The organism is Massilia luteola (assembly GCF_034420155.1).
Taxonomy (GTDB): domain Bacteria; phylum Pseudomonadota; class Gammaproteobacteria; order Burkholderiales; family Burkholderiaceae_D; genus Telluria; species Telluria luteola.
The window spans coordinates 57,672-115,342 of record NZ_JAXOFN010000003.1; the positions used below are offsets into that span (position 1 = coordinate 57,672).

44 protein-coding genes (2 of these 44 cut by a window edge) are annotated in these 57,671 nt (G+C 69.8%); 22 read left to right on the plus strand and 22 right to left on the minus strand.

Going from position 1 to position 57,671, the window contains the following annotated elements; genetic code table 11:
* On the minus strand, window positions 1-1,529 hold the 5' portion of the coding sequence (locus U9J41_RS05720; RefSeq protein WP_322400781.1) for a TonB-dependent receptor. It extends 1,432 nt beyond the left edge of the window; only the first 1,529 of its 2,961 coding nucleotides appear in the window; it begins with the start codon at window positions 1,527-1,529; its stop codon lies off the left edge, out of view.
* Window positions 1,530-2,472: 943 nt separating this feature from the next.
* On the opposite strand from U9J41_RS05720, the gene U9J41_RS05725 reads away from it, so the two are divergent.
* From U9J41_RS05725 to U9J41_RS05740, 4 genes are all read left to right on the plus strand, one after another.
* Window positions 2,473-3,516 (plus strand): LacI family DNA-binding transcriptional regulator, encoded by a 1,044-nt coding sequence (locus tag U9J41_RS05725; RefSeq protein ID WP_322400782.1) that lies wholly within the window; start codon window positions 2,473-2,475, stop codon window positions 3,514-3,516.
* A gap of 104 nt (window positions 3,517-3,620) precedes the next feature.
* Window positions 3,621-5,264: an alpha-amylase family glycosyl hydrolase gene (locus U9J41_RS05730; RefSeq protein WP_322400783.1), complete on the plus strand. Its 1,644-nt coding sequence runs from the start codon at window positions 3,621-3,623 to the stop codon at window positions 5,262-5,264.
* A 400-nt stretch (window positions 5,265-5,664) separates the two neighbouring features.
* Window positions 5,665-7,134, plus strand: coding sequence for a glucose-6-phosphate dehydrogenase (gene zwf, locus U9J41_RS05735; RefSeq protein WP_322400784.1), 1,470 nt, complete (start codon window positions 5,665-5,667; stop codon window positions 7,132-7,134).
* 188 nt (window positions 7,135-7,322) lie between these two features.
* Window positions 7,323-8,426, plus strand: coding sequence for an alpha/beta fold hydrolase (locus tag U9J41_RS05740; protein ID WP_322400785.1), 1,104 nt, complete (start codon window positions 7,323-7,325; stop codon window positions 8,424-8,426).
* 81 nt (window positions 8,427-8,507) lie between these two features.
* Here the strand turns inward: U9J41_RS05740 and pcaF are convergent, their stop codons facing one another.
* From pcaF to U9J41_RS05755, 3 genes are read right to left on the minus strand one after another with little or no spacing between them, the layout of a single operon-like run.
* Window positions 8,508-9,710 carry a 3-oxoadipyl-CoA thiolase gene (pcaF, locus tag U9J41_RS05745; RefSeq protein ID WP_322400786.1) on the minus strand — a complete coding sequence of 401 codons (1,203 nt, stop codon included), beginning with the start codon at window positions 9,708-9,710 and terminating at the stop codon, window positions 8,508-8,510.
* 13 nt (window positions 9,711-9,723) lie between these two features.
* Window positions 9,724-10,377: a CoA transferase subunit B gene (locus U9J41_RS05750; RefSeq protein WP_322400788.1), complete on the minus strand. Its 654-nt coding sequence runs from the start codon at window positions 10,375-10,377 to the stop codon at window positions 9,724-9,726.
* On the minus strand, window positions 10,374-11,039 hold the full coding sequence (locus tag U9J41_RS05755) for a 3-oxoacid CoA-transferase subunit A (RefSeq protein WP_322400789.1): 666 nt from the start codon (window positions 11,037-11,039) through the stop codon (window positions 10,374-10,376). The genes U9J41_RS05750 and U9J41_RS05755 overlap by 4 nt, the downstream gene beginning before the upstream one ends.
* A 132-nt stretch (window positions 11,040-11,171) precedes the next feature.
* Between U9J41_RS05755 and U9J41_RS05760 the strand changes: the two genes are divergently transcribed.
* Window positions 11,172-11,987 (plus strand): IclR family transcriptional regulator domain-containing protein, encoded by an 816-nt coding sequence (locus U9J41_RS05760; RefSeq protein WP_322400791.1) that lies wholly within the window; start codon window positions 11,172-11,174, stop codon window positions 11,985-11,987.
* A 15-nt stretch (window positions 11,988-12,002) separates the two neighbouring features.
* Here U9J41_RS05760 and U9J41_RS05765 read toward each other — a convergent pair whose 3' ends face one another.
* The 10 genes from U9J41_RS05765 to U9J41_RS05810 all read right to left on the minus strand — a co-directional run bounded on the left by U9J41_RS05765 (window position 12,003) and on the right by U9J41_RS05810 (window position 22,812).
* Window positions 12,003-12,992 (minus strand): LysR family transcriptional regulator, encoded by a 990-nt coding sequence (locus U9J41_RS05765; protein WP_322400793.1) that lies wholly within the window; start codon window positions 12,990-12,992, stop codon window positions 12,003-12,005.
* Between the two features lie 142 nt (window positions 12,993-13,134).
* Complete coding sequence (locus tag U9J41_RS05770) at window positions 13,135-14,031, minus strand: alpha/beta hydrolase (RefSeq protein ID WP_322400795.1); 897 nt, start codon at window positions 14,029-14,031, stop codon at window positions 13,135-13,137.
* A gap of 9 nt (window positions 14,032-14,040) precedes the next feature.
* On the minus strand, window positions 14,041-15,282 hold the full coding sequence (locus tag U9J41_RS05775) for an amidohydrolase family protein (protein WP_322400796.1): 1,242 nt from the start codon (window positions 15,280-15,282) through the stop codon (window positions 14,041-14,043).
* 95 nt (window positions 15,283-15,377) lie between these two features.
* Window positions 15,378-16,724 (minus strand): family 1 glycosylhydrolase, encoded by a 1,347-nt coding sequence (locus U9J41_RS05780; protein ID WP_322400798.1) that lies wholly within the window; start codon window positions 16,722-16,724, stop codon window positions 15,378-15,380.
* Between the two features lie 59 nt (window positions 16,725-16,783).
* Window positions 16,784-18,361: a bifunctional 3-(3-hydroxy-phenyl)propionate/3-hydroxycinnamic acid hydroxylase gene (locus tag U9J41_RS05785; protein WP_322400799.1), complete on the minus strand. Its 1,578-nt coding sequence runs from the start codon at window positions 18,359-18,361 to the stop codon at window positions 16,784-16,786.
* Window positions 18,358-19,224, minus strand: coding sequence for a fumarylacetoacetate hydrolase family protein (locus U9J41_RS05790; RefSeq protein WP_322400800.1), 867 nt, complete (start codon window positions 19,222-19,224; stop codon window positions 18,358-18,360). The genes U9J41_RS05785 and U9J41_RS05790 overlap by 4 nt, the downstream gene beginning before the upstream one ends.
* A gap of 60 nt (window positions 19,225-19,284) precedes the next feature.
* Window positions 19,285-20,172 carry a VOC family protein gene (locus U9J41_RS05795; RefSeq protein ID WP_322400803.1) on the minus strand — a complete coding sequence of 296 codons (888 nt, stop codon included), beginning with the start codon at window positions 20,170-20,172 and terminating at the stop codon, window positions 19,285-19,287.
* A 9-nt stretch (window positions 20,173-20,181) separates the two neighbouring features.
* On the minus strand, window positions 20,182-21,210 hold the full coding sequence (locus U9J41_RS05800; RefSeq protein WP_322400804.1) for an amidohydrolase family protein: 1,029 nt from the start codon (window positions 21,208-21,210) through the stop codon (window positions 20,182-20,184).
* Window positions 21,207-21,641 carry a GlcG/HbpS family heme-binding protein gene (locus tag U9J41_RS05805; protein ID WP_322400805.1) on the minus strand — a complete coding sequence of 145 codons (435 nt, stop codon included), beginning with the start codon at window positions 21,639-21,641 and terminating at the stop codon, window positions 21,207-21,209. Before U9J41_RS05805 ends, U9J41_RS05800 begins: the two co-directional genes overlap by 4 nt.
* 10 nt (window positions 21,642-21,651) lie before the next feature.
* Window positions 21,652-22,812 (minus strand): MFS transporter, encoded by a 1,161-nt coding sequence (locus tag U9J41_RS05810; protein WP_322400807.1) that lies wholly within the window; start codon window positions 22,810-22,812, stop codon window positions 21,652-21,654.
* Between the two features lie 255 nt (window positions 22,813-23,067).
* Here U9J41_RS05810 and U9J41_RS05815 point away from each other — a divergent pair, with 255 nt between their 5' ends.
* Genes U9J41_RS05815 through U9J41_RS05825 form a run of 3 tightly spaced genes read left to right on the plus strand, consistent with a single transcriptional unit; the run spans window position 23,068 to window position 29,693 of the window.
* Complete coding sequence (locus tag U9J41_RS05815) at window positions 23,068-25,377, plus strand: TonB-dependent receptor (protein WP_322400808.1); 2,310 nt, start codon at window positions 23,068-23,070, stop codon at window positions 25,375-25,377.
* Between the two features lie 39 nt (window positions 25,378-25,416).
* Complete coding sequence (locus U9J41_RS05820) at window positions 25,417-28,764, plus strand: glycosyl hydrolase (protein ID WP_322400810.1); 3,348 nt, start codon at window positions 25,417-25,419, stop codon at window positions 28,762-28,764.
* Window positions 28,761-29,693, plus strand: coding sequence for a nucleoside hydrolase (locus tag U9J41_RS05825; RefSeq protein WP_322400811.1), 933 nt, complete (start codon window positions 28,761-28,763; stop codon window positions 29,691-29,693). The genes U9J41_RS05820 and U9J41_RS05825 overlap by 4 nt, the downstream gene beginning before the upstream one ends.
* Before the next feature lie 330 nt (window positions 29,694-30,023).
* Here U9J41_RS05825 and U9J41_RS05830 read toward each other — a convergent pair whose 3' ends face one another.
* The 5 genes from U9J41_RS05830 to U9J41_RS05850 all read right to left on the minus strand — a co-directional run bounded on the left by U9J41_RS05830 (window position 30,024) and on the right by U9J41_RS05850 (window position 35,958).
* Entirely contained in the window at window positions 30,024-30,203 is a 180-nt protein-coding gene (locus U9J41_RS05830) for a hypothetical protein (RefSeq protein ID WP_322400814.1), read from the minus strand.
* Window positions 30,204-30,303: 100 nt separating this feature from the next.
* Window positions 30,304-31,044, minus strand: coding sequence for a sulfite exporter TauE/SafE family protein (locus U9J41_RS05835; protein ID WP_322401095.1), 741 nt, complete (start codon window positions 31,042-31,044; stop codon window positions 30,304-30,306).
* Between the two features lie 138 nt (window positions 31,045-31,182).
* Complete coding sequence (locus U9J41_RS05840) at window positions 31,183-33,663, minus strand: DUF6600 domain-containing protein (protein WP_322400816.1); 2,481 nt, start codon at window positions 33,661-33,663, stop codon at window positions 31,183-31,185.
* An 87-nt stretch (window positions 33,664-33,750) separates the two neighbouring features.
* Window positions 33,751-34,641 carry a CPBP family intramembrane glutamic endopeptidase gene (locus U9J41_RS05845; RefSeq protein WP_322400817.1) on the minus strand — a complete coding sequence of 297 codons (891 nt, stop codon included), beginning with the start codon at window positions 34,639-34,641 and terminating at the stop codon, window positions 33,751-33,753.
* Between the two features lie 3 nt (window positions 34,642-34,644).
* The gene (locus tag U9J41_RS05850) at window positions 34,645-35,958 is read right to left on the minus strand and encodes a DUF3422 family protein (RefSeq protein ID WP_322401097.1); all 1,314 of its coding nucleotides are present in this window, start codon (window positions 35,956-35,958) and stop codon (window positions 34,645-34,647) included.
* 261 nt (window positions 35,959-36,219) lie between these two features.
* Here U9J41_RS05850 and U9J41_RS05855 point away from each other — a divergent pair, with 261 nt between their 5' ends.
* Window positions 36,220-36,909: a FadR/GntR family transcriptional regulator gene (locus U9J41_RS05855; protein WP_322400818.1), complete on the plus strand. Its 690-nt coding sequence runs from the start codon at window positions 36,220-36,222 to the stop codon at window positions 36,907-36,909.
* Window positions 36,910-36,920: 11 nt separating this feature from the next.
* Complete coding sequence (locus tag U9J41_RS05860) at window positions 36,921-37,385, plus strand: YaiI/YqxD family protein (RefSeq protein ID WP_322400819.1); 465 nt, start codon at window positions 36,921-36,923, stop codon at window positions 37,383-37,385.
* Here the strand turns inward: U9J41_RS05860 and U9J41_RS05865 are convergent.
* Window positions 37,361-40,360, minus strand: coding sequence for a sensor histidine kinase (locus tag U9J41_RS05865; protein WP_322400821.1), 3,000 nt, complete (start codon window positions 40,358-40,360; stop codon window positions 37,361-37,363). The genes U9J41_RS05860 and U9J41_RS05865 overlap by 25 nt on opposite strands.
* A 202-nt stretch (window positions 40,361-40,562) precedes the next feature.
* Between U9J41_RS05865 and U9J41_RS05870 the strand changes: the two genes are divergently transcribed.
* Entirely contained in the window at window positions 40,563-41,501 is a 939-nt protein-coding gene (locus U9J41_RS05870; protein WP_322400823.1) for a 4-hydroxyproline epimerase, read from the plus strand.
* Window positions 41,502-41,503: 2 nt separating this feature from the next.
* Here the strand turns inward: U9J41_RS05870 and U9J41_RS05875 are convergent, their stop codons facing one another.
* Window positions 41,504-42,226: an AraC family transcriptional regulator gene (locus U9J41_RS05875; RefSeq protein ID WP_322400826.1), complete on the minus strand. Its 723-nt coding sequence runs from the start codon at window positions 42,224-42,226 to the stop codon at window positions 41,504-41,506.
* 167 nt (window positions 42,227-42,393) lie between these two features.
* On the opposite strand from U9J41_RS05875, the gene U9J41_RS05880 reads away from it, so the two are divergent.
* Genes U9J41_RS05880 through U9J41_RS05900 form a run of 5 tightly spaced genes read left to right on the plus strand, consistent with a single transcriptional unit; the run spans window position 42,394 to window position 47,130 of the window.
* A complete protein-coding gene (locus U9J41_RS05880) occupies window positions 42,394-43,290 on the plus strand; it encodes a dihydrodipicolinate synthase family protein (protein ID WP_322400829.1) in 897 nt (298 codons plus the stop codon).
* Entirely contained in the window at window positions 43,287-44,417 is a 1,131-nt protein-coding gene (locus U9J41_RS05885; RefSeq protein ID WP_322400830.1) for an NAD(P)/FAD-dependent oxidoreductase, read from the plus strand. The genes U9J41_RS05880 and U9J41_RS05885 overlap by 4 nt, the downstream gene beginning before the upstream one ends.
* Window positions 44,392-44,655 carry a 2Fe-2S iron-sulfur cluster-binding protein gene (locus U9J41_RS05890; RefSeq protein ID WP_322400832.1) on the plus strand — a complete coding sequence of 88 codons (264 nt, stop codon included), beginning with the start codon at window positions 44,392-44,394 and terminating at the stop codon, window positions 44,653-44,655. The genes U9J41_RS05885 and U9J41_RS05890 overlap by 26 nt, the downstream gene beginning before the upstream one ends.
* A complete protein-coding gene (locus U9J41_RS05895; protein ID WP_322400833.1) occupies window positions 44,652-45,905 on the plus strand; it encodes an FAD/NAD(P)-binding oxidoreductase in 1,254 nt (417 codons plus the stop codon). Before U9J41_RS05890 ends, U9J41_RS05895 begins: the two co-directional genes overlap by 4 nt.
* A 13-nt stretch (window positions 45,906-45,918) precedes the next feature.
* The gene (locus U9J41_RS05900) at window positions 45,919-47,130 is read left to right on the plus strand and encodes a M24 family metallopeptidase (protein ID WP_322400834.1); all 1,212 of its coding nucleotides are present in this window, start codon (window positions 45,919-45,921) and stop codon (window positions 47,128-47,130) included.
* Here the strand turns inward: U9J41_RS05900 and U9J41_RS05905 are convergent.
* The gene (locus U9J41_RS05905; protein ID WP_322400836.1) at window positions 47,084-48,127 is read right to left on the minus strand and encodes an alpha/beta hydrolase; all 1,044 of its coding nucleotides are present in this window, start codon (window positions 48,125-48,127) and stop codon (window positions 47,084-47,086) included. The two genes, U9J41_RS05900 and U9J41_RS05905, sit on opposite strands and share 47 nt — an antisense overlap.
* Window positions 48,128-48,298: 171 nt before the next feature.
* On the opposite strand from U9J41_RS05905, the gene U9J41_RS05910 reads away from it, so the two are divergent.
* The 6 genes from U9J41_RS05910 to U9J41_RS05935 form a co-directional block, all read left to right on the plus strand.
* Window positions 48,299-49,705: a glycoside hydrolase family 88/105 protein gene (locus U9J41_RS05910; RefSeq protein ID WP_322400837.1), complete on the plus strand. Its 1,407-nt coding sequence runs from the start codon at window positions 48,299-48,301 to the stop codon at window positions 49,703-49,705.
* 24 nt (window positions 49,706-49,729) lie between these two features.
* Complete coding sequence (locus U9J41_RS05915) at window positions 49,730-50,947, plus strand: DUF4861 family protein (RefSeq protein WP_322400839.1); 1,218 nt, start codon at window positions 49,730-49,732, stop codon at window positions 50,945-50,947.
* Between the two features lie 237 nt (window positions 50,948-51,184).
* Window positions 51,185-53,911 carry a TonB-dependent receptor gene (locus tag U9J41_RS05920; RefSeq protein WP_322400841.1) on the plus strand — a complete coding sequence of 909 codons (2,727 nt, stop codon included), beginning with the start codon at window positions 51,185-51,187 and terminating at the stop codon, window positions 53,909-53,911.
* A gap of 82 nt (window positions 53,912-53,993) precedes the next feature.
* A complete protein-coding gene (locus U9J41_RS05925) occupies window positions 53,994-54,779 on the plus strand; it encodes a rhamnogalacturonan acetylesterase (protein ID WP_322400842.1) in 786 nt (261 codons plus the stop codon).
* The gene (locus tag U9J41_RS05930) at window positions 54,776-57,391 is read left to right on the plus strand and encodes a pectinesterase family protein (protein WP_322400844.1); all 2,616 of its coding nucleotides are present in this window, start codon (window positions 54,776-54,778) and stop codon (window positions 57,389-57,391) included. The genes U9J41_RS05925 and U9J41_RS05930 overlap by 4 nt, the downstream gene beginning before the upstream one ends.
* 10 nt (window positions 57,392-57,401) lie before the next feature.
* Window positions 57,402-57,671: the start of a glycoside hydrolase family 28 protein gene (locus U9J41_RS05935; RefSeq protein WP_322400846.1), read on the plus strand. It continues 1,596 nt past the right edge of the window; 270 of the gene's 1,866 nt are visible here — the first part of the coding sequence; it begins with the start codon at window positions 57,402-57,404; its stop codon lies beyond the right edge, outside the window.

The following is a 57,671-nucleotide window of genomic DNA, read 5'->3' on the forward strand; positions in this document are numbered from 1 at the left end:
AAGCGCGGGTCGCCCAGGTACGCGAGGCTCGACAGCGTGCTGGTCGGACCGACCTGCCAGGTCTGGGTGACGGCCGCCCAGTTGTAGCTCGGGTTCGAGTTCTCGTTGCGCGAGTCGCGGTCCGTCAGGCGCACGCCGAAACGGATGTCGCGCAGCACCGGATGGTCGAAGTCATACTTCGCGTCCGTCCGCCAGGCCCACTCGCCGGCCTTGCTGCGGTCCTGGTGTTCCATCGTGAACGCCCAGTAGTAATTGTTCGGATTCGCGAGGTAGGCGCGGTCGGCGTCGGTGAACGACAAGGTCGGCACGTCGCCGCGCAGGTCGATGGTCTCGCTCGGCATCTGCACGCCGGTGGCCACGGTCGAGTCGAAGCTGCTGGTCGTGGCGCGGATGCGCTGCAGGTCCGTGCTCAGGGTCCAGCGGTCGTTCGGGCGCCAGCGCACGTTCCACGCGATGTCCGTCGTGTCCGACTTGCGGTCGGCCGAGCGCGTGTCGCCGCCGAAGTTGATGCCGTTGTCCTGCGGATCGGTCAGCGTGCCGGTCAGCAGCGCGCCCTTCGAGTCGAACGTGGCGTCCGGGCTGACCTTGATGTTGTAGGGGCTGGACTGGGCGAAGATCGCCTGCTCGTCCCAATGCATCTTGTAGCGCGACTTGAAGAAGGTGAGCGAGGAGCTGAGCGTGCTGTCCTTCTTCCACTGCAGGGCACCGTAAGCACCTTCGCGCTTGCGTTCGAATTGCAGCGTGCGCCATTGCGAACCTTTCGGCACCCACACGGTCTTGCCCGCCACGACGTCGGCGCGCGGATAGTAGGGCTCGACCTGGAACGCGTCGGTACGGTCGCCGTGCTCCGAATACGCGAGGTCGACGAGGGCGCCGACTTCGCCGAAGCCGGTCTTCCAGCGGTTCGAGAACATGAAGGAGGCCGACGGCTGGCGCTTGCCTTTCTTGAGTTCCGAGTAGGTATCCTCCACCGTCAAGGCGAACTTGCGGCCCTTGTAGTCGAACGGCATCGCCGTGCGCAGGTTCACGAGGCCGCCGACGGCGCCTTCGATCTGTTCGGCGGACGGGTTCTTGTAGATGTCGACGCCAGCCATCAGTTCCGGCGGCACGTCCTCGAAGTTCAGCGCGCGGCCGCCGTTGGCGGAGAAGGAATCGCGGCCGTTCAGTTCCGAACGGACGTACGACAGGCCGCGCACGTTCACGCCCGAGCCTTCGACCGAATAGTGTTCCGGGTCGCCCTTGGACATCGTGCGGTCGATGGTGACGCCGACCACGCGCTGCAGCACTTCCGTCACCGAGCGGTCCGGCAGCTTGCCGATGTCGTCGGCCACGACCGAATCGACGATCTCGTCCGAATTCTGCTTGATCTTCTGTGCGGACTGCAGCGCGGCGCGCTGGCCCGTCACGACCACGACGTTGGCGCCGCTCGCGTCCTGGCTCACCTGGGTCTGCGCCAGCGCGACACCGCTGGCGAGCAATGCGATCTGGCCTGCTGCGACGGCGATCGCGGTTCTCTTGAATCGAGTCATGTAGTCTCCTGTGCTCTGTTTATGGCGCCCCGCTTCAACGGACGGGACTGGTTACGACTGCGGATGAATACGGCCACCCTGCGGCGGCCGCATATAACGAGTCAATGCGAATTCGGAGCGCCCCGCCGGGATACGGCGCGGCCAGATCGGCGTTGCAAGGACGCCGGGGAAATGTCCCCGGCCGGGAATGATGGGCAACGGCTGGATGGTGTTGGCATTATTGTCTCCACGCTTTATTTATTGCGTCGGCGATGTAGTCGTTATGGTCTTGTAATCGGTTTCATGAGTGTAGTGATTCAGCGCGTTTTTTGTCAAACGCCATAACATCACTGTTGTACGCTAACATCGTATGTATATTTTATTTGCAGAAAAGTATGCTGAAATTTGATAGCTCGACAATTCGTCCGAAAAGCGCAACACGCGTATGTGGTGTCGTGGTTTCGGCCCGAAATGCGGCGGCGGGAAATTGAACGGGACATGAGCGATAAATCCAATCCGCAGAGCGACGCGGACACGCAGGCGTGACGCCCTGCGCTTCACGAAGCGCGGTTGCGGGCAAATCGCAGCGGTTATCAGGCGTTCGTTGCCCGATCCGGAATGCACGATTTCAGGCTATTTTAGATAGCGCTACCATCACAATAATATGGCCTATCGAAATCGCGCCGTTTTGCCTATAAACAACAACTCGCTTCGCGCTCCAATTCTGAACTTTGTTTTGGTAGCGCAATCAATTAAATCGCCAAATGGATTATGAAAAGATTCCCGCGTCTGTTTTGCTTTTCCGGAAATGGGGAATGGTATCTTGTCGCTATCCATGAGAGCACGTAGAGTCCTGTCAATTCACTTCGATACGCAATTCATTTAAAAAGAGCGCAATAATAGACATGACCGATTTTCAAAAGTTCCCGAACCGCATTTGCCGCGCAGGCCGCCCGGAGGCTGCATGAACATGCCGGCCGAACCGCCGAAGAAGACACGCCGCACGAAAGGCGGACTCACGCTCGTGGACGTGGCGCGCGTCGCCGGCGTGGCGCCGATCACGGTGTCGCGCGTGCTGAATTCGCCGGAAAAGGTATCGCCGGACCTCGTGCAGAAAGTGCGCTCGGCGATCGAGCGCACGGGCTATGTGCCCAACCTGCTCGCCGGCAGCCTGGCATCCACGAAGAGCCGCATGATCGCGGCGATCCTGCCGACCATCGCGGGCTCCGTGTTCCTCGACATGATCCAGTCGCTGACGGAGACGCTGGCGGGCGCCGGCTACCAGCTGATCCTGGGCCAGGCGGGCTATGTGAATTCGCGCGAGGACGAGCTGCTCGAGGCGATCATCGGGCGCCGGCCGGACGGCATCGTCCTCGCCGGCATCATGCGGTCCGCGCAGGGCCGGCGCCGCCTGCAGGCCAGCGCGATTCCGCTCGTCGAGACGTGGGACCTGACGCCGACGCCGGCCGACATGCTGGTCGGCTTTTCGCACGAGGACGCGGGCCAGGCGGTGGCGGAATTCCTGTACCAGCGCGGGCGGCGGCGCGTGGCCGTGATCAGCGCCTCGGACGAACGCGCCCAGCGCCGCAACAATGCCTTCGCGCAGGCGGCCATGCGCCTCGACATGCACGGCCGCGACGGCCAGGTGCCGCTCTACACGATTTCCGCGCCCGGCACGGCCGCGAACGGCCGCGTGGCCCTGCGCGCGCTGCTGGCCGCGCACCCCGACATCGACGCCGTCTTCTGCAGCTCGGACATGGTCGCCCTCGGCGTGCTGACGGAAGCGCGCGTGCTGGACATCGACGTGCCGGGCCGCCTGGCCGTCGTCGGCCTCGGCGACCACCCGTTCGCGGCCGACCTGTACCCTGCCCTCACCACCGTCCGCATCGACGGCCGCGCGATGGGCGGCATCGCGGCGAACTTCCTCATCGACCGGATCGCGGGCAATCACATTCCCGAAGTCGTGCGCGACATCGGCTTCACCATCGTGGAGCGCGACAGCGCGTAGGAAAGTTACGCAGCCGACGCAGGCCATTAGGCAGAAGGCGACCTTTACTTTGGCGAGTTAACGTAGTTTAATTACATCCATGGCGCACCAACAACAAGGAAACCATGGATCTGCAATTCCGCCCCGACCCGGCCCTGCTGCCGCACGCCGTTCCCGGCGGCGTGCGCTTCACGCACGACGCCGCGCCCGGCACCCGCACCGTCGCGCTGGCGGGCACGTTCAACAGCTGGGTGGGCGACGCCTGCATGCTGGAACGCGTCTCTCCCACGCGCTGGCAGGCGGTGCTGCCCGTGCCGGCCGGACGCCACCTGTATAAATTCGTCGTCGACGGCACCGGCTGGATCGCCGATCCCGCCAATCCGTGGATCTCGGAAGACGGCCAGAACAATTCCTGCCTGACGGTCGACGACGCGGGCGCGGTGCTGATGCGCCAGGCCGGCCTCGGCGCCGCCGCGCCCGGCCCGCTGCATGCGCGCGCCGCGCTGGCGAGCCCCGACTGGCTGCGCGACGGCGTGATCTACCAGCTGTCGGTGCCCGCGTTCGGCGGCGACTTCGACGGCGTGCGCGCCAGACTGTCCTACCTGGCCGAGCTGGGCGTCGACATCCTGTGGATCATGCCGATCCACCCCGTCGGCAGCGCCGGCCGGCGCGGCACGGCGGGCGACCCGTATGCGGTGCGCGATTTCGACGCCATCGCCCCCGACCTGGGCGACGCGGCGTCGCTGCGCGCGCTTGTGGACGCCGCGCACGCGCGCGGCATGCGCGTGCTGCTCGACTGGACGATCAACCGCAGCAGCATCGACCACCCCTTTACGCGCACGCATCCGCACTGGTACACGCGGCGCGCCGACGGCAGCATCTATTACGCCGTCCCCGACCGCACCGAATTCGCCGGGTTCGACCTTGCCGACCGCGCGCTGCGGCACACGCTGATCGACAGCATGCGCGGCTGGATCGAGCGCTTCGGCTTCGACGGCCTGCGCTTCGACGATGCCGACATCACGCCCTGCGATTTCCTCGACGAGATCCGCACCGCGCTGGCGGCGGTGCGCCCGGATATCGCCCTCGTGTCCCAATCCTATGACGAATTCCACCACCTGGCCGCATGCGACCTCACGTACGAGGGCGGCACGCGCGCGATGCTGCGCCGCTGCGCGCACGGCACGGCCGACGGCGCCGCGTTCGCGCGCTACTGGAACGAATCGACGTACAGCTTCCCGCGCGGCGCCCTGCGCATGCGCTGGCTGGAAGACAAGGAACAGGGACGCGCGTCGGCCTTCCTGGGCCGCGCCGCCCACCGTCCGGCGGCCGCCGTGCTGCTGGCCATGGACGGCGTGCCGCACATCCTGATGGGACAGGAATTCAACGAGCCCACGTGGACCGGCTGGCAGGTGCTGTTCGACGGCTGGCGGCTCGACTGGGATGCGTTCGACGCCGCCGCGTACGCGCATTACCAGACCCTGATCGGCCTGCGCCGCCGCCACGCCGCGCTGCGCCGGGGCACGACGACGTTCCTGGACGGCGTGCCGGCCGGCGCCGTCGGCTTCGTCCGCGGCCACGAGGACGAGCGCATCGTCGTGCTCGCGAACCTGGCGGCGGCGCCGCGCGCGTTCGACGCGGCCCTGGCACAAGTGCGGCCACTCTACGCGTCGGGCTGGGAAGGCGAATCCGCGACGCTGGCACCGCACGGCTGGATGATCGGCACGCCAGATGCCATCGAAAAAAAGGGCGCCACGAAGGCGCCCTGAAGTGATATCGAGAGTAAGTAAGTCGAGGCCGTGCTGGTGGCCACCACGCCACCGCACGAGTAGCCATGTTAACGCGCCGGCGCATGCCGGGCCCATCACTTATTCGTCATTTGTTATCAGTTTTTAATATAGACCGAACCGGCTCCGGCGCCACCCGAACCTCAATGGCGGCCCGGTGTACAATCGTCGGTTCCAGGACACAGGCGTATCCATCCCGCCCGACAGCGGCGTCGTCGACCGACCACAAGCCGGCGCACGACGTCCGCCGCCGCACGCATGCCGCACCGACACACGGGCGCGCAGCGGGTTGCATCCGTCCAGCCCTGCCCGGCCACGCGTCCCCTTTGGTGCCGTGACGGCGTACCGGGCAACCACCTCAACTTCGAAGATTCAGAACAACATGCAGACCCAATCGACAGAGACAGACAACGGCCTCCCCCTCGACATGATCATCTTCGGCGGCATGGGCGACCTCGCGATGCGCAAGCTGCTGCCGGCGCTGTATATGGCTTTCCTGCACGGCAACCTGCCGCCGACGACGCGCATCCTGTCCACCGGCCGCCAGGATTTCAACCGCGAAGCCTACCTTGCCCACATCGAAGCGAATTCGCGCTCGTTCATCGCCGCCAGCAATTTCAACGAGAAGACCTGGGACGGCTTCCTCAAACTGCTCGAGTATGTGCGCCTGGACGTGCAGGCCGCGCCCGATTTTTCCGCGCTGGCCAGCGCCTCGCGCGCCGGCGCGCAGCGCGTGTTCTACCTGTCGACGGCGCCGTCCCTGTTCACGATGATCTGCGACAAGCTGGCCGCGAGCAACCTCGTCGACGCGAATGCCCGCGTCGTGCTGGAAAAGCCGCTGGGCACGGACCTGGCGTCCGCGATCGCCATCAACGAAGACGTCGGCCGCCACTTCGCCGAATCGCAGATCTACCGCATCGACCACTACCTGGGCAAGGAAACCGTGCAGAACCTGATGGTGCTGCGCTTCGGCAACTCGATCCTGGAACCGCTGTGGCGCGCGCCGAACATTTCCAGCGTGCAGATCACCGTGGCCGAGGAAGTGGGCGTCGGCAGCCGCGCCGGCTTCTACGACGGCGCCGGCGCCATGCGCGACATGGTCCAGAACCACCTGCTGCAACTGCTGTGCATCGTCGCGATGGAACCGCCGACCTCGCTGTCGCCGGACGCCGTGCGCGACGAGAAACTGAAGGTGCTGCGCTCGCTGCGCCGCCTGACCCTGGCCGACATCGCGCGCGACACGGTCCGCGGCCAGTACATCCGCGGCGTGTCCGGCAACCAGGAAGTGCCTGCTTACCTGGAAGAAAAGAATGTGCCGCAAGAGAGCAAGACGGAAACCTTCGTCGCCCTGCGCGCCTTCATCGACACGTGGCGCTGGTCCAAGGTGCCGTTCTACCTGCGCACCGGCAAGCGCATGGCGCGCCGCTCGTCGAAGATCGTGGTCGAGTTCGCGAATCCGCCATTCCCGCTGTTCCCGCAGACGGCCGGCGCCGTCGCCAACCGCCTCGTCATCGAACTGCAGCCGGAAGAAGCGATCAAGCTGCAGATCATGGCCAAGCAACCCGGCAGCGGCATGGAGATGCAGCAGGTCGCGCTGAACCTCGACCTGCAGTCCGCCTTCCAGCAGCGCCGCGCCGAGGCCTACGAGCGCCTGTTGATCGACGTCGTGCGCGGCCGCCTCACCCACTTCATGCGCCGCGACGAACTGGAAGCGGCGTGGGAATGGGCCGACCCGATCATCGAAGGTTGGCAGACGCTGGACGAGAAGCCGCATCCGTACGCGGCCGGCTCGTGGGGTCCGGCCGAGTCGTTCGCGCTGCTCGCGCGCGACGGCCACAGCTGGGTCGAGTAAGCCCGGCCCGGGTGGCGGACGGTGCGCCGCCACCTGTCTTAATCATGCACAATAGCCTGCAGGCATCGTCGACGCTCCCTGTTTAACGCGGCGCAAACCCGGGCCAGATTCCAGTCGCGCGCGATTGGAGCCGGGTGCCGGGTGGCGTAGAGTGCGGTGTCTTCCACTCTCACCTCGGACGAATCGCCATGCAGGCAAGCCACTGGAACACCACGCTGGGCACGCTCGGTGCGCAGGCCCTCAAGAACATGGACCGCAGCCGCCGGGCGCGCGGCGACATGCTGGACCGCGCGGGCTACGGTCCGCAGCAGACGCCGTCGACGGTCCTGCACACGGAACCCGGCCTGAACGTGCGCCGCTACGGCGCGCCGGCCGACATCGCCGCGAACGGCGGCCCCGCCGTGCTGATCGTGCCCGCGCCCATCAAGCGCCCCTACATCTGGGACCTCGCGCCCGACGTCAGCGTCGTGCGGCGCTGGCTGGAGCGCGGCTGGCGGGTCTACCTGGCCGAATGGGTCGCGCTGCCGGACACCCACGACCACTTCGGCCTGGACGACTACGGCGACGACCTGCTGGCCGCCTGCCGCCGCGCCATCGCGGCCGATGGCGGGCCGGACCAGGTCGTCCTCGCCGGCCATTCGCTGGGCGGCATCCTGGCCGCCATCCACAGCGGCCTGCATCCGGACGCCGTGAGCGCGACGATCCTGCTGGAGTCGCCGCTGCACTTCACACCGGCGTCGAGCTGCTTCGCGCGCCTGATCGACGCGACGCCGCACGCCCGCCCCATCGCCGACACGTTCCGCCAGGTACCCGGCGTCTTCCTCAACATGATGAGCGCGATGGCCGAGCCGCAGGCATTCCAGTGGGAGCGCTGGACCGACCGCTGGCTGTCGATGACGGACCCGAAAGCCATGGTCACGCACATGCGCGTGGAGCGCTGGACGCACGACGAATTCCCGCTGCCGGGCCGGCTGTTCACGGAAATCGTCGAATCGCTGTACCGCCGCGACGCGTTCATGCAGGGCAAGCTAACGGTCGGCAACCGCACGATCGGGCCGCACGATGTGCGCTCGCCGCTGCTGAGCGTGGTCGATCCGCGCAGCAAGCTGATTCCGCCGGCGGCCCTGATCCCGTTCCATGACGCCGCCTCGAGCGCCCGCAAGAAGGTGCTGCACTACGAGGGGGACATTGGCGTCAACCTGCAGCACGTGGGCGTGCTCGTGGGGCGCAGCGCGCACGAGAAAATCTGGCCGCGGATTTTCGACTGGCTGGACGGTCGCGACGCATCGTGAATCGTGGGCACGGGGTGCCCGGCCGACGGCATGCGTCGTAGGGTGGGCGGCCTCCGCCCACCATGCGTAACGTGAACGTATTTAGACGCGCTCGATGGCCACGGCAATCCCCTGCCCCACGCCGATGCACATGGTGCACAACGCAAACCGGCCGCCGGTCCGCTGCAACTGGTAAGTGGCCGCCGTGACGAGCCGCGCACCGCTCATGCCGAGCGGATGCCCGAGCGCGATCGCACCGCCGTTCGGGTTCACGCGCGGATCGTCGTCCGCGATGCCCAGCAGCCGCAGCACGGCCAATCCCTGCGCGGCGAACGCTTCGTTCAACTCGATCACGTCGAACTGGTCCAGCGTCATGCCGGTCTGGCGCAACAGCTTCCGCACGGCGGGCGCCGGGCCGATGCCCATCACGCGCGGCGCCACGCCGGCCGTCGCCATGCCCACGATGCGGGCGCGCGGCGTCAGGCCGTATTGCGCGGCGGCTTCCGCATTCGCCAGCAGCAACGCGCACGCGCCGTCGTTCACGCCGGACGCGTTACCCGCCGTGACCGTGCCGCCGGGCCGCACGACCGGTTTCAGCTTCGCCAGCGTTTCCAGGCTCGTGGCGCGCGGATGCTCGTCCCGCGCGAAACGGACCGGATCACCCTTCTTTTGCGGGACCAGCACCGGCACGATCTCGGCATCGTACGTGCCGTCCTGCTGGGCGCGCGCCGCCCTCGCCTGGCTCGCGAGCGCGAACGCATCCTGGTCGGCGCGCGAGATCCCGTAGTCGTCGGCCACGTTCTCCGCCGTCTCCGGCATCGCATCCGTGCCGTACAACGCGTGCATCAGCGGATTCGGGAAGCGCCAGCCGATCGTCGTGTCGAAGATGGCGGCGCTGCGCGCGAATGCGGATTCCGCCTTGCCCATCACGAACGGCGCGCGCGTCATCGATTCCACGCCGCCCGCGATCATCAGGCGCGCCTCGCCGCTCTTGATGGCGCGCGCGGCGATGCCGACGGCGTCCAGGCCGGACCCGCACAGGCGATTGACGGTGGACCCCGGCACCTCGTGCGGCAAGCCGGCCAGCAGCAGCGCCATGCGCGCCACGTTGCGGTTGTCCTCGCCGGCCTGGTTGGCGCAGCCGTAGATCACGTCGTCGATGGCGGACCAGTCGACGTCCGGATTGCGGCGCACCAGTTCGCGGATGGGGATGGCGCCCAGGTCGTCCGCGCGCACGTCCTTCAGCGCGCCGCCGTAGCGGCCGATGGGGGTGCGGATGGCGTCGACGATGAATGCGTCGGTCATGGTCTTTCTCCTTTTATTCGGTGGGCGCGAGCAGCGGCGCGGCCGTCACGGCCTGCAGGTCGGCCAGGGTGAGTCCCGGCGCCATCTCGCGCACGCGCAGGCCGGCGGGGGTGACGTCCAGCACGGCGAGGTCGGTGTAGATGCGGCTCACGCACTTGACACCCGTCAGCGGATACGTGCAGCGCTCGACGACCTTGCTCTCGCCCGTCTTGGTCTGGTGTTCCATCATCACGAACACGTGCTTGGCGCCGATCGCGAGATCCATCGCGCCGCCGACGGCGGGAATCGCATCCGGCGCACCCGTGTGCCAGTTTGCGAGATCGCCCGTGTGCGACACCTGGAACGCGCCCAGCACGCAGATGTCCAGGTGGCCCCCGCGCATCATCGCGAACGAATCCGCGTGGTGGAAATAGGCGCCGCCCATCAGCAGGGTGACGGGCTGCTTGCCGGCGTTGATCAGGTCCTCGTCTTCCTCGCCGGGCGCCGGCGCGGGGCCCATGCCCAGCAGGCCGTTCTCGCTGTGCAGGAACACTTCGCGCTCGCGCGGCAGGTAGTTGGCGACCTTCGTGGGCAGGCCGATGCCCAGGTTGACGTAGGCGCCTTCGGGAATGTCCTGGGCGACGCGCGCGGCCATCTGGTCGCGGGTAAAACGGCTGGTGATGCTCATGCTGCCTCCTTGACGACGCGCTGGACGAAGATGCCGGGGGTGACGATCGCTTCCGGATCGAGGTCGCCGAGCGGCACGATCTCCGCGACCTGCGCGATGGTGATCTTCGCGGCCATCGCCATGATCGGGCCGAAGTTGCGCGCCGTCTTGCGGTACACGAGATTGCCCCAGCGGTCGCCGCGCAGCGCCTTGATCAGCGCGAAGTCGGCATGGATCGGCGTTTCGAACACGTAGTTCTTGCCGTCGATGACGCGCGTCTCCTTGTTCTCGGCCAGCAGGGTGCCGTAGCCGGTGGGCGTGAAGAAGCCGCCGATGCCGGCGCCGGCCGCGCGGATGCGTTCCGCGAGATTGCCCTGTGGCGTCAGTTCCAGCTCGATCTCGCCGGCGCGGTACAGCGCGTCGAAATGCCACGAATCGGACTGGCGCGGGAACGAGCACACGATCTTGCGCACGCGCTTTTCCTTGATGAGGGCGGCCAGGCCCGTGTCGCCGTTGCCGGCGTTGTTGTTCACGATGGTCAGTTCACGCGCGCCGCGGGCGATCAGCGCGTCGATGAGCGCGGACGGCATGCCGGCGTTGCCGAAGCCGCCGATCATGACGGTGGCGCCGTCGTGGATGTCGGCCACGGCCGCCTCCAGCGATGCACAAGTTTTATCGATCATGGAATGTCACCTTGGGTTGTGATGTGCGATAATCGCACAATGATTCGTTTACCGCACAAAAAGTGTACGCCTGCCCGCCGCCTGCGGTCAAGCGCTTCCTGAAGGCCGATCCCGATCGATTACAATTTCACCATGTCATCCACTCCCGCCACCCCAGCCGCACCGCGCACCATCGCGGAAGACATCGACGCCCTCGCCGATCCCGACTTCATGACCTCGCTCGCACGCGGCCTGGCCGTGCTGCGCGCGTTCGCCGACACGCGCAAGCCGCAGACCATCGCCCAGATCAGCCAGCAGACGGGCATCCCGCGCGCGGCCGTGCGGCGCTGCCTGCACACGCTCAGGCAGCTCGGCTACGTCGACGCGGAGCTGAACAACTTCAGCCTGCGGCCGAAGGTGCTGACGCTGGGGTATTCGTACCTGTCGTCGACGCCGCTGACGGCCGCCGCGCAGCCGTGCCTGAACGGCGTCAGCAAGGCGCTCGGCGAATCGAGCTCGCTGGCGGTGCTGGAGGAAGACCAGGTGCTGTACGTGGCGCGCGCGGCGGCGTCGCGCGTGATGTCGGTGTCGCTGGCCGCCGGAAGCCGCCTGCCCGCGTATTGCAGCTCGCTGGGCCGCGTGCTGCTGGCGCAGCTGCCGCAGGCCGAGCTGGACGCCTATCTGGCGCGTACGACCCTCACGCCGATGACGGCGCGCACGGTGACGGACCCCGCGCGCCTGCGCGACGTGCTGGCGCAGGTACGCCGCGACGGTTACGCCGTCAACGACGAGGAGCTGGAGCTGGGCCTGCGCTCGATCGCCGTGCCGGTGCGCGGCGCGTCGGGCCGCGTGCTGGCCGCGCTGAACGTGGGCGCACACGCGTCGCGCGCGACGCCCGAGCGCATGGTGGAAGAATTCCTGCCGGTGCTGCGCCAGGGCGCGCAGGAACTGGCGATGCTGCTGCCCTGACGGCGGCCAGCGCGCTTAACCGGGCACGAGCCCGGCGATGGCGCGGCCGGTTCGCAGCGAATTGAAGCTGAACGGCGCCATCGGCAGTTCGGCGTTGGTGGGCAGGCTGCGCGCGACCTCCAGCATCACGCCGCGCAGCCACACGTGGCAAGGATCGTTTTCCTGGTAGCGGTGCCACTGCAGGCATTCGGCCATCGGCGGCAATGCGTACGGCAGCGGCAGCACACGGATCGGCAGGCGCCGCGCGCACGCGAGCGCGAGACGCGTGTGCATCGTCGCGACGAGGTCCGTGCCGACCAGCGCCGTCGCCAGGCTGCAGAAGTCGCTCGTCGTGACACGGATGCGGCGCTTGACGTTCTGCGCCTGCAGCAGCAGCTCTTCCACCGTCGGCGAACGCGGGCGGCCCAGCATCGGCGCGATGTGCGCCAGGCGCTCGTACGTCGCGGCGTCGAGCACGTCGCCGACCTGCGTATTGCCCTCCCAGATCACGGCGCAGTAATGGTCCTCGAACAGCGTGCGCTGCGGATGCTCGGCGTCGAGGAAGTTGCGCGGGATGATCAGGAAGTCGTTCTCGCCGCGGCGCAGCTTTTCCGCCGCGTCGTCTGCGAGCGGCACCAGGTCCAGCGTCATGTTGGGCGCGTCGCGCAGCACGCGCGCCACCACCTGGTTCAGGAACACCTCGGTCGCGTAGTCGGACACCATGATCTTCATGCAGCGCGTCTCGCGCGCCGGGTCGAACGTCACGCGGATGCCGACCGTCGCATGCACGTGCAGGATCAGGTCGTGCACCGGACCGACGAGCTGGCGCCCGAGCACCGTCAACTCCATGTTGCGGCCGACCGCGGCCAGCAGCTCGTCCTCGAAGAATTCGCGCAGGCGCGCCAGCATGCCGCTCATCGCCGACTGGCTGACGTTCACGCGCGCCGCCGCACGGGTGATGTTCTGTTCCTCCAGCAGCGCGTCGAGCGCCAGCAGCAGGTTCAGGTCCAGGCGGTTGAATCGCATCGGTTGTCTCCTTGTTATCGTATCCCTCGAATGGGCGCGTTATCCTTCACTGTATGTATTTTTGCAGCGCCTGTCATCCAAAAAAAACGGCCCGCCCCGCGCGCCGCGGGCGGGAACGGGCCAGGCCGCACGGCCAAGGAGATCAGGATCGCGGGTCGCGCACGAACGCCAGCAGCGGGCCGGCCAGCGCATCGTCGCCGCTGTTGATCGCGTACACCTGGCTCAGGTGGTTGTGGTTCGCGATCACCTCGATGGTCGGTGCAAAACCGTGGCGCGTGACGAGCCGCGCGAACAGCTCGCCCGCCTGCGCCTGCATCTGGACCGGGTCCAGTTCCGCATACGTCAGCGCGAGCGGGAACGGCGCCGCATCCACCAAGTCCACCGTCGACATCGACCGGTAGGCCGCGAAATCCGTGCCGAAGTACGCCTCGTTGCGCGGGTCCGGCGTCGCGATGCCCAGCTGCGCCCGCGCCAGCAGTTCCAGCTCGGCGTTGTACACGCCCGACGCGAGGAAGGCGCCGGCGATCTTCAGGCCCTCTGCCGGATGGAAGCGCTTGACCAGCGTCGCCGCCGCCACGTGGGCCGCGCCGGCCGACTCGCCGGCCAGCACGATGTGGTCGGGATCGCCGCCGTACGCGGCCACGTTGGTGCGCGCCCACGCCCGCACGGACGCCGCGTCCTCGGCGCCGGCCGGCCAGCGGTGACGCGGTCCAAGCCGGTAATTCGGCAGCACGGCCAGCACTCCGTGGCGCGAGAACCAGTGCCCGACGGCCTCCCGGTCCGCCTTGTCGCCGCGGATGAAACCCCCACCGTGCAGGAACACGACGACGGGCGCCGGTCCGGTCGCGCCGACCGGCGGGTACACGTCCAGCCGGTGGCGCTCGTCGGCGCCGTAGGCGATGTCGCGCACCGGTTCGTGCCCGCGCGGCATGTCCGCGAGCAGTGGCGCGTACAGGGCCTTGGCGGCCGGCGGATCGATCGCGCGGCCGGCGGCGCGCACGGCGCGCAGGATGGCCGCATGCTGTTCACTGTGCATCATCGCTGCTCCTCACAGCGCGGCCAGCGCCGGGTCCTTGTGGAAGCGCCCGTCCTTCATGATGACCAGGAAGCGCTTGCGGTCCTGCAGGATCGTCACATCCTGCGTCGGGTCGCCGTCGACGAGCACCAGGTCCGCGAGGAAGCCCTCCTTGACCTGACCCAGCTCGTCGCCCATGCCCATCAATTCGCCGCCCAGCAGCGTGGCCGCCGACAGTGCCTCTTCCGGCGTGTAGCCCAGCAGGTTCACGAACAGTTCCAGGTCGCGCGCGTTGCGGCCGTTCGGGTTGAACGGGAAGCCGTAGTCGCCGCCCGGCAGTACGCGCAGGCCACGCCGGCGCAGTTCCGGCACGAGCTTGCGCTGCAGCTCCAGCACCTCGGCCGCGCTTTTCTTCATATGGCTCATGTCGAAGTGCGGCGGCGGCGCCGCGTCCAGCGTGGCCTGGATGATGCCGATCGCCGGCGCGATGAAGATCTCGTCGCGCTGCGCTTCCAGCATGTCCAGCGCCTCCTCGTCCGCGTACGTGCAGTGGTACAGCACGCGGAAGCCCGCGCGCAGGCCCATCTTGACGGCATCCGACGCCTGCGCATGGCAGGCGAGCCACACGCCCGATTCACGCGCCTGCTCGCCGGCGGCGTCGGCTTCTTCCTGGGTGTACATCAGCTGCTGCGACGCGCCCGGCTTCAGCGCATCCTCCCCCGACAGCAGGAACTTGACCGACTTGGCGCCGATCGCCGCGCACTCCTTGACGAAGGCGCGCACGGCGTCCGGGCCGCGGCCATGCTCGGCCACCTTGCCCGGATCGAGTTCCTCGACGGTCGGCGGTTCGCGCTCGATCGACGACGCGACCAGGCGCGGCCCCGGCATGCCGCCGCTCGTGATGAAGGTGTTCAGCACCGTCTCCACGGATTTGCTCAGCGAGCCGGCCGAATACGCGCTCGTGAAGCCATGATCGAGCAGGATGCGCGCATTGCGCGCCGTCGTCAGCACCAGGTCTTCCGGCGGCAGCGCCATGCCGGGCACGAAGCGCTCGACGGAGCTGGGCCAGGACAGGTGCGCATGTGCCTCGACGAGGCCCGGCATCAGCGTGCCGCCCTGGCCGTCGATGATTCGGTCGCCCGCCAGCGCGGCGACGGCGCGCGTGCCGTCCGCCACCTCGACGATGCGCTTGCCTTCCACGCGCACCGCGCCGATCCCCTGGCGCATCTGGCGGCCGTCGAAGATCCTTACGTTTTCAAAAATGATACCGCCCACGTTGTGTCTCCCTGTTGTTCACTTCAGATAGGCCCAGCTTACCGTCGGGATTGGTCCGACCAAAGCCTATTTTGGCGATACCTGCTATCGCCGCTTCACGCCGCAGCGCCGTTCGCCTGCGCGATCTTCCCGAGTACGCGCGCGCTCGGTTTGACGGTGCGCTTCATGGTCGCGCGGTCGACGGCAATGAGGCCATAGTGCGGGTCGAAGCCGAAGATCCACTCGAAGTTGTCGAGCAGCGACCAGTGGATGTAGCTCTTCACCGGAATGCCGTCCTTCAGGCAGTTCGCGACGCCGCCCACGGCCGTATGGATGTAGGCGATGCGCTGGCTGTCGTCGTCGGTCGACATGCCGTTTTCCGTCACGTAGACCGGCAGCTTCACGTGCTGCGCCGTGTAGCGGATCGTCGCCTCCAGTGCCTGCGGGTAGTACTCCATGTGCGCCGACGTGAACCGGGCGTCCTTCGGCGGCGGGCGCACGCCGTCCGGCCCGATCAGCTCGCGCGTATAGGTCTGCACGCCGATGAAGTCGCCGTGTTCGGAAATCGCCCGGAACCACGGCGCGTACGCGATGGCGCGCTTGCGCTCGACCATGGCTTCGCCGCCGTCGACGGCCTGGTCGTCCGCGATCGCGATCGAAAAGCCGACCGGCAGCTGCGGGCGCACGGCCTTGATGGCCTGGTACGCGGCCGCGTGTCCCTTCAGCAGGCCTGCCTCGATCCTGGCGAAGTCGCCGAAGATCCACGACGACCACGTGCCGGTGCCCGCCAGCTGCCCCGCCTTCGCCAGCATCGCTTTCATGCGCGGGTTGCCGGCCATGCCCGACAGCGGACCCGGAATGCCGAACAACAGGCGCGGCAGGTTCGGTTCGTTGAACGTGGTCGCGTAGTCGATCAGGTCGCCCAGGTGGCGCGCCGCCTTGTCGCAGTAGCGCGCGTACAGCTTGTCCGCGCCGTCCGCCTCCCAGCCGCCGCGCGCCGCGAACCACGCGGGCGTGACGAAGTGGTTGAAGCTGACCATGGCCTTGACGCGGCGACGCCGGCAGGACAGCAGCACGTCGCGGTAATGCTCCAGCGCGGCCACCGAGAACATGCCCTCGACCGGCTCCACGCGCGCCCACTCGATCGAGAAGCGGAACGTGTTCAGGCCCAGCGCCGCCAGCGTCGCGATGTCCTGGTCGTACAGGCGATAGTGGTCGACGGCGGCGCCGGACGGCTCCTTGAATTCGGTCGGCTGGATGTTTTCCAGCAGCCAGGCGTCGCTCGCGACGTTGTCGCCTTCGGCCTGGTGGCCGGCGATGGCGGCGCCCCACAGGAAGCCTGGCGGGAAAGGCCCGCCGGTGGCGGCGCGGGCGGCGCCGGCCGGCAGCAGCGCGGCGCCGGCCAATGCCGTCCCCAGGCCCAGCAGCGTGCGGCGGCGGGCGTCGTGTTCTTGGTGATCCATGTCGTCTCCTTGTTTATTGTCTTGACGCCGGGTGGGCACGACGTGCCGACCCGACCTGTTCATTGCAGGGTGCCGGCCAGGCCGGCCACCAGTTCGTGCAGCGCCGGCCCGCTGTCGGCCACGCCGTACACGTAATGGTCGGGGCGGACGACGGCCGCGCGGCAGCCGTGGCGCTCGAACCAGCGTGCCAGCACGCCATCCAACTCGTCGGCCTGCATGCGGTGCGGTCCGCTCGAGAAGCCGTGCGCGTCGGACGGAATACTGATCAGGATGCCCAACCGCTCGGCCAGCACCAGCAGGCCAGGCGGCAGCTGCGCCGTGCGCAGGTCCGTCACGATGCGCCAGCCGGTGCCTGCCAGCTCGTCCAGCAGCGCCGGCCCCACGGGGCCGTTCACGCGCGGCTGCGGGAACAGCGTGCCCGTGCCGCTGCGGCCGACGGATCCCAGCAGGCCTTCCATCAGCGGCGGGATGATGTCCTGGCGCGGCACCGTGCGGATGGTGCCGCCGGCCGCCGCGAGCAGCGCCTCGTCGCGGTCGCACGCCGCCTGCGGATCGCGCTCGCAGATGACGGCGCCGATCTCCTTGATGCGCGCGGTGAGCCTGCGTACGTGCTCGCGCCGTTCCGCCGAATAGGTGTCGAGCAGGCGCTCGGCCGCAGCGCCGCCCACGTCGGCGGCGAGCACCGCGCGCAGCTTCCACGTGAGGTTCGCGACGTCGCGCACGCCCTGGCACATGCCCTGCCCCAGGAACGGCGGTTGCTGGTGCGCGGCGTCGCCGGCGATGAACACGCGGCCCACGCGCCAGTCACGCGCCACCAGCGCGTGGAAGCGGTAGCTGGCCTGGCGCCACAAGGTCGCATCCTCCGGACCGATCCAGCGCCGCAGCACGCTCCACGCACCCTCCTCGGTCGCCATGTACGCCGGGTCCTCACCCGGCAGCAGCGAAATCTCCCAGCGCCGGTGGTTGCCCGGTCCGATGACGTAGGTGCACGGCCGCGCCGGTTCGCAGTACTGCACGCTGGTCTTCGGCAGCTTGGCCATACCTTGCTCATTCACCTGCACGTCGACGACGAGCCACGGTTCGTCGAATGCCAGGTCTTCCAGCTCGATGCCGACGGCGTCGCGCACGGCACTGGACGCGCCGTCGCAGCCGATCACGTAGCGGGCCCGCACGCTCGACGGATTGTCCTCCCCGTCATCGAAGCGCACCGTCGCCCCGTCCGCATCCTGGTCGACGCCCGTGAAGCGCCGGCCCAGCACCACGTCGACGACGGGCAGCGCCTTCACGTGGCGGCGCAGCGCCGCTTCCACCGGCGGCTGCGTGAACACCATCGACGGCGTGTGGCCCAGTGGATAAGGCGGCTCCACGGCAGCGAGGCGCTTGATCAGGCGCCCGTCGGCGCCGTAGTATTCCGACGGCGTGAACGGCTCGCAATGCGGCGCGACGGCGTCGGCCAGGCCCAGGTTCTGGAACACGCGCATGATCTCGTGGTCGAGCGCGATGGCGCGCGGTTTCGGGTAGACGTCATGACTGCGGTCGACGACGAGCGTGCGCACGCCGGCCTGGCCGAGCAGCGCGGCCGCCACGGCGCCGGACGGCCCGAAGCCGACGACCACGACGTCATAGGCCGCGTTCATGGCTGCTCGTCCTCGACGGTGTTGCGCAGCAGGCCCACGCCTTCGATCTCCACCTCGATCGTGTCGCCATGCTTCATCCACACCGGCGGCGTGCGCGACTGGCCGACGCCGGCCGGCGTGCCCATCGCGATCACGTCGCCCGGCTCAAGCGTCAGGCATTCGGTCAGCAGCGCGATGGTCTCGGCCACGTCCCAGATCATGTCCTTCGTGTTCGCGTCCTGCATTACCTGGCCGTTGAGGCGCGACTGGATCGAAAGGCCCGCGCCGCCGGCCGGCAGCTCGTCGGCGCTGACCAGCACGGGGCCCAGCGCGCCGGTGCGGTCGAAGTTCTTCCCGATGGTCCACTGGGGCGTGCGTTTCTGGTAATCGCGCACCGAGATGTCGTTGAAGCAGGCGTAGCCGAACACATAGCCCAGGGCATCCTCGCGCTTGACGTGGCGGGCGCGCTTGCCGATGACGACGGCCAGCTCGGCCTCGTAGTCGAATTTTTCCGACACGCGCGGCCGCGGCGACGCCTCGCCGTGGGCCAGCAGCGACGTCGTCCCGCGCAGGAAGAACCACGGATACACCGGCTTTTCGCGGCCGCTTTCGGCGGCGTGGTCGTAGTAGTTCAGGCCCAGGCAGACGGTCTTGCCGGGTGCCGGGACGACCGGCGCCAGCACGACGCCGGCCAGCGGCTGGCGCACGGCGCCGGGCGCATCGAGGGCGCGGCGGGCGGCGGCCACGAGGTCCACGCCGGCGGCAAGCGCTGCGCGGACATCGGCCGGGACATCGGGCACGGCCCGGTTGATGTCGACGATGGTGTCGTTGTCGAGGACGGCCAGGCGCGATTCATGGCCGTTGCGGTAGGTGACGAATTTCATGTGGTTCTCCTTCAGTGATACGGGTTTTCGGGCCGCTCGCGGCGCGCACGGGTGCGCAACTTACGCGAATCTGATTCTTTTCTGGGCCTGCTTGATGCGGTCGGACGGCGGCTTGGACACGCCCCACTGGTCGAAGCGCCCGGGCGGCCAGGTCCAGTCGGACGGTCCGCCGGTGCGGTAGGCGTCGTCGACCTGCAGCACGTCGGCCGTGTATTCGATGACGAAATCGTCGGGGCCGACGAAATACGAAAAGACGTTGTTGCCCGGTCCATGGCGGCCGACGCCCCATTCGATGGGCCAGCCGGCGTCGCTCATGCGCCCGGCGCCGCGCATGACCGCGTCCAGGTCGGGCATGACGAAGGCGATGTGGTTCAGCGTATCCGCATCGCTGTCGGCCAGCGCGATGCTGTGGTGGTCGCTGTTGCAGCGCATGAAGGCCATGACCTTCGTGCGGTCGGACAGGCGGAACCCGAGCGCGTCCTCGAAGAAGCGCTGCGCGACCGCCACGTCGGCGCTGTTGAACACGACGTGCGTGATCCGGCTCGGCGCGTCGCCGTGCGGCTGCTCGGCAAGGCGCTCGTCGCCGTGCACGAAGCGCAGGATGCGGCCCTGCGGATCGGCGACGGTGACGGCCGTGCCGCCGCCCGGTTCCTCGACCGGGGCCGGCCCGGACACCACGCGGCCGCCGGCGGCCGGCGTGCGTGCGGCGATCGCATCGACGTCGGCGCGCGCCGCCACGCTGAACGTGACGTTGCGCACGTCCGGCGTGTCGGCGCGGTGCAGCGCGAGGATGTGGTGGAATGCGCCGGCGCCGCGCAGGTAGACTGCGTCGCCGGTCCTGGCGACGGTCTGCAAATGCCAGGTATCGTTGTAGAAGCGCTCGGCGGCGGCCAGGTCTGTGACGCCGATGGCGATGCTGCGCAGCTGGCCGGCGGGTGATGCGGACATGGGAACTCCTTAGTCGAGCCCGAGGAATCGGGCGGCGTTATGGGTGACGAGTTGCGCGCGCACGTCCGGGTCGTGCACCGCCTGGGCAATGCCGTCGACCGGGCGCGCGTCGTGGAAGGCGAACGGGTAATCCGTCCCGATCATCAATTGGGTGGGACCGAAGCGGTCGAGCAGGTGGCGCAGCGTCGCCGCATCGAACACCAGGGTGTCGTAGAACAGCCTGCGCGCCTGCTCGGACGGGCTCTCCAGCATCGCGTCGCGCAGCGCCGGGAACACCTGGCGCGCCTGTTCGAGCCGGGGCAGCAGCGACGCGAGCGTGCCGCCGCCGTGGCTGAACGCCATCCTGAGGCCGGGATGGCGGCCGATCAGGTTCGTCGTCAGCACCGAGGCGGCGGCCAGCCCGACGTCGGTCGGATACGCCAGCGCGGGCAGCAGCTTGTCCGGGCCGACCAGGCGCTCGGTGCCGGCCGGCTTGAGCGCGTGCACGAACACCGACACGCCCAGCGCCGCGCAGGCGGCGAAGAACGGCGCGAATTCCGGGCTGCCGATCGCCTTGCCGTTCACGTTGCTGCCCACTTCGATCGCCTTGAACCCGAGTGTGCCGGCGAGGTAGTCCAGCTCCGCCAGCGCGAGGTCGAGGTCCTGCAGCGGCACGGCGCCCATGCCGGCGAGGCGCCCGGCCGACAGCGCGGCCATCTCCGCGATCTGCTCGTTCATGTAGCGCAGCAGCTGGGCGGCGGCCTGCGCCTCCATCCAGTACGACAGCAGCTCCGGCATCGGCGAGATCGCCTGCACCGCGAGGCCCATCGGGTCCATGTCGGCGATGCGGCGGCTGGGACTCCAGGCGCGCTCGGACACCGTGCGGTAGACGCTGCCCTTGATGACCACGTGGCGGTGGCAGGCGTGCGCCGGCATCATCGACGGCCAGTCGGCCGGCATGCGGTTCCCCACGTAGCGCGGCAGGTCGTGCGGGATGACGTGGGCGTGCACGTCGATGCCGCAGGCGCAGCCGGGCGCGTGGCCGTGCGTGACGCTCATGCGGCCACCAGTCCGGCCGCGTTCACGCCGGCCGCGCAGATCGCCTCGTCCTGCGCGCCGGTCCCGCCGCTGGCGCCGACTGCGCCGACGAGGGTCCCGTCCGCGCGCCGGATCGCGACGGCGCCCGCCTGCGGGATGAATTTCCCCTGGCTGGACGCGGCCAGCGCGTTGAAGAACACGGGATTGTCCTGGGCGCGCTGGTGCAGCACGCGGCTGGCCACGCCCATGCCGGCGGCGGCGTAGGCCTTGCCGATGGCGATGTCGACGCGCAGCGGCGTGGCACCGTCCTCGCGCTGCACGGCGACCGGGTGGCCGGCCGCATCGAGCACGGCGACGGCGACCGGCGGCAGGCCGTCCGCGCGCGCGGCCGCGAGGGCGGCGACGACGATCGCGCCGGCCTCGGCCAGGGTCAGGTGGGTGGGTGGGTTCATGGTCGTCTCCTTAGTGATGGGTGGGCGCGGCCACCGGCGCCTGCGCGGCCGCGCGCCGCGCCACGAGGGCGAAGCAGAGCGTGGCGGCGGCGCCGACGATCAGCGCCAGCAGCGCTTGTCCGCCGAAGCCGGTGCGCATGGCGACCGAGCCGGCGAGCGCGGGGCCGATCGCGGAGCCGGTCATCATCATCGCGGGGGTCGACGCCAGCGCGCGGCCGCTCGGGTCCAGCCGCGCGATCAGGCCGAACAAGAATGTGTGGGTGAAGATCAGCACGGCGGGATAAACGCTGCCCGCGATGGCGTAAGGCAGGAAGCCGGCCGACAACGTGACGACCAGCGCCAGCGCGGCCTGCAGCGGCGCCGCGACGAGCGCCACCCGCACCGGATTGACCCGCTTCTGCAGCAGGCCCGCGACGGCGGCCGGCAGCAGGTTGACGAGGCCGCACACGACCAGCACGCCGTTGACCCGGTCCTGGCCGAAGCCGCGCAGCACGCCGATGCGGTCCAGCATGCTGAACGTCAGGGCCTGGTTCAGCGCCATGCAGGCGACGCCCAGGATCGCGCACCATGCCGCGCGCGGCAGCGGCGCCGTGCCGACGTGGATGCGGCCGGCCGCCGTCACGTGCGGGAAGCCGAGCGCGCAGGCCAGCGCCGCGGCGCCCATCAGGCCCGCGAACACGAGGAACAGCGCGGCGCCGCCGTGCGCCGCGACGACGGGCGGCACGGCGCCATAGAAGACGACGGCGCCGATGCCGAGCGCGGTGCCGGCCATGGCGAACAGCCGGTGCGGGTTCAGGCTGCGCCCGATCGTGCCGTGCGTGACGGAGAGCGCGGTGCCGGTGGCGATGCCGGCGACGAGGTGCAGCGGCACCAGGGTGCCGAAGTCCGCCACCCGCGCCGCCGCGAGGAAGGCGAGCGCCGCGACGCCGTAGCCACCGAACGCGCACGCGGCGCGCGGCAGCCTGTTGTACAGCGGGGCCGCCACGAGGCTGGCCGCGACCGCGCCTAGCAAGAAGGCGGTGACGATCATGCCGGCGTGCTCCAGGTCGAAGCCGTACTGCTGGGCGAGCGTGCCGACCCACACCGGCAGCGCGACCAGGTCGACCATGCCGGCGAAATGGCACAGCATGAGCGTGGCGCGGCCGCGGCCCGCCTCGGGGGTGGAATGCATGGGATGTCTCCTGGTTTTTTTGTGTGAAAACGATAGCAGCGCATCCGGCCAACCCGAAGGCCAGAGTTGCGATAGGACGTATCAGGTTTTCCGATCGATCAGCCGTTTGATCATCACGCGCCAACGTCGATAGCAGGTATCACGGAATACGGCTTTGGAATGGCCGAGTTGCGTACCTATACTCGATTCGCCTGTGACACCGCAGCAATCCAATGACAACAGGCCGGCATCTGACCGGCTTAACCTGGAGACAACATGCACACACCCCGCACCCCGCTGGCGATCGGTTCGCTGACCGTCCTGTCCATGAGCCTCGCAGCGATCTGGAACCCGGCGTACGCCCAGAGCGGCGCCAGCGGCGCCAGCCCCGATGCCGGCCCGAAGATCGAGAAAGGCATCGAGACCGTCGTGGTCACCGCGCAAAAGCGCACCCAGAGCATCAAGGAAGTCCCCGTCGCCATCACGGTCGTCAACGCCGCGCAGCTGGAGCGCGCCGGCGTCAAGGACATCGGCGACCTCGCCAAGACGGCGGCGGCGCTGGAGTTCGGCGACCAGTCGACCGGCGGCGCGGGCGGCAGCGCGTCGATCCGCGGCATCGGCACCGCCGTGTTCACGCAGTCGGCCGAGAGCTCGGTCGGCGTGGTGATCGACGGCGTGCCGCAGGGCGCCACCGCCAGCGGCCTGATGTTCGACCTGGCGCGCGTCGAGGTGCTGCGCGGCCCGCAAGGCACGCTGTTCGGCAAGAACGCGTCGGCAGGGGTCCTGAACATGGCCACGCAGGCGCCGCTCATCGGCGACCATGGCGGCAGCGTGCAGCTCGAATATAAAGGCGACCACGGGGAAGCCGTGCGCGCCACCGGCAACATCCCGCTGAACGACATCTCGGCGCTGCGCATCGCCGCCGTCGGTGAACGCAACAAGGGCGTCTACCACAACGTCCTGACCGACAAGGACAGCGTCACGACGAACGGCGGCGCGCGCCTGCGCTACCTCTTGACGCCGAACCGCGACGTGGCGATCAACCTGATCGTGGACGCGTCGAACCAGCGCAACGAGAATGCCGTATTCTTCGCGCCGTCGGTGGCGTACGCGGCCAACACGGCGGGCGACCATCGGCCGGCCGCCGAATTCGCCTCCTGCGGCGTGACCGTCTCGAAGACCAACAACCAGGTCTGTTCGGACGGCGCGGAACTCCAGCACTCCAGGGTGCGCGGCCTGTCCGGCCAGGTCGACTGGACGCTCGGGAGCGGCGACACGCTCACGTCGATCACCGCGTACCGCACCCGCAAGCAGGGCCCGGACAGCGTCAACATCGGCATGTCGAACACCTACGACAAGGTCTACAACTTCACGCCGCACCAGGACGCGCGCCAGTTCTCGCAGGAGCTGCGCATCGCGTCGCCGGGCAAGCAGGCGCTCGAATACGTCGGCGGCCTGTTCTACGCCGACTCGAACAACTACAAGGATTCGACCACGGAGATCCTGCCGAGCACCTTCCTGCCATCGCCGCCCGTGCCGCGCTCGATCGCGACGGACGCCATCCAGCACGCCCGGCTGACCACGAAGGCCCTGTTCGGTCAGGCGACCTACCACCTGACCGACGCCACCGGCATCATCGCCGGCCTGCGCTACACGCGCGACACCGTCACGGCCGACGAGTCGCAATCGAGCGTCGTCGCGTTCGACGGCTTCACCCTGCCCGCCTCCGTCAAGGCGGCCAGCGGCAGCGCGCAGCAGTCCAACGTCTCGGGCAAGATCGGCCTGCAGCACACGGTGTCGAAGAACGTCAACGTGTACGCCACCCTGAGCCGCGGCTACAAGGGCCCGCAGATCGACAACGACACCCCGATCGGCGCCGCCACGGCCGCCGGCAACTTCAGCGGCATGATCGTCAAGCCCGAGCTGCCGACCAGCGTCGAACTGGGCTCGAAGATGTCGTTCCTGAACCGCCGGCTGGACGTCGACGTGGCCGCGTTCCATACGAAGATCAAGGATTTCCAGGAGCAGAACTGCACCTTGACCGCGGTGGGGGCACTGAGCTGCATCCCGCTGAACGTCCCGAGCGTGACCAGCAAGGGCATCGAGGCCGACATCCGCGCGCGCCCGCTGCCGGAACTGCAACTGGGACTCTCGATGGCGATGATCCTCGACACCGCCTACCCGGCCGGCTTCACGTTCGACAATGCCAACGTCGGCGGCCAGCGCCTGTTGTACTCGCCCCGCAACAAGATGACGCTGAACGGCGACTACAGCTGGACGCTGCCGGGCGATTATGAACTCCAGCTGGGTGGCGACATGGTCTACAAGAGCCGCGTCAGGCTGTGCAACACGCTCGATGCCGAATGCGGCTACGGCGGCCATTCCGTCGCCTCGCTGCGCCTCGCGCTGCGTTCGCCGGACGACAACTGGGGCGTCGAACTGTACGACCGCAACCTGGGCGACAAGCGCGTGCCAAACGCGATCATCTATCCGCTGCCGGGCAAGGGTGCCGGCTCCGGTTATGCGTACAGCCTCGGCGAAAACTCGTTCCGCCGCATCGGCGTGACGCTCGACTACCGCTTCTGACCGATGCGCCGCCCCGTGACCACAGCACAACGACACGCCATGCCTGCATATACTCCCGCCCTGCGCCTGGTCGGCTGCGCCGCCGCCCTCGCCTGCCTGTCCGCGTCCGCCGTCGCCGCGCCCGATCCGATCGCGGCCGGCTTCGAGCAGCCGCCGCAAACGGCCCGCCCCCGCGTCTGGTGGCATTGGCTGAACGGGAACATCACGCAGGAGGGCATCGACAAGGACATCGCGTGGATGGCGCGCTCGGGCCTCGGCGGCCTGCAAAACTTCGACGCCGAGATGATGACGCCGCAGCTCGTGCCCAAACGCCTGCCGTACATGAGCCCCGAATGGGCCGCCGCATTCCGCCATGCCGCGCTGACGGCGGAGCGCAGCGGCCTGGAATTCGGCATCGCCGCCTCGCCCGGCTGGAGCGAGACCGGGGGGCCGTGGGTGCGGCCGGAAGACGGCATGAAGAAACTCGTGTGGAGCGAGACGATCGTCCGCGGCGGCCAGGACGTAGCGCTGCTGCCGGCCGCGCCGCGCACCACCGGACCGTTCCAGGACCTGTTCGTCCAGCCGGACATCATGGGCCAGCGCCCCGCCCCGGACAAGCTCGCGCGCGCCGGCGCCGACATCGCCGTGTTTGCGTATCCGGTGCCGGCCGCCGCGCTGCCGCCGCCGGCCGTGCGCGCGGGCGACAAGACTCTCGACGCGCAGGGGCTGGCGACGCCCGGCGAGGACGGCGCGGTGCACCTCGCGGCACCGACGCCGGACCATCCGCTCGTCGTCACGCTGGATTATCCGGCCCCGCAGACCGTGCGCTCCGCAACGATCTTCGCGCTGGGCGCGGCGTCGCTGTTCGACGGCGCCCGCTGGCACGCCGTGCTGGAAGCGAGCGCCGACGGCGCGCTCTGGCGCAAGGTGGCCGACCTGCCGCTCGCTCAGGTGCCGGCCAGCGCCGGCTTCGCGCCGGCGACGGCGGCGCACTTTCGGGTCGTCGTCGGCGTCAGGCCGGCCGCGCCGAATCCGCAGTTCATGCCCGTGCCGGGCGCGGACACGGGCCCATTCGGCGCCATCGGCCAGGCCCAGGACCTGCGCCTGGCGCAACTGGTGCTGTCGGGCGAACCGAAGGTCAACCAGTTCGAGACGAAGGCCGGCTTCGCGACGACGGACGATTACTATGCGCTGGACGCCGGCGTCGATACGCGCGAACCGGGCGTCGACCCGGCCGCCATCGTCGACTTGACGGACAAGCTGCGCCCCGACGGCACGCTGGCGTGGACGCCGCCGGCCGGCACCTGGAAGATCGTCCGCCTCGGCTGGTCGCTGACGGGCACGGAAAACCATCCGGCCACGGCGGAAGCGACCGGCCTCGAAGTCGACAAGTACGACGGCAAGGCGGTCCGCGACTACCTTGAGACCTACCTGGCGAAATACCGTCGGGCGGCCGGCACGGATCTCGTCGGCGCGCACGGCGTGCGCGCCATCGTCACGGACAGCATCGAGGTCGGCGCGTCCAACTGGACGCCGCGCATGCTCGAGCAGTTCCGCCGCCTGCGCGGCTACGACGCGCGTCCGTGGCTGCCCGCGCTGACGGGCGTCGTCGTCAAGGACCGCGCCCGCACGGATGCCTTCCTGTACGACTACCGCCGCACGCTCGCGGACCTGATGGCGGACCAACACTACGGCACCGTGGCGGCGGTCGCGCACGAACACGGCCTGCGCGTGTACGGCGAAGCGCTGGAGAGCGCGCGCGTCACGCTGGGCGACGACATGGCGATGCGCAGCCACGCGGACGTGCCGATGGCGGCGATGTGGACGTACCGCCCCGAATTCGGCCCGAACCCGACGGCGATCGCCGACATGCGCGGCGCGGCGTCGGTGTCGCACCTCTACGGCCAGAACCTCGTCGCCGCCGAGTCGCTGACGAGCGCGATGGCGCCGTGGGCGTTCGCCCCGAGCGACCTGCGCCCGATGATCGACATGGAGTTCGCCAGCGGCGTGAACCTCCCCGTCATCCACACGTCGGTGCACCAGCCGCTGGGCGACGACAAGAAGCCCGGCCTGTCGCTGGCGATCTTCGGCCAGTACTTCAACCGCAACGAGACTTGGGCCGGCATGGCGCGGCCATGGGTCGACTACATGGCGCGCAGCAGCTGGCTGCTGCAGCAGGGCCGCTTCTATGCCGACGTGGCGTATTTCTACGGCGAGGAAGCGCCGCTCGTCGCGTTGTACAAGCACGGCCAGCCGGCCGACGCCCCGCGCCGCTACGCCTATGACTTCGTCGACGCCGACGCCCTGCTGCACCGGCTGTCGGTCAAGGACGGCGACCTGGTGACGGCCGGCGGCGCGCGCTACCGCGTGCTGTACCTCGGCGGCACCAGCAGCCGCATGACGCTCGCCGCCCTGCGCCGCGTGCACGCGCTGGCCGCGCAGGGGGCGACGATCGTCGGCACGGCGCCCGTCGCCTCGCCCGGCCTGACCGACGACCCGGCCGCGTTCGCGGCGCTCGTCAAGACGCTGTGGAGCGGCGCGCCCGTCACCCGCGTCGGCAAGGGCCGCGTCATCGCCGGCCGCGACGTCGAAGGGGCGCTGGCCCGGGTCGGCCAGGCGCCCGACTTCAGCCAGGCCGCAGGGTCGGACGCGCCGCTGCTGTTCGTCCACCGCCGCCTGGCCGACGGCGACATCTACTTCGTCACCAACCGCGCCGCCAGGCCGGTTGCGTCCGAAGTCCGCTTCAACGTGCGCGGCAAGACGGCCGAATTCTGGCATGCCGACACGGGCCGCCTCGAACCTGCCAGCTACCGCGGCGGCAAGGACGGCACGACCGTGCCGCTGGCGCTGGGCGCGAACGACGCCGTGTTCGTCGTGTTCCGCCGGCCCGCCGCCGCGCCGGCGGCCACGGTAGCGGCGCCCGCGTGGACCACGGCCGCCACGCTGGCCGGCGCCTGGACGATCGCGTTCGACGGCCTGGCCGCGCCGGCCGCCATCGCGCACGGCGCGCCCGGGTCGCTGGCGGCCAGCGCCGACCCGCACGTGAAATATTTTTCGGGGACCTCGATCTACCGCCGCACCTTCACGTTGCCAGCGCAGGTGGCGCCGGGCGCGCCGCTGAAACTCGACCTCGGCCGGGTCGGCGACGTCGCGGAGGTGCTCGTCAACGGGAAATCGGCCGGCATCGCGTGGAAGCCGCCGTACGAGGTCGACATCGGCAACCTCGTCGCCGCCGGCACCAACACGGTGGAGGTACGGGTCGCCAACCTGTGGGTGAACCGGCTGATCGGCGACGCCCAGCCGGGCGCGCACAAGGTCACGTTCACGGCCGCGCCCACGTACAAGGCGGATGCGCCGCTGCGGCCGTCCGGCCTGATCGGCCCCGTCACGCTGCGGGTGCGGCAGTGAAGCGGCGCCACCTGCTCGGCGCCATCGCGGCGCTGCCGGTCGCGCATGCGCTGGGCGGAACGGCGGGCGGCATCGCGCAGCGCCCGCTCGCCCGCGTCATCGTCGACAACGACTTCGCCGGCGACCCCGACGGCCTCGTCGCGCTGGCGCACCAGTTGCTGGCGCCGACCACGCGCACGGTGCTGGTGACGTCGTCCGCGCTCGATCCGAAACTGGCGCGCCTGGCCGGCCTCGACCCGGCGCGCAGCGCGGAGGACGGACTGCGGCTCGCGCGCGAACTGCTGCGGCGCGCGCGGCTCGCGGTGCGTCCCCCCGTCGTCGCCGGCGCCGGCGCGGCCCTGGCGATCGTCGACGCCGCCCTGCGTGACGATCCGCTGCCGCTCGTGCTGGCGTGCGGCGGTCCGCTCACGAACGTGGCTGCCGCGCTGCGCGTGCGCCCGGACATCGCCGACCGCATGCGCCTCGTGTGGATCGGCGGGACGGCGGCGGACGCCGGCGGCCCCGAATACAACCTGATGACCGACCTCGCCGCGGCCCGTCACGTGTTCGAGTCGACGCGGCTGCCGATCGTGCAAATCCCCGCCGAGGAATACCGGCGCTTCCAGGTCTCGGTCGCGGTACTGGACACGGACATCGCGCCGATCTCGCCGCTCGCCCGCTGGCTCGTCGACCAGTACCGCCACCTGCCGCCGTTCGTGCGGCCGGGCGCCACATTGACGTTCGGCGACAGCCCGCTCGTCACGGCAACCGCGTTCGACCCCGCCGCAACCCCGTCCGTCGTGCGCCCGGTGCGGCGCCTGCTCGACGATGGCCGCTACGGCGAACCGGTACCCGGGCGCGAGATACGCGTCGCCCATTCGCTCGACCCGCGGCTGAACATCGACGACTTCGCCGCGCTGCTGCGTGCGCACGTGCGCCGCGCCGGCTGAGCCAGCGCCACGAGGACACCGGACGCACCGTATCCCACTGTTCCGCCGCGCCTGCGCGGCAGCCCGCCTGCCGCTCGCAGCCGGCGCGCACACCGCGGACGCAACGCGCCAGGCGCGCCCCGACGCCGCGGTGCGCGCGGCAACGTGGCCCTCGATGACTGCGTGCCGGGCATACACGTTGATCGCCTTGCCCGTCGGTTCCGCCAGATCCGTCAGGTCGATGCGGTGACGGCGTTCGTCGACGCGCCGTGAGGTGAAACGACAAAACGCGGGCCCGCCGCTGCGCCGGCGGCATGGGGTGGTCGGGGACGGCGCATCGGGGCCGACGCGTCACTCCTCGGTTGCATCGTCCTTGTCGTCGCGGCCGAGCAGCTCGCTGGACCATTCCTGCCAGCTGCAGTTGGGGCAACGCCGCCACAGCAGGACAAGGAAAAACGTCGCGCAGCCAGCCGCGAGCACGACGGCGTGCAGCGAGAGATCCGGTTCGAGGCCGTATAGAAAATCGAGCATGGCGCACCTGCCTTCCCGGCGGCATCATTCATGGCGATACCGCACGATTCCACTGTAGACCAAGCGGGTGGCGGTGTCCAGCGCGCGGCGTGCGCGTGTATCAGATCGGCTTCAGGAACAGCCCGGCGGTCAGCGCGACGCCGATGCACACGATCGCCACGCGCAGCGCGCGCTCGTTCACCCGATGCAGCGCCCAAGCGCCCGCCAGCCCGCCGATGATGGCCCCCGCCGCCAGCACGCCGCACTGCAGCCAGTGCAGCTGCGGCGACGTCAGGAACAGCACGACGGCGGACGCGTTCATCACGCCGGCCAGCACGTTCTTGGTGGCGCCAGCATTGCGCGCGGCGAGGCCCGCCATGGTCAGCGCGGCCAGCATCAGGATGCCGATGCCGCCGCCGAAATAGCCGCCGTAGACGGCGATCAGGAATTGCGCGACGCCCGTCGCGACAGGCCCCAGGTGCACGGCGCCCGCGGCACCGGGCTTGCGGAAGAAGCTCCCCCACGTGAACACGGCCGTCGCGAACAGCACGAGCCAGGGCACGAGCCGCGCGAAGACGGCCGGCGACGTATGCAATAACAGCAACCCGCCCGCCGCGCCGCCGGCGATGCTCAGCACGAACAGCGCCCGGAACGGCAGGCCGCCCGCGCCGCTGACCAGCCTGCGCCCGGCGAACCCCGACGTGATCTGCGCGGGGAACAGCGCGACGGTGGACGTGATGTTCGCGGCCAGCGGCGTCATGCCGGACACGATCAGGGCCGGCAGCGTGACGAACGACCCGCCGCCGGCCAGCGCATTCTGGACGCCGGCCCACAGCCCCGCCAGAAAGAGGAGCAGCAGCATCATGGTGCCGCTCCGTATTGACGATCGATGGCGGTGGCTGGGCAGTGACGTGTCGGCATGGCGCGGCAGGCGCGCACGCGCCGGCGATGAACTCGGGGAAGCTCATCTTACACTGCCGGCGCGCGCGGGTCCGCGCGCTCAGTGACCGCCCTGCTCCTCGTGCTTGTGTCCGTGGTCGGCGCCGTGTGCCGGCGCCGGCGCCGCGTGCGGTTGCGGCGGCGCGTGCGGGGCCGGCTGCGGTCCGGCATGCGGTGGGGGCTGCGGATGCGGTGCGGGCTGCGGATGCGGTGCGGGCGGATGCGGTTGCGGGGCCGGTTGCGGATGCGGGGCCGGTTGTGGTGCGGCATGCGGCGCAGACTGCGGATGCGGGGCCGGCCGCGGCATCGCATGCGACGCAGGCTGCGGATGCGGGGCCGGCGGCGATGCCGCATGCGGCGCTGGCTGCGGATGCGGAGCCAACGGCTGCGGTCGCGGCTGCGACTCCGGACGCGGGGCCGGCTGCGGTGCGGCATGCGGTACGGCATGCGGTTCGGGCTGCGGACGCGGCGACGGTGAATGCGGCTGCGGCGCGGGAGTGTTCGACGCCGCCGCCTGCACGCGGGCAGCCCGCTGCACGGCCGGTGCATGCGCAGCCTCGGCTTGTGCAGGCGACGGCGACGCACCGTGCTGCGCTGCCGCACCACGCCCCTGCGGCGGCATCGCGTCATGTTGGTCCGGCCGCGGCAGCCCACCCGGGGCCTGCGGTTGCGGCATCACGCCATGCGCCGCGAAGCGCTGCTGCGCCGGCGCCGGGGGCGCTGGGCTGCGCTGCTCACGCCACGCCGCCGCGCCCGGCGGCAGTGCCGGCTGCGCATGCCGTGCACCGTTCGCCAAGCCGTGCGCAAATTCAGGTGCCTGCGGGCGCGCGCCCGGCTGCGGCGCGAACGGCGCGCCGGCATGACCCGGCGCGACATCCGGCCGTACGCCCGCCAACGCCGCAACCGGATGATCCGGCCGTGGCGCGCGCGCCCCCGGGAGCGCGCCCAGCGGCTGGGCGGCCATCGGGACGGGACCGCGGGCGCCCCGGACGAACTGGCGGCCGGCGGCATTTGCGCCGTGTGCGGGTTGCGGCACGCGCGGCTTGCCGAGCGCGGGCCGCAGCACGCGCAGCGGCGGCACCGGGCCGTGGGCAGCCAACTGCACGCCCGGCCGTCCGGGCGCGGGCACACCGCGCGCGCCGTGCGGGGCGTGCATACCCACCAGCGCAAACGCGGCGGGCGGCAGCGCACGCGTCACGGCGACGCGCTGCATGACCGGCGCCGGCGGCAGGCGTCCGGCCGGCCCGGTGCCGACGCGGCTCCGCGGCAGCGGCCGCGCCTGCGGTGCCGCCAGCACGGGCGCCGCGCGCGCCACGCCGGGCGGCAGCAGCAGGCCCGCGCGGCGCGTCGACGCCGCCTGGGCGAACTGCTGCGCGGGCATCGCCACCATCGCGCCGGGCACGTTGCGGTTGACGTAGCGGATATTGTTGATGTTGTTGACGATCGTCGTCTGGCGGATCACCGTATTGCTCACGTTGACGTTCGTGATGTAGGTCGGACTCGCGTGATACGGCGGCCGGTACGCCTCGTGCGGCGCCAACGGGAACCAGCCGACGCCCGGACCGGACCGCCCGCCCAGCGTCAGCACCGCGCCGACGAACGCCACCAGCGCGGGCGCATAGACCGGACGCGCCTGCGCCGGCGCGGGGACCCACGCCCAGGTGTCCGGCGTGCGGATCCAGCGGCCGTAGTGCGATACGGCATACCCGTACGGCTGGTCGTCGATCCAGGTCCAGCCCCACGGATCGACCCACGCCCAGTGGCCATCGTGGTACGGGGCCCAGTCGCGCGGCGCGCGGTCGGGCACCCACACGGTGCCGTAGTCGGGCACGCTGCGCCAGCTACCGTAGTCGTCGAGATCCTCCGCGCCGACGACGCCCTGCGGCACGTAGCGGCGCGCGACGGCGTGCTCGTAGCGCGCATCGCGTCCCAGTGCCCAGCGGTCGAAATCGTCCGGCGGCACCGGCTGCAGCAGCACGTAGTTGTTCAGGTCCTGGCCGCCGAAGCGATAGCCCTGTCCGGGCGCGAGGGCGAGCGACGTGCCGTCGCCGTACACGTCGCCGGCGCCGCGCAGCACCGTGACGTCCGTGGTGCCGCCGTCCGGCGCGACGGCAAGGCGGTAATCGCCCGGCTGGCGCGCGACGAACGCGAGATTGGGCGTGTCCACCTCCACCGTTTCGCCGTCGGCGAGGCGGCGCACGTGCAGGTCGATGCGGCCCTGCGATACCTGGAGCTGGGTCGTGCGCTCGTCGGCGCCGAGCACGGTCAACAGCGTGCCGGCGTCCATGCGCGCGACGGCCGGCCCGAACTCGGCCTCGTCGCGCGCGCCGGCGTCCGTCCACAGGCGGTCGCCGGGAACGAGCGGACGGTTGAGCGGCGCCTGGGCCCAGTCGGCGGCGCCGGCGGGAGAAAAGCTGACGGGGCCGGCGAGATACGCGATGCGGCCCACGCGCGCGGGCGGGTCCTGCGCCAGCGCGGGCGCGGCGGCGGCAGCCAGCGCGAGGCCGAGTCCAACGGGCCAGATGAATGTACGTGCGGTCATGATCGATGGTGAAGCAGTCAATAATGGCCGATCATAGGCCCCGCACCCCGCGCGCACGATACGGTGTCACACGGTGTTACAGAAGTTTCACGCGGCTCGGTGTGCAAGCGCAGGATAGGTGAACGCGATGAAGTGGACGGCGTTCAGCGCGAAGTGCGTGAGGATCGCGCCCTCGATGCGCCCCGAGCGGAGGTAGGCGGCCGCATTGCCGAGGCCCGCCAGGGTGGCGAATACGACCAGCATCGGTCCGCCGGGCGCGTGCGCGAGGCCGAACAGCACGGTCGACACGACCACCGCGACGGCGGTGCCGTAACGCCAGCGCGCCATGCCGCGCGCCAGTCCTCCGAGCAGGAAGCCGCGGAAGAACGCCTCCTCCGTCACGCAGGTGATCAGGAGGTTATTGGCGAGGAACCAGGGCGTCAATGCCGTCCACTTGACGTCCGGCCGCACGACGCCGAGCGCCATGCCGGCGCCGAGGACGACGACGAGCGTCGCCAGCAGCACGGGCAGCGTACGGCGCAGCATCGGCAGCCATGCCGCGCCCGTGCGGATCGGCGCGCAGAACACGGCCATCAGCACGATGCCGGCGACGGCCTTGTCGAAGTTCGCGTACAGCGTGAACGGGATCGCACCGGCCGACACCTGCACGCGGTCGGCCAGCATGGGGTTGTGGAATCCGGGCAGCCGGTGCAGCGCCAGCAGCAAGGCGCACACGCCCGTCAGCGCGAGCAGCGGGATGCGCAGCCACGCCCGTTCGCTGGCGCGCGCGCCGAACGCCAGCGCGAGATACGCGCCGATGGCGACCAGGGCGCGCCAGTCCAGCACACCGGACGCGAGTCCGGCCAGGCACGCGAGCAGCAGCCCCGCGCACCAGGCCCACGCGCGGTTGCCGCGCACGGGCGGCGCCGGCACCCACAGCAGCACGATGGCCAGCGCCAGCGCGCCGAAGGTCGGCACCAGATGCAGGTCGAGCAGCATGGATCAGTGGCCGCGCTTGTGCATCTGCTTGTGCATGCGGCGCAGCGCGAGCCACACGACGCCCGCCACGACGGGCACCAGCACGCCCGTGAGCATGTCCGGATTGACCGGGACGCCGATGCTCTTCAGGCCCTTGCCCGCGTATCCGAGCAGGCCCACGACGTAGTACGAGATCGCCGCCACCGACAGGCCCTCGACGGCCTGCTGCAGCCGCAGCTGCTGCGCGGCGCGGCGGTCCATCGATTGCAGGATCTGGCGGTTCTGGTTTTCCTGGACGATCGAGACGCGCGTGCGCAGCAGGTCGTTGACGTTGGCGATGCGGCGCGCCAGCGCTTCCTGGCGCGCCGCAGTCGCTTCGCAGGTGTTCATGGCGGGCGTGAGGCGGCGGTCCATGAATTCCTCGACGGTCGGCACGCCTTCGATGCGGGCCTCGCGCAATTCCTCGATGCGCGCCTTCACGAGGCGGTAATACGCCTTCGACGCCGAAAAGCGGTAGCCGTTGTCGAGCGAGAGCTTTTCCAGGCGCGCGGCCAGCCGCGTGATCTGTTCGAGCAGGGCCTGGTCGCCCGCCACCGCTTCGCCGGCGACCATGCGCTCGGCAAGCAGCGCCAGTTCGGCCTCGATGTCGTCGAGCGCGGCGGACACGGCGCGCGCGGCCGGCAGCCCGAGGAGCGCCATCATGCGATAGGTGTCGATCTCCAGCACGCGCTGCGCCAGGCGGCCGGCCTGCTGCGCGCGCATCTCGACGTCGCGCAGCACGAAGCGCGAGAAGCCGTCGGACTGGATCGCGAAGTCCGTCCACACCTCGCCGCCCTGCATGACGCGCGACCCGACCAGGTGGCTGCCCGCGAAGCTCTCCTGCAGCACGGCCGGATCGGCGGCGCCGCGTTCGAGCAGCACGTGGGCGGCGGACATCAAATGGCCGTGCAGCCCCAGGATCCACGCCTGCGGCAGGTACGCGAGCGGCATGCGCGCGAAGGCGTCGGCCAGCGACGGCCCGGGCGCGGCCTTTTCCGTGAACGTGTAGGTGGCGAACTCCGTATGGCACTCCCACTTGAGGCGGAAGCGGCCGAAGTCGTGGTAGAAGTGATTGGCCGTCACGTTCGGCGCGGCCACCCCGAAATGACCGCACAGTGCGGCCAGCAGCGCGTGCTGGTTCGGGCCGTGCGCGCTGCGCGAGCCGGATTCGCTGGCGCGGTACACGGCCAGGTGGGTGATGGCTTCGGGCGCTTCCAGCCGGAGGAAGGGACGCGAATGGATTTCGGCGGCGAGCGGAATGCGCTGGGCATGGCTCAGGCTCGGGTAGGCGGTCGTCATGGTTCGATTCATCGGCTGTCGGGGTGGTGCCGTGCATGATCTGCATGGCAATATTTCCATTGTACATGCGTATGCACACGGGCGTGGCGACGGCGGGGCCGCGGCGGACCGTGGCGCCGCGTCCAACTGTTGTGAAATAGCCCGTGCGATCAGCCCAAATGACCACTTTGGTCTGACCACTTGCAACATTATCCGGACCAAACTAAGATGCGACCTTGGCAATCGCCTCCACATTTTCCTGGACTGCACACAATGAGAAAAATGCCCGCGCCACCCGATGCGATTGCGACCGAACCGCGACTGTATCGCGTGGTGTCGAGCCGGATCGAAGCGCTGATCCGGGAAGAAAACATCAAGCCGGGCGAACGCCTGCCGGCCGAACGCGATCTCGCGACGAAACTCGGCGTCTCGCGCACGTCGCTGCGGGAGGCGCTGATCGCGCTGGAGCTGGGCGGCGTCGTCGAGGTGCGCGGCGGGTCCGGCGTCTACGTCAGCGAACAGGCGGCGCCCAAGTCGGCGCGACCGGCGGCCGGCCCCGGTCCGTTCGAAGTGCTGGCCGCGCGCCGCGTGATCGAAGTCGAGGTCGCGGCGCTGGCCGCGAAGAACGCGACGCCGGCCGCCGTGGACGCGATCCTCGTCGCCGTCGAACAGATGGAACAGAACCAGGACAACCTGGGCGAGAACGAATCGGCCGACCGCGATTTCCACCTCGCGATCGCGCGCGCGGCCGGCAACAGCGCCCTCGTCGGCGTGATCGAATACCTGTGGGCCCAGCGCGGCAGCCTGTGGCACAAGCTGACGGAGCACTTCCAGACCGAGGAACTGCGCCAGTTGACACTCCTCGACCACCGCGCCATCCTGGCCGCCATCGCCTCGCACGACGTGGCCGGCGCGCGCCAGGCGATGCGCGCCCACCTCGATCGCGTCACGCGCACGTTCTCGCGCGGCTGACGGGCGCCGTCATGGACATCTGGGTCGACGCCGACGCCTGCCCCGCCGTCATCAAGGACATCCTGTACCGGGTGGCCGACCGCCTGCGGATCGACGTCACGCTGGTCGCCAACCAGCTGATGCGCGTGCCGGGCTCGCGCTTCATCCGCGCGCTGCAGGTCCCGGCCGGCGCGGATGCGGCCGACGCCGAAATCGTCGCGCGCGTGCAGGCCGGCGACATCGTCGTGACCGGCGACATTCCGCTGGCCGCCCTCGTGCTGGAAAAAGGCGGTTTGCCGCTCAACCCGCGCGGCGAGTGGTACACGAAGGACACCATCGCCCAGCAGCTCACGATGCGCTCATTCATGGAAGAGCTGCGCGGCAGCGGCGTCGATACGGGCGGCCCGGCCGCGTTCAGCCAGGCCGACCGGCAGCGGTTCGCGAATGCGCTGGACCGCGAGCTGGCCCGTACTCAGGCCCGGCGCGACCGGCCGTAAGCCACCCGTCTGGCCACGCGCAGGGTGACGACCGTCCCCGCCGCGCCGCTCTCGATGCGGAGCACGCCCTTGACGACGCGGGCCCGCTCGCGCATGCCGGTCAATCCCCAGTGGCCGTCGCGCCCTCCCCTGGCCAGCACCGCCGCCTCGATGCCGCGGCCGTCGTCGCCGACACGCAGCACGAACGCCGCCGCCGTGTAGTGCAGTTCGACCCCGACCCGGGTACCCTGGCCGTGGTGCAGCGCATTGCGCAGCGCTTCATGCGCGATATGGAACGCCTCGTCCGCAACGATGGGCACGAGGCTCGCGCCGTCCGGATTCACGACGGTGAGTTCGATCGATTGCGGGAAGCGCAGCCGGAACGACTCGATCATGGCCGCCACGCGCGCTTCCAGTGCGGCGCTCGCGTCGCTGCCGGGGCGCAGGCCGACGATCTGGTGGCGGCCCTCCGTCATGACCTCGTTCGCCTGCGCCAGCGTCAGGTCCAGCAGTTGCCTGTCCTGGTGCTGCGCGGGCAGGTCGTCCATGATCTGCTCGAACCGCCAGACCAGGGCCTGGAGGCTTTGCAGGAAGGTGTCGTGCAGCGTACGCGCGATGCGCTGGCGCTCGCGCAACAGCAGGTGCAGGCGCGCCGTCACCTCGCGCAGGCGCCAGCGGTAGAACAGCACGGCCGCGCCGGCCGCCGCCAGCGCGCACAGTACCGGGAACCACCAGGTCTGCGTGAAATAGGGGCGGATCTCGACGCCGATCCGGGCCGTCTGCCCGCTCCATTCGCCGCCCTGGAGCGCGGCCTGGAGGGCGAATGTGTACCTGCCCGGCCCGAGGTTCGCGTACGACGCGTAACGCCGGTCCGAGGGGCCCTGCCAGTCCCGTTCGACGCCGTCGAGACGATAGCGGAACACGGTCCGCTCCGGCACCGTGTAGCTGAGCGCCGTGAATTCCACGTCGATGTGATCCGTCCCCGGCGCGAGACGGATCGTCTCGGTGGGATCGAAACGCCGGCCGTTGGCGATCACGGCGCGGATGACCGGTGGCGGCGGCGTCGTCGCGGGGTGGTCGTGCCCCGGATCGTACAGGGCGATGCCGGTGCTGGCCGCGAACCACATGCGGCCGTCCGGCGCGCCGGCGGCGGTCGCGACGATGCCGATCTGGGCGCCGTCCGGGAAGCCGTCGAGCCGGTCGAGCAATTCGTAGCGCAGCGGCGCGGCGGGCGTCCGCAGCGCCGCCTGCCAATCCTGGGCCCGCACGTGCAGGACGCCCCGGTGCGTGTTGAACCAGCGGTCGCCATCCGGCGCGATCACGAGCCCGTTGATGCCGCCGAGGACATCCGGGTCGGCGGCGCGGACATGGCGAAAGCGCCCGCCGGACAACACCTGCAGCCCGCCGTCCCCGGCCGCGAGCACGTCGCGCTGCACGTCGATGAACGTCGCCACGCGCACGTCCACGCCATCGCGCGCATCGTACTTGCGCGCCCCGGCCGGTCCGAGCCGGACGATCGTGTTGTTGGCATACGCCAGCCAGACGTTGCCCCGCCCGTCGGCCGCGTCGCCCGCCCTGGCCACCGGTGTGCCGTAATCCGCCGGCTTGCTCCAGGCGCCGGCGGCATAGCGCCACAGCCCATGCCGGGTCCACCCGACCCAGAACGCATCGTGTCCTTCCTGGAGCAGGCGCCGGACCGGATCCGTCGGCGCCGGCCCCGGCACCGGATACGGGATCGTGCGTTCGCGCCCGCGCTCGCGCACGACCAGGCCCGCGGGCGTCGCCAGCACGACCGTGCCGTCGATGCCGGACCGCTGCAGCGTGGCGTCCGCGTGCCGCGGCGCAGCCTGCAGGTTCATGCCCTCGATCGCGTAATAACGGGTCGCGACGCCGCCCGCGACGGCCATGACGGTGCCGCCGGCATCGCGCGCGAGCGACGTGCGAAACGACGGACCGCGATAAGGAATCGTGCGCAGACGATTGTGCCGGAAGCGTTCGAGGCCGTTCATCGTCGCCATCCAGATGTTGCCGTCGCGGTCCTCCAGCAACCCGATGACTTTCCGGTCGGCGCGGCGCGGACCGGTGCAATCCCGTGCGGTCAGCAGCGCCGCCGTGGAAAAGGCGGCGGCTGCCGGCAGGCGGGCGCGCGGCAGCATGCACACGTCGTTGTCGTCCGTCGCCAGCCAGAGATTGCCGTCGCGGTCGAACAGCCGGCGGATCGTCATGGCCGGCGGCGTGTTCACCTTGTATGTGGGCCTGGCGCCGCCCGGGTCGACGGCGGCCGGCGTCATCCGGTCGTCCGTGCCGATCCACAGCGCGCCGGCCGGATCGTAGACGAAGTCGGCGCCCATTTCCACGCTGCGCAGCCCCGTCGGACGGAAGGTGCGGCTGGCGCGGTCCAGCACATGCACCCGGGCGCCGTCGCTGACGAACAGCCGGCCGTAGCGGTCGAGCGCCAGGTTGTCGGTCCGGGTGCCCGGATAATGCCATGCCGCGCCGACGCGTTCCCAGGTGCGCCCGTCCAGATGCATCAATCCGTCGATGGCGCCGATCCAGTACGTCCCGTCGACGTCGGCCAGCACGGTGAACGTATTCGCGAAAGGCTGTTCCTTCACGGACGTCATGTGCGCCAGGTGCCCGCTACGCAGGATGCTGAAGCCGCCGGTCAGGTAGGCGATCAACAGGTCGCCGTTGGGCGCCGCGGCGAGCGTGGAGATCGCGCTGTAGGTCAGCGACTCGCCCGGCAACGGCACGAAGCGTTCGAACTGGACGCCGTCGAAACGATACAGGCCACGGTACGTGCCGAGCCACAGCCAGCCGTCGCTGGTCTGCGCGATCGACAGGACGGTCGACGGGGCGCCTTCCTTCGGGCCCCAGACGTCGTGATGGTAGTCGCCGATGCGGAAATGGCCATCGAGCGCACGCGCGCCCGGGACCACGGCCGCATACGATAGGAGGAGTGCCGCAACGATGCGCAGCTGTCGATAGATACTCAATGGTTCGTCGTTCCGCACAGTGGCATGCCGATGGATGGGTTTCGACAGGCAGCGCGGATTCTAGCAGCTCGGCCGGCGTTCGGTATCGACGCGGCCCTGCCGGGTATGCCGGTTTCGCCGCCGGACCGGCCCAGAAACGACAAGACCGCACGGCCCCGCCGCTTTAACCTTGCGTTCGACGCTTCCGACGGCAGACACGCACATGAAGAAAATCGCGATCATCGATTCCCATACCGGCGGCGAGCCCACCCGGCTCATCGTCGACGGCGGCCCCGATCTGGGGCACGGTCCCTTGTCCGCGCGGCTCGCGCGCATGCGCGCCGACCACGACCACATCCGCACCGGCACCGTGTGCGAACCGCGCGGTTCCGACGTGCTCGTGGGCGCGCTGTTGTGCGAGCCGCATGCGCCCGGGTGCGCCGGAGGCGTCATCTTTTTCAATAACGTCGGCTACCTGGGCATGTGCGGGCACGGCACGATCGGCCTGGTCGTGTCGCTGGCCCACCTGGGGCGCATCGCGGCCGGCCACCACCGCATCGACACGCCCGTCGGCGTCGTGACGGCCGAACTCCACGCGGACGGTTCGGTCAGCATCGACAACGTCCCGTCGTATCGCACGCGGCGCGGCGTGGACATCGACGTCGGCGGCTACGGCACGGTGCGGGGCGACGTCGCCTGGGGCGGCAACTGGTTCTTTCTCGTCGAGCGCCACGCCTTCGACGTCGCCCCGGCCAATATCCCGGCACTGACGGCGTTCGCGCAAGCCGTGATGGCGGCGCTGGGCGAACAAGGCATCACCGGGACGGACGGCGCGCCCATCGACCACGTCGAATTGTTCGCGCCCTCCGATACCGCGGACAGCAGGAATTTCGTGCTATGCCCCGGCAAGGCCTACGACCGCTCGCCCTGCGGCACCGGCACCAGCGCGAAACTGGCCTGCCTGGCCGCCGACGGCAAACTGGCGGAAGGCGCCGTCTGGCGCCAGGAAAGCATCATCGGCAGCGTGTTCGAAGGCAGCTACCGGCGCGACGGCGAGCGCATCGTGCCGACCATCCGCGGCACGGCATGGATCAGCGGCGAGGCGACGCTGCTGTTCGACGACGGCGATCCGTTCGCATCGGGCATCCCGGCCGCGGGATAGCCTCATGCGCTGTTTTTCATGTGCATGCCGTATGCGGTCGGGCTCATGCCGACATACGATTTGAACTGGCGGCTGAACGCGCTGTGGTCCGTGTAGCCGCATTCGTACGCGATGTCCGCGATCTTCGCGGCAGGGTTGCGCTCGATGAGCGCGCGCGCGGCGGACAGCCTGCATTGCACGAGCAGCTGGCGCGGCGAATGCTGGAAGACCTTCTGGAACAGCCGCTCCACCCGCGACAACGACAGGCCCGCCTCTTCCGCCAGCGCCGCGAGCGAGATGTTGTGCTGATAGTGTTCGCTGATGTGCTGCGCGATGCGGGCGATCTGCCGGTAGGCGGGATGCAGGTCGTCGAGCAGGCCGAGGTCCTGCGACGTGCCGATCAGGCCGACGACCTCGCCGGCCTTGCCGAACAGCGGCACCTTCTTGGTGATGCACCAGCCGCGGCTGCGCCCCGGGTAGATGTGCAGTTCGAGCTGCTTGTCGATCGGCGCGCCCTGGTCGATGACTTTCCGGTCCTGCGCCAGGTAGGTCTCGGCGAGCGCGCGCGGGAACAGTTCCAGCGCGGTTTTCCCGAGCACGTCCTTCTTGTGCCGAACTCCGCAGCGCCGCACCATCGTGCGGTTGATGCTGAGATAGCGCCCGTCCCGGTCCTTCACGAAAAACGCGACGTCGTCCAGCGCATCGAACATCGCTTCGACGGCTTCCATGCCGATGGTGTCGATCATGTTTCCCTCCATGGCGACAATATAGGCCCAACGCCCCGCCATGGCAAACGGCCCCCGAATGCTGTGCCGATTTCGGCGCGCCCGGCGCGCGGTTCACGCAAGACCCCGCCGCCATGCCGGCCTAGCATGGATGCTTTCAATCGCCCCACGCAAAGGAGACAGACAATATGTGGACAGGTGTTCTTCCGGCCGTCACCACCAAGTTCAAGGACGACGACTCGCTGGATCATGACGAGATGCTGCGCTGCTTCCAGATCCAGATGGATGCCGGCGTGGACGGGCTCATCGCCTGCGGTTCGCTGGGCGAAGGGCCGATGCTGTCGCAGGACGAGCGCATCGAGGTCTTCAGGCTGTGCAAGCAGGTGAGCGGCGCCAAGCCGGCGCTGCTGACGGTGGCCGAAGCGTCGACCCGCGACGCGTGCGCGCTGGCGAAGAAGGCCGCCAGGGCGGGGGCGGACGGCCTGATGGTCGTGCCCAGCACGATCTACCACACCGACCCGCGCGAGACGGTGGCGGCGCTGAAGGCCGTCGCCGCGGCCGGCGACCTGCCGGTCATGGTCTATTCGAACCGCCTCGCCTACCGCGTCGACGTGACGGTCGAGATCATGGAAGCGCTGGCGGACGACCCGCGCTTCGTCGCGGTCAAGGAATCGTCGGACGACATCCGCCGCAGCACCGACATCATCAACCGCTTCGGCGACCGCTTCGACCTGTTGACAGGGGTGGACAATCTCGCGTTCGAAGCGCTCGCCGTCGGCGCGGTCGGCTGGGTGGCCGGCGTCGGACTCGCGTTCCCGCACGAGACGGTGGCGATCTGGCGCCTCGTCCGGGCGCAGCGCTACGACGAGGCCCTGCGCATCTATCGCTGGTTCCGGCCGCTGCTGGACCTGGACGTCTCGACCTTCCTCGTCCAGAACATCAAGCTCGCCGAGCACCTCGCCATCGGTTCGAACGAGCGCGTACGCGCGCCCCGCCTGCCGCTCGCGGGCGCGCGCCGCGCGCAGGTGGAGCAGACGATCCGCGCCGCCCTGGCCTGCCGTCCCGCGCTCCCCGCCTTCGCGTGAAACGGCCGGACGTCATCGTCGTCGGTGCCGGCATCGTCGGCGCCGCCTGCGCGCTGGAGCTGCAGGCGCGCAGGCGCGACGTGCTGCTCGTCGATGCGCGCCATCCCGGCGCCGGCGTGACGGCGGCCGGCATGGGCCATCTCGTTGCCCTCGACGAGAGCGCCGATGAACTCGACCTGTGCCTGCTGTCGCTGGCGCGCTGGGACGAGTACCTGGCCACGCACGCGGGCCCGGCGGAATACGTCCGCTGCGGCACGCTGTGGGTGGCCGAGGACGACGCGCAGATGGCGCATGCGCTCACCCGCGCGGAACGCCTGGGCCGGCGCGGCTGGGATGCGGAAGCGCTGTCGGGCAGCCGGCTCGCCCGGACCGAGCCCGCGCTGCGCGCCGGCCTCGCCGGCGGCGTGCGGGTGGCGCGGGACGGCGTCGTGTACCCGCCCGCGGTCGCGCGCGACCTGGCCGCGCAGCTGGTCGCCCGCGGCGGACGGACGCTGTTCGGCGCGGCGGTGGCCGGCATCGGCCGCGGCGCCGTCACGCTGTCGTCCGGCCGGCGCATCGACGCGGGCGACGTCGTCGTCGCGGCCGGAACCGACGTCGCGCGCCTGCTGCCCGACATGCCCGTCTTTCCACGCAAGGGCCACCTCGCCATCACGGCCCGCTATCCGCGCACGCTGTCGCACCAGGTGGTCAGCATGGGATACGGCCAGACCGCGGCCGGCGGCGACGCCCTCGCCGTCGCCGCGAACGTCCAGCCGCGCATCACGGGCCAATGGCTGATCGGGTCGTGCCGCCAGGACGGCATCGCCGACACCGACGTCGATCCGCGCGTGCTCGCCCACGTGCTGCGCGCGGCCATCGCGCTGCTGCCCGGCCTCGCGGACATGACGATCATCCGCAGCTGGACCGGCCTGCGTCCGGCGACGCGCGACGGCCGCCCGCTCATCGGGCCGCATCCGGCGCTGGAACACGTCTGGCTCGCCGCCGGCCACGAAGGGCTGGGCGTGACGACGGCGTTCGGCACGGCGCGCCTCCTGGCCGACCTGATGCTGGCATGCCCTGTTTCCATCGATGCCAGCCCCTATTCACCCGCGAGATTCGTCCATGAACCAGCCCGACATGATGTGTGAAGTGACGGTCGACGGCGTCGCGGTCGCCGTGCCCGCGGGCGCATCCGTCGTCGCGGCCATCGTCGCCGCCGGATCGCTGTGCACGCGGCGCGCCGTCACGGGCGGGCGCCGTTTCGCGTTCTGCGGCATCGGCCAGTGCCAGGAATGCCGCGTGACGATCGACGGCAACGCCGGCCGGCTGGCCTGCCGCACGGCCTGCCGGCCTGGCATGGCCATCGTGACGGGAGGCGCCTGGTGAAGACCGGCAAGGTATTGCACATCGTCGGGAGCGGCCCGGCGGGACTGGCCGCGGCGCAGGCGGCGCTCGACGCCGGTGCGAAGGTGTGCCTGATCGACGATAATCACGCGCCGGGCGGCCAGATCTGGCGCGGCGGCCCGGCACGCTGGACCGACGCCCGCGCGCTGGACTTCTGGAAGACGCTGCACGGCCACCCGGACTTCACGCACATGCAGGACGCCCAGGTCATCGGCTGCGTCGACGCCAACACGCTGTTGCTGGAGATGGAGGGACGCGGGGTGCCCGTCGGCTTCGAGCGCCTCGTGCTCTGCGCCGGCGCGCGCGAACTGGCGCTGCCGTTTCCGGGATGGACGCTCCCCGGCGTCACGGGCGCGGGCGGGCTGCAGGCCCTCATCAAGGGCGGCATGCCGGTCGCCGGACGCCGCGTCGTCGTCGCCGGCTCCGGGCCGCTGCTGCTCGCGACGGCGCTGACGGCCGCCAGGGCCGGGGCGCAGGTGGCGGCCGTCGTCGAGCACCAGCCGTTGGCGCGCCTGGCGGCGTTCGGCCTCAAGCTGCTGTCGCGGCACAGGAAAAAGTTCGTGCAGGCCGCGTCGCTGTTCGCGGCCCTGCGCGGCGTGCCTTATGTAACGGGTGCGCAGATCGTCGCGGCGCGGGGCGGCGACACGCTCCGCAGCGTCGCCGTCCGGGCCGGGAGCCGGCAAACGGAATACGCCTGCGATTTCCTGGCCGCGGGCTTCGGCCTCGTCCCGAACACGGACCTCGCCCGCGCGCTGCGCTGCGACATCGCCGACGGCGCCGTGCGGGTCGACGGCCTGCTGAGGACGAGCCGCGCGGACGTCTGGGCGGCGGGCGAATGCACCGGGATCGGCGGTGTGGACAAGGCGGTGGCCGAAGGACGGATCGCGGCGCTCGACGCGCTGTGCCTGCGCCCGTCCGCACGGGACATGCCGGGATTGCGCACCGCGCGCGCGTTCGCCGCGCTGCTGGCGCGCACGTTCGCGCCGGACGCTGCGCTGCGCGCGATGTGCCAACGGGATACCATCGTGTGCCGCTGCGAAGACGTCCCCGCGGCCAGCCTGCTGCCGCACCGCGACTGGCGCGAAGCGAAACTGGCGACCCGCGTCGGCATGGGGCCCTGCCAGGGCAAGACGTGCGGTCCGGCGTGCGAATTCCTGTACGGATGGCCGCGGCACGACGTCCGGATACCGATCATGCCCGCCTCGGCGCGGGCGTTGTCGCAAATTGAATGAATCGAGGAGTACCATGACTATCGGTGGAACGGACAAGCAGGCCGCGCTCGACGCGCTGGGGAACATGACGTTAGGCGCGGCGCCGATCACGCTGGAGGAATACCGGTCGCGCATCGCCCGCGCCCAGGCGTTCATGCAGGCGCAGGGCATCGCCGCGACGTATCTCAACGCCGGCAGCAACCTGACGTATTTCACGGGCACGCGATGGAGCCCGAGCGAACGCATGGTGGGCGCGGTCCTGCCGGCGCGGGGCGACCTGGTGTACATCGCCCCCGCGTTCGAGGAACACACGATCCGCAACTTCATGATCGTCGGCGGCGAAATCGCCTGCTGGGACGAGCACGAGAATCCAGCCGTCCTGCTGCGCGCCGTGCTGGAGCGGCCCGGCGTGGCGGCGGGCGGCGCCACGGTGGCCGTCGACGAGAGCACCCCGCTGTTCCTGTTCGACGCGATCCGCGCCGCGACGTCCGGCTACGCCGTACGGAGCGCGCATCCGGTCACGTCCCACTGCCGCATGCGCAAGTCGGACGCGGAGATCGCGCTGATTCAACGGGCGATGGACATGACGATGGCCGTGCACGTCGCGGCGGCGTCGATCCTGCACGAAGGGATCACGACGGCGGAAGTGGAAGAATTCATCCACCTCGCGCACCGCAAGGTCGGGGCGAGCGGTTCGTATTTCTGCATCGTGCTGTTCGGCGAGGCGACGTCGTATCCGCATGGCGTCAACTACGTCCAGGCGCTCGAGCGCGGCGACACGGTGCTGATCGACACGGGCTGCAAGGTCCACAACTATATCTCCGACATCACCCGCACCTATGTGTTCGGCGCACCGTCCGAGCGCCAGCGCTTCGTGTGGCACGCGGAACAGGCGGCGCAGCGCGCGGCGTTCGAGGCCGCACGAGTGGGCGTCCCCTGCGAAGACGTCGACAAGGCCGCGCGCCGCTCGCTGGAGGCGAACGGGTTCGGGCCCGGCTACAAGCTGCCCGGCCTGCCGCACCGGACCGGCCACGGCATCGGCCTCGACATCCATGAAGGCCCATACCTGGTCGGCGGCGAACGACGGCCGCTCGAACCGGGCATGTGTTTTTCGAACGAGCCGATGATCGTGGTGCCGGGCGAATTCGGGATCCGGCTGGAAGACCATTTCTACATGACGGCGTCCGGGCCGACATGGTTCACGGAGCCGGCCGCGAGCCTGGAGGATCCGTTCGGGGCGGGATGACCTTGCGCAGGAACGCATCCGTCGCCTCCACCGTGGGCCCCAGCCACGGATCGAACAGCCAGAAGCTGTGCGGCGTATCCGGCACGAGCACGATGTCGGTCGCGATGCCCAGCGCCTTCAGCTTCGCGACCACGTCGTCCCGCCCCAGGCTGAAACGCCGCTGCGCGCTGCCGATGAACAGGATCGGCGGCATGCCCGGCCCCACGTGGAACAGCGGCGACGCGTCGCGCCACAGCGCCGCCTTTTCCGCATAACGCCCGCCGAACCACGCCCCCGCCGATGACGGCTGCTTGGCCGGATCGTCCTCGTATTTGCGCGCTTCGGCCGACGTGAAATCGGACAGGCCGTCGATGTTGACGATCGCCTGCACGGCGCTCGACACACCGCCCGCGCGCGCGTCCGGATCGAAGCGCGGCTCGGCGTTCGTCACGCCCGTCAGCGCCGCGATCTGGCCGCCGGCCGATGCGCCGGCGACGGCGATGCGGGCCGGGTCGATGCCGTAGTCGGCCGCATGCGCGCGCACCCAGCGGACGGCCGCCTTGACGTCGTGGATGGCGGCCGGATACCTGGCGTCCGACGCCAGCCGGTAGTCGATGGTGGCGGCCGCATAACCGCGTGCGGCCATGCGGATCGCCATCGGCGCGAAATTGGCGCGCACGCCCGCGCGCCAGCCGCCGCCGTGCACGAACACGATGGCGGGCCGCAATGCCGCGCCACCGGCCGCGGGCAGGTAGAGATCGAGCTTGAGGTCATGTGGCCGGGTGTCGCCGTCGCGGCGCGCGTAGGTGACGTCCGTGACGGCGCGCACGGATGCGGGCACGGCGGCGCTCGCGATGCGGATGAACGGATATCTCGGGGCCAGCTTCGCGTACGTCGTCGCGGCCGTGTAACTCCCGGGCGCCGGCGCGGGCGCATTTACCGGCTGCTGCGCGCACGCCGCGAGCAGCAACGCCACGCCTGCCGCCACCCACGCCCTCCTGCGTTCCGATCCAGCCATGCCGTCTCCGCCTCCTCCCGAGTCGACCCAGTATGCCACGGAACAACACGTCGCGGCTAGTCCGCCTTGCCAAAGTGGTCAGACCAACCTAGAATGGTCCGACCAGATTAAGAACGGCCCGGCCGCATGGCGCGAGGACCGTCCATCCGATAAAAACGACTGGAGACTACGTTGCAACCGCCAACCAGATTGCTTGCCATCCTGGCCGCCTTCGCATGCCTCGCCGCACCCGCCCACGCGGACGGCCCCATTCGCAACCCCGACAACAAGAACCGCAACGACGCCGGCGAGGGCACGTATCCCGTGCCCTACAAGAAGCCCGTCGTGGCCGAGATCGCGGCGGCGCTGCAGCGCGTCCGCGGCTACCTCGACAGCCAGACGCCGACCCGCGTCGTGCACAAGGGCAGCGGCGCCCCCATCACCGACTTCGGCACGCCCGTGGCCGACGCGGTCGTCGCGACGACGGACGCCAATTTCAGCCTGCAGGCCTATGAGATGGGCGTCGTGCACGCCGGCCTGCTCAAGGCGGCCGCCGTCACCGGCGACAAGAGCTACACCGCCCTCACCGCCCGCCACCTGCAGTTCTTCGCCGACAAACTCCCGTATTTCCGCGCCCAGGAACAGCGCTTCCACCTCGAACGCGCCAACAGCTTCGCGCGTTTCATCGACCCGCGCTCGCTCGACGATGCCGGCTCGATGTGCGCCGCGATGATGCGCGCGCGCCGTGCCGGCGTCGGGCCCGACCTCGGGGCCCAGATCCGCGTGTGCGGCGACTGGGTCGCGAAACGCCAGTTCCGCCTGCCCGACGGCACACTCGCGCGCCAGCGCCCGCAGGCCGTGTCGCTGTGGGCCGACGATATGTACATGGGGATCCCGGCCCTGGCGGAACTCGGCCGCATGACGGGCGAGCGCGCCTACTTCGACGACGCCGTCAAGAACGTGCTGCAGATGTCGGGCTACCTGTTCGATCCGCAGACGAACCTGTACACGCACGGCTGGAACGCGAACAACCCGGACGCGCCGCGCTTCTACTGGGGCCGCGCGAACGGCTGGGCGGTGCTGGCGATGTCCGACCTGCTCGACGTGCTGCCGCACGACCATCCCGGCTATCCGCAGGTGATGGCGCAGTTGAAGAAATCGTTGCGCGGCATCGCCGAACGCCAGTCCGGCGCGGGCCTGTGGCACCAGATGATCGACCGCGACGATTCTTACCTCGAGACGTCGGCCAGCGCCATCTTCGTGTATGTGATCGCGCACGCCGTCAACGAAGGCTGGATCAGCCCCGCGACCTGGGGATCGATCGCGCAGGCCGGCTGGAACGCCCTGTCCGCGCGCATCGACCCGCAGGGCCGTGTCGAGGGCACGTGCGTGGGCACGACGTTCGCGAGCGACCAGGTCTATTACTACCACCGCCCCACCAGCACGGCCGCGCTGCACGGCTACGGCCCCACGCTGCTGGCCGGCGCCGAGATGATCCGCCTGCTGAACAATCCGGCGATCGACATCCAGTACCGTGTCCGCACCTATCACTACGTGCCGAAGGACGGCGGGCAGACCAGCTACCGCGAACATCCCTGACCCGCTCTCATGGAAGATCGAACCATGCACACCCGATTCCTGCTCTGCGCGGCCGCCGTGCTGCTCCCCGCCTGCGCCGGCGCAGTCGAGCGCCTCACGGTCACCGTGACCCACGACCTCGACGCGGCGCGCCCGTCGGAGACGATCGAGATCCCGTGGAAGGACGTCAATGCCGCGCTGCCCGGCGCGCTGATCCAGCACATCGTCGTGAAGGACGCGGCCGGCCGCGTGCTGCCCTACCAGGTGACGAACGTCGCGCCGCAAGCCAAGGATCCGAAGGGCATCGGCGTGGCGTACGGCGAACTGCTGTTCCAGCACGACTTCGCGCCCGGCGAAAAAAGCGCGACGTTCGTCGTCGAAAAGAACGCCGCGCTCTCGCCGCCGTTCGCGTCGAAGGCATTCGCGCGCTACGTGCCGGAACGCCTCGACGACTTCGCGTGGGAGAACGACGTCATCGGCCACCGCACCTACGGACCGGCCCTCGCCGCGCCGGCGCCGCCCGGCAGCGGCAAGGAAGTGCTGGAGACGAGCGGCCTCGATATCTGGTTCAAGCGCGTGGATTATCCGGTCGTCGACCGCTGGTACAACAAGGGCCACGACCACTACCACCACGACGAGGGCGAAGGCATGGACATGTACAACGTCGGCCGCTCGCGCGGGGCCGGCGGCACCGGCGTGTGGGATGGCGCGCGCCTCGCCACGAGCCGCAATTACGCGAGCTGGAAGGTGCTGGCCAACGGCCCGGTCCGCGCCGTGTTCGAACTGGCGTACGACGCCTGGGACGCCGCCGGCACCAGGGTCACCGAAGTGAAACGCTTCACCGTCGATGCCGGCCACCAGCTGGACCGGATCGACAGCACGTTCACGTTTGCGGGACCGTCCGCGTTGACGGTGGCCGTGGGCCTGAACAAGACCCCGGCGGACAAGAAGCAGGCCGCGCGCGTCGCCCTCGTGCGCGACGACGCCGACCACGCGCTGCTGCAATGGGTCGAGCAGGCGACGAACGGCGCGTTCGGCACGGCCGTCGTGCTGCCCGCATCGACCGGCTATGCGGAAGACGCCATGAACGACCTCGTGCTGGCCCGCGTGGAATCGGGCAAGCCGCTGCGCTACTGGGTCGGCGCCGCCTGGGACCGCGCCGGCCGGATCACGTCGAAGGCGGCCTGGCAGGCCTACGTGGCGGCCGAGGCCCGGCGCATCGCGCATCCCGTGCACGTCGCGCTCGACGCCGGCCCGAACTGACCCGAACGAACGCCGGCGCCCCGGGCGTGTTGATTTTCCAACACATTAATGCGTAAATTTGGTCTGACCACGTTGATATTGTGGTCAGACCACTTTAGAATGATCCCACCAAAGAGCCGCACGCAGGTACGTGCGGATTCAACCCAGCCAGGTTTGGTTTTGCAAGAAGCACCCATCGGCGCCACCGCCCCCCGTGCGGCGCCGAAACGTCATCGATAAAAAACAGGAGACAGCTTCATGAAATACCCCCGCAGCACCCTGCCCCGTCACCACACCCGCCAGTTCGTACTGTCCTCGATCGCAATCGCCGTCCTGAGCCTCACCCAGCAGGCGCAGGCGCAGCAGGCCGACGGCGCGATCCAGCGCGTCGAAGTCACCGGCTCCAGCATCAAGCGGCTCGCCTCCGAGGAAGCGCTGCCCGTCACGACGATCAAGGCCGACGAACTCGTCCAGCAAGGCATGACCACGCTGGCCGACGTCATGATGGCGCTGCCGCAGTCGGCGTCGCTGCAGCCGTCGAACGCCGGTTCCGGCACCAACATCAACCTGCGCGGCCTGGGCGTGAACCGCACCCTCGTGCTGCTGAACGGCCGCCGCCTCGCCAACGAGGCCATCGCCGACGGCTACGCCAACCTCGATACCATCCCGATCAGCGCCCTGCAGCGCGTCGAGATCCTGCGCGACGGCGCGTCGTCGATCTACGGTTCGGACGCCATCGGCGGCGTCGTCAACTTCATCACCAAGCGCGAAGTCGAGGGCGGCAACGTCACCGTGCAGCTGGTGCAGCCGCAACGCCACGGCGGCGGCGACGAGCAGCGCATCCAGGCCACCTTCGGCAAGGGCAACCTCGAACGCGACGGCTGGAACGTCTACGGCACCGTCGACTTCCACCAGCGCAGCCGCCTGCTGCTGTCCGACCGCGCCGGCTTCATTCCGGACGACGCGGCGATGGCCGCGATCGGGCTGCCGCGCAGCGCCGCGAGCGGCGGCTACGCGACGCCGGCCAACTTCACCAGCTCCGCCAACAAGAACGCGGCGAACCCCTACTACGCGAGCGGTTGCCTGAATCCGTATTCGATCCAGGGCGCGAAGAACACCTGCGTCCTGAACGACGACACGTACGGCGCGGCGCTGCACCCGAACAAGCAGCTGACGATGTATGCGAAGGCGACGAAGAAGATCGACGCCGACAACACCATCACGGTGGAATACACGCGCGGCGACGAATCGATCTTCGGCCAGAAGAACCCCACGCAGGCGGTGGCGGTCGGCAGCGCGAAGGCGATCCTGCCATCGACCAGCAAGTGGTATCCGGGCAAGAGCGGCGGCGTGCCGGCCGTCGCCGGCATCACGAACCAGCCGCTGACCGTTTCCTGGGCCGTGGCCGACTTCGGCCCGGCCGTCACGCGCGACAACCAGCTCAACCAGCGCCTGCTGCTGTCCGCGGACGGCACCGTCGGCGGCTGGGACTATAAAGCCGGCATGAACTACGGCCTGTCGCTGCGCAAGGGCTACTACAAGTCGGGCTACTTCTCCGGCATCGGCCTGATCAACGGCCTCGCGAACGGCGTGCTGAATCCGTTCGGCCTGCAGGACCAGGCAGGCCGCGACTACCTCGAATCGATCGCGGCCGACGGCATGCAGAACCGCAGTTCGAAGAGCTCGTACTACGGCTTCGACGGCACCATCAGCCGCAGCCTGATGGCGCTGTCCGGCGGCGACCTCGCGCTCGCGCTGGGCGCCGACCTGCACCGCGACACCAACGAGGACACCAAGCTCGCGCAGGCCGTCGACATCACGTACGCCAAGGCCGTCGCGGCGCACGGCGAAAGCGCGCGCAACGTGGCCGGCATCTACACCGAGATCGATGCGCCCGTCACCAAGACCCTGGACCTGAACGGCGCCCTGCGCATCGACAAGTACAGCGACGTCGGCTCGACCGTCACGCCGAAGATCAGCTTCCGCTGGCAGCCGACCAAGACCATCATGTTCCGCGGCTCCGCCAACACGGGCTTCCGCGCACCGACGCTGTTCGATCGCTACGGCTACCGCACCACCGTCGCCAACACGACGACGGCCGGACGCTGGGACGATCCGGTCCAGTGCCCGAGCGCGACGCCGCTGATCCCCGGCACCGGCACGGCCGTCCCCGGCGCCGTCGCGGCCGACGTCTGCAACGCGAAGCTGAACAAGCTGACCGGTTCCAACAACGCCCTGCAGCCGGAACGTTCGAAGGGCGGCACGCTGGGCGTCGTGTTCGAACCGACCCGCGCATTCACTGCGTCGCTGGACTACTGGCAGGTCAACATGAAGGACATGCTGGCCAACCTGCCGGAGAACGTCTACTTCACCAACTACGCCGACTACAAGAACCTGTTCGTGCGCAACCCCGACGGCTCGCTCGCCTACATCAACAACACGACGATGAACCTGGGCGGCCAGATCGCCGCGGGCGTCGACGTGTCGGCGAACTGGGAGATCGCGAACAGCCGCTACGGCAAGTTCGACGCCGCCATCGACGGCACCTACCTGACCCGCTTCGACAACCAGCTCGTGCCGAACGGCCCGTGGATGTCGAACGTCGGCCAGTTCGGCTGGGCCAGCAACGGCACCACGTCCAGCCTGCCGATCATCACGTTCCGCTGGAAGCACAACCTGCGCCTGAAGTGGCAGAGCGGGGACTACTCGGCCCAGTTGACGAACAACTTCAACAGCGCCTACCGCGACGCCAACACGGCGGTCTCGTCGCAGTACTTCCGCGACATCCCGTCGTTCTCGACGTGGAACCTGACCGGTTCGATCCGCGTGCAGAAGCAGGTCCGCATCACGGCCGGCGTCACGAACCTGTTCGACAAGGCCCCGCCGCTCACCAACAACACGATCTACAGCAACGGCTACCTGAGCAGCGTGGCGAATCCGACCGGGCGTACCTGGAACCTGCGCGTCAGCTACGATTTCGACTGATCGTCGCCGTCCAACCGCCGCAGCGCGTGCCCGGTCCGCCGGACATGCGCTGCGGCGCACGTCATTCCACGAAAGGAAAACGATGCAATTCAATCGTCTTGCACTGGCCGCGCTCGTCGTGGCCGGCCACGCCGCCGCGGCCGCCGCGCCGCATGCCCCGATCCGCGTCATCCTCGTCGGCGACTCGACCATGGCCACGAAGAGCGGCTACGGCGACGCCCTGTGCGCCCGCTTCACGGCCGACGTTTCCTGCGTCAACCTCGCGCGCGGCGGCCGCAGTTCCAGCAGCTTCCGCTACGAAGGCCGCTGGGACGAGGTCCAGCGCATGCTCAAGGACGGCGGCACGTTCAAGGCCACGTACGTCCTCGTGCAGTTCGGCCACAACGACCAGCCGGGCAAGGGCAAGCGCGCGACCGACCTCGTCACGCAGTTCCCCGCCAACATGGCGCGCTACGCGCAGGAGACGCGCGCGGCGAACGGCATCCCGGTCCTCGTCACGCCGCTGACGCGCCGCACCTTCAAGGGCGCGTATCTCGCGGACGACCTGGCGCCGTGGGCCGCCGCCACGCGCGACGCGGCCAGGCAGGAACACGCGGCGCTGCTCGACCTGAACGCCGACAGCGTCGCCGCCGTCCAGGCCATGGGCCAGGACGAGGCGGACACCCTGGCCGTCGTACCGCGCCCGCCCGGCTATGGCCAGCCGGTCGATCCGACCAAGGTCGAACGGGCCGGTCCCGCCAAGACGGCGTTCGACCGCACCCACCTGGGCGCCAAGGGCGCGGACTTCTTCGCCCGCATGGTCGAGCGCGAGCTGGTCGCCGCGCGGCCCGAAACGGCCGCCTACTTCAAGGACGGAGGCAAGCCTTGAGACGCGGCGCGCTCGTCGCGTGCGCGCTCGCGGCCGCGCACGCCCACGCGCAGGACGCGCGCACGGTGCGCGAACCCGTCGTGCCGCCCGCCTGCGCGGTGCTGGTCGGGGAAACCGCCACCACCGGCCGCGACGACGCCGCGCGCATCCAGGCCGCCATCGACAAATGCGCGCCCGGCCACGCCGTCGTGCTCGCGGCCTCCAACGACGCGCGCAGCTTCGTCGCCGGCCCCCTGCAACTGCGCGACGGCGTGACCCTGCTCGTCGACGCGGGCGCCACGCTGTACGCGAGCACCGATCCGCGCCTGTTCGACCGCGGCGCCGGCACCTGCGGCACGAACGACGCGTCGGGCCGCGGCTGCCGTCCGTTCATCACGGCCGACAACGCACGCGGCGCCGGCATCATGGGCGCCGGCACCATCGACGGCCAGGGCGGCCAGCGCATCGACGGCAAGACCGAGACCTGGTGGCAGATCGCCCGCCGCGCGCAAAAGGAAAAGACCCGGCAAAACGTGCCGCGCCTGATCCAGCTCGACAAGGCACGCGACTTTACCCTGTACCGCATCACGCTCAAGAATTCCCCGAATTTCCACGTCACGCTGAACAACGTCGACGGTTTCACCGCGTGGGGCGTCACGATCGACACGCCGCACGACGCCCGCAACACGGACGGCATCGATCCCATCTCGTCGCGCAACGTCACCATCGCGCACAGCGTCATCCGCACCGGCGACGACAACGTGGCCGTCAAGGCCGGCGGCGCCGGGCCGACCGAGAACGTCTCGATCCTGCACAACCGCTTCTACAGCGGCCACGGCATGTCGATCGGCAGCGAGACGAACGGCGGCGTGCACCGCATGCTCGTCGACGACCTGACGATGGACGGCACGACGTCCGGCCTGCGCATCAAGAGCAACGACATGCGCGGCGGGAAGGTCGACGATATCGTCTACCGCGACGTCTGCCTGCGCGACGTCCGCTCCCCGATCGAGATCACGACGCATTACGAACAACCCGCGCAGCCGGGCAGGCTCGTGCCCGACTATGCCGGCATCCACCTGGAACGGGTGCGCAGCACGACGCCGGGCCGCATCCTGCTGCAGGGCTACGACGACGCGCATCCGCTCGTGCTGGCCCTGCGGGACGTCGCCATCGCCGCCGGGTCGGACGTGAAGCAGGAGCATGTGCGCCTGCAGGGCGCGTTCGGCACCGCGCCCGACTGCGCGGGACGGTTCGCGCCGTTTCCCGGGCGCGCCGTCCGCGACCCGCGCCCCCAATTGACGGCCGGACAGGCCCACGCCTACGACTACCGCGAGGTGCTCAAGTACGTGGGCCCGGTCGGCAACGAGCGCGTCGAGCCGTGGGATCCGCTGGCCGATCCGCTCGCGGCCAAGGGCGACATCAAAGCCGACTACACGGTCGACCCGAAGGCGGCGGCCGACGGTGCCACCCGCTTCGCCACCGTGCAGGCCGCGGTCGGCCGCGCCGTGGCGGCGGGCGGCACGCGGCGCATCGTCATCCGCGTCAACCCCGGCACCTACCGTGAACTCGTCTACGTGCCGCCCGGCGCGCCGCCGATCACGCTGCTCGGTGCCGGCGCCGATCCGCAGGCCGTGCGCATCAGCGCCGCGCTGGATGCCTCGACGACGGGCGCCGCCTACCGCGCCCGCCATGGCGCCGAATTCGAACACGCGCCGCCCGCGGTCCGCGCGATGTACGACGCGCTGAAGGATTTGCCCGCCCTGCAGACGACGGGCTCCGCCACCGTGTGGATACGCGCGGACGGCTTCCAGGCCCGCGATCTCACGATCGAGAATGCGTACAACCGCGACGGCACCGTGACGCATCTGGAGTGCAGCGGCGACAACTGCCCGGACACGACCGGCGGCAGCCGCGTGCATCACCAGGCCGTCGCGCTGCGCGTGGACGGCGCCGACAAGGCGCAGTTCGAACGCGTGCGCCTGCTCGGCCTGCAGGACACGCTGTTCCTCGGCTCGAAGGACGGCAGCGCGACGGTGCGCAGCTTCTTCCACGACACGCACATCGAGGGCGACGTCGACTTCATCTTCGGCGACACCATCGCCGTCTTCAAGGACTGCGACGTGCACGCCATCGGCGGCCGTTCCGCGTCGTACGTGGCGGCGCCGGACACGAACCGGCGCGCAAGATATGGCTTCGTGTTCGACGGCTGCCGCTTCACCAGCGATGCGCCGGGCGCGGCGCACACCCGCTTCTACTTCGCCCGCCAGTGGTTCCACAACGAACGCTGCACGCCGTACGGCTTCATCCCCGTCGACGGCTATACATGCCGGCTGGGCGACGTCGACGTGTACAAGGCCCCGAACGGGACGATCCGCAAGCGCACGCTTGAGACAGTCGGCAAGGCCGTGATCCTGCGCTCGCGCATCGGCCCGTATTTCGACAAGACGACGCCGTGGTCGGAATGGAACCGCAACGGCACGCTGGCGCACCGCCCCGCGCAATTCAGTTCCGACGATTACTGGGACAACCTGGCCGGCACCGCCTTCGACCCCGCCACGGCGCTGGGCGACGGACCGCGCCCGGTCCCCGCCGACGTCTATCTCGGCGAATACGATAACACCAATGAATGACGGAGACACCATGAAGCATCCCTTCGACGCCCGCCGTGGCTTCTTGAAGAGCGCCGCCGTCGCGGGCCTCGCGCTGTCCGGTCCCGCCCATGCGCTGGCCGCGGCGAACAAGGCCGCGGGCGCCGGCGATCCGTGGCGGGAAGCGGCGGCCATCGCGCGGCGCCTCGCCAACCCGGTCAAGTTCCGCAAGGCCGATTACCCCGTCACCGACTTCGGCGCCGCGCCGTGCAAGCTCGTGCCCGTGCAGGCCTGGATCTCGTTCGAAGACCAGGCGACCGTG

Excerpts from the sequence above, each read along its gene's own strand:
- U9J41_RS05765 (WP_322400793.1), bottom strand. The coding sequence starts at position 12,992 with ATGCGATTCAACCGCCTGGACCTGAACCTGCTGCTGGCGCTCGACGCG.
- U9J41_RS05855 (WP_322400818.1), top strand. The coding sequence starts at position 36,220 with ATGCCCGCGCCACCCGATGCGATTGCGACCGAACCGCGACTGTATCGC.
- U9J41_RS05840 (WP_322400816.1), bottom strand. The coding sequence starts at position 33,663 with ATGACCGCACGTACATTCATCTGGCCCGTTGGACTCGGCCTCGCGCTG.
- U9J41_RS05845 (WP_322400817.1), bottom strand. The coding sequence starts at position 34,641 with ATGCTGCTCGACCTGCATCTGGTGCCGACCTTCGGCGCGCTGGCGCTG.
- U9J41_RS05905 (WP_322400836.1), bottom strand. The coding sequence starts at position 48,127 with ATGGCTGGATCGGAACGCAGGAGGGCGTGGGTGGCGGCAGGCGTGGCG.
- U9J41_RS05755 (WP_322400789.1), bottom strand. The coding sequence starts at position 11,039 with ATGATCGATAAAACTTGTGCATCGCTGGAGGCGGCCGTGGCCGACATC.
- U9J41_RS05730 (WP_322400783.1), top strand. The coding sequence starts at position 3,621 with ATGGATCTGCAATTCCGCCCCGACCCGGCCCTGCTGCCGCACGCCGTT.
- U9J41_RS05870 (WP_322400823.1), top strand. The coding sequence starts at position 40,563 with ATGAAGAAAATCGCGATCATCGATTCCCATACCGGCGGCGAGCCCACC.
- zwf (WP_322400784.1), top strand. The coding sequence starts at position 5,665 with ATGCAGACCCAATCGACAGAGACAGACAACGGCCTCCCCCTCGACATG.
- U9J41_RS05800 (WP_322400804.1), bottom strand. The coding sequence starts at position 21,210 with ATGAGCGTCACGCACGGCCACGCGCCCGGCTGCGCCTGCGGCATCGAC.
- U9J41_RS05880 (WP_322400829.1), top strand. The coding sequence starts at position 42,394 with ATGTGGACAGGTGTTCTTCCGGCCGTCACCACCAAGTTCAAGGACGAC.
- U9J41_RS05875 (WP_322400826.1), bottom strand. The coding sequence starts at position 42,226 with ATGATCGACACCATCGGCATGGAAGCCGTCGAAGCGATGTTCGATGCG.
- U9J41_RS05780 (WP_322400798.1), bottom strand. The coding sequence starts at position 16,724 with ATGGATCACCAAGAACACGACGCCCGCCGCCGCACGCTGCTGGGCCTG.
- U9J41_RS05790 (WP_322400800.1), bottom strand. The coding sequence starts at position 19,224 with ATGAAATTCGTCACCTACCGCAACGGCCATGAATCGCGCCTGGCCGTC.
- U9J41_RS05760 (WP_322400791.1), top strand. The coding sequence starts at position 11,172 with ATGTCATCCACTCCCGCCACCCCAGCCGCACCGCGCACCATCGCGGAA.
- U9J41_RS05725 (WP_322400782.1), top strand. The coding sequence starts at position 2,473 with ATGAACATGCCGGCCGAACCGCCGAAGAAGACACGCCGCACGAAAGGC.
- U9J41_RS05750 (WP_322400788.1), bottom strand. The coding sequence starts at position 10,377 with ATGAGCATCACCAGCCGTTTTACCCGCGACCAGATGGCCGCGCGCGTC.
- U9J41_RS05915 (WP_322400839.1), top strand. The coding sequence starts at position 49,730 with ATGCACACCCGATTCCTGCTCTGCGCGGCCGCCGTGCTGCTCCCCGCC.
- U9J41_RS05820 (WP_322400810.1), top strand. The coding sequence starts at position 25,417 with ATGCCTGCATATACTCCCGCCCTGCGCCTGGTCGGCTGCGCCGCCGCC.
- U9J41_RS05810 (WP_322400807.1), bottom strand. The coding sequence starts at position 22,812 with ATGCATTCCACCCCCGAGGCGGGCCGCGGCCGCGCCACGCTCATGCTG.
- U9J41_RS05850 (WP_322401097.1), bottom strand. The coding sequence starts at position 35,958 with ATGACGACCGCCTACCCGAGCCTGAGCCATGCCCAGCGCATTCCGCTC.
- U9J41_RS05920 (WP_322400841.1), top strand. The coding sequence starts at position 51,185 with ATGAAATACCCCCGCAGCACCCTGCCCCGTCACCACACCCGCCAGTTC.
- U9J41_RS05770 (WP_322400795.1), bottom strand. The coding sequence starts at position 14,031 with ATGATGCACAGTGAACAGCATGCGGCCATCCTGCGCGCCGTGCGCGCC.
- U9J41_RS05815 (WP_322400808.1), top strand. The coding sequence starts at position 23,068 with ATGCACACACCCCGCACCCCGCTGGCGATCGGTTCGCTGACCGTCCTG.
- pcaF (WP_322400786.1), bottom strand. The coding sequence starts at position 9,710 with ATGACCGACGCATTCATCGTCGACGCCATCCGCACCCCCATCGGCCGC.
- U9J41_RS05900 (WP_322400834.1), top strand. The coding sequence starts at position 45,919 with ATGACTATCGGTGGAACGGACAAGCAGGCCGCGCTCGACGCGCTGGGG.
- U9J41_RS05835 (WP_322401095.1), bottom strand. The coding sequence starts at position 31,044 with ATGCTGCTGCTCCTCTTTCTGGCGGGGCTGTGGGCCGGCGTCCAGAAT.
- U9J41_RS05830 (WP_322400814.1), bottom strand. The coding sequence starts at position 30,203 with ATGCTCGATTTTCTATACGGCCTCGAACCGGATCTCTCGCTGCACGCC.
- U9J41_RS05925 (WP_322400842.1), top strand. The coding sequence starts at position 53,994 with ATGCAATTCAATCGTCTTGCACTGGCCGCGCTCGTCGTGGCCGGCCAC.
- U9J41_RS05740 (WP_322400785.1), top strand. The coding sequence starts at position 7,323 with ATGCAGGCAAGCCACTGGAACACCACGCTGGGCACGCTCGGTGCGCAG.
- U9J41_RS05795 (WP_322400803.1), bottom strand. The coding sequence starts at position 20,172 with ATGTCCGCATCACCCGCCGGCCAGCTGCGCAGCATCGCCATCGGCGTC.
- U9J41_RS05785 (WP_322400799.1), bottom strand. The coding sequence starts at position 18,361 with ATGAACGCGGCCTATGACGTCGTGGTCGTCGGCTTCGGGCCGTCCGGC.
- U9J41_RS05805 (WP_322400805.1), bottom strand. The coding sequence starts at position 21,641 with ATGAACCCACCCACCCACCTGACCCTGGCCGAGGCCGGCGCGATCGTC.
- U9J41_RS05860 (WP_322400819.1), top strand. The coding sequence starts at position 36,921 with ATGGACATCTGGGTCGACGCCGACGCCTGCCCCGCCGTCATCAAGGAC.
- U9J41_RS05890 (WP_322400832.1), top strand. The coding sequence starts at position 44,392 with ATGAACCAGCCCGACATGATGTGTGAAGTGACGGTCGACGGCGTCGCG.